We start from the raw sequence: 42861 nt of genomic DNA, 5'->3' as shown, positions 1-42861 counted from the left end.
ATAAAAGTCTAACTTTTTGGGGTCACTACAGAATTCTTTCGAAACTATTATTTTTCAATAGCATCATTACAGATGGTTTTAGAATGAAAGGTTCTGTATTTGAGAGGCGATAAACCATAATTAAGACGAAAGAGTTCAATAAAATGACTTAACTGATTGAAACCGACCGCTAATGAAATATCTGATACTGATTGAGATGTTTGTAATAGCAGATCTTTGGCTTGATTAAGCCGATAATTGTTTAAATATTTAATAGGTGATGTACTGGCATATTTATTGAATAAGGCGGTACATCTATTTTTATTGGTAAAAGCTTGCTTAGCAATAGCGGTTACGGTTAGTTGCTTGTCGTAATGACTGTGAATGTATTCAATCATCGCGTAGAATAGAGCCAGTTCTTTTTTGTTGACCGGTTTTGATTCTTCCTTGGTAAGTGGATAGAGTTGTTCAATGATTTCCATAATGAAATTAATAACTTCTAAATGATGAAATGGAGTATCGTCTAACTCTATAAAAGATTGCAACTGTTTTAGCTGATTTGGCTGTAGGGGTAACATGGCATAAGCGAGTGACGGGTTTTGGGTAATGGGATTAATAAAATGAGTTTGGATATAGTCAATAAATAAACTATCGGTAAAGTTTAGACAGAGTGAATGTGTATCTTGGTCTATTGTTTTTGACGTATGTAGTTGGTGAGGATTTACAAATAATAATGTATTTGGTGTTAAATGAAAGGTTTTATTATTAACACGATATTCTAATGATCCGGAAATAACCCAAGTCAGTTGGATTTCATTATGCCAGTGAATGGGCACCATGTCGGACGTAGCATGGACGAAATCCTGGGTATATACGGATAAAGGTAAATCAAGGGCTATATAGGGGAGGTTTTCGCGAAGCTCACTGGTGAAACTCATGGCAAATGCTTGCCCTTTATTTTTTGATTGTGGATGAGATTCTATCATAACTAATCCTCCTTTGATGATATGTCTTGATTTAAATTATAAAGGAATATTTATTACAATACAACATAATAAGTATGATAAAAAGTACAAATCAGATAAAAATACGTTCGTATTCGATAGTAAGAAAATCACGATACCCTTATACTTAGGGCATAGATAAGAAGTTCTATAGTGGATGTCAGTAGGTATAGGAGGAACTATTATGTTAAAAATTAACGAACAACGATTGTTGAATCGAATCAACCAACTTGGTGAAATCGGCATTGATGAAAATGGAGCCCGTACCAGAGCGGCTGCTTCCGATACGGAAAAAGCCGGGCGCGATCAGGTAGTGGCATGGATGAAAGAAGCCGGACTTCGTGTAGCAGTAGATTATATTGGTAATATTTTTGGGATATGGGAGACCGAGTCCAATAAACATGAAGCACCGATTATGATGGGTTCTCATATTGATACGGTTATTAATGCCGGCAAATATGACGGTTATTATGGAGTGTTGGCCGGCCTTGAAGTAATTCAAAGTTTACAGGAACAGCAGATTGTAACAAAATGTCCATTGGTTGTAGGAGCCTTTACCAATGAAGAAGGTATTCGTTACTCACCGGATATGATGGGCTCCCTTGTATATGCAGGAGGTCTTGATGTAAAAGAAGCCTAAGCTATTGTTGGTGTAGACGGCACGATTTTAGGAGAAGAATTAAAGCGTATCGGATATGAAGGGACAGAAGAACCGGGATTTATTAAACCTCGTGCGTATATTGAACTGCATATCGAGCAAGGCCCTATTTTAGATGTAGAAGGCATCTCTATCGGCGCTGTTGAAAATTTGAAAGGGATTTCTTGGCAACGAATTGAGATTAAAGGTGTAGCTAATCATGCAGGTACAACACCGACTAATATGAGAGTGGATGCGGGTTTGGCCGCAGCCAAGGTAATTACTTTTATGCGTGACCGTTGTAATCAGTCAGGTGGTACTACAGTAGCGACAACGGGTACGATTGCTTTTGAACCAAATGCGATTAATGTAATCCCATCAAAAGCTGTTTTTACAGTTGATGTACGCAACCCTAATGAGGAACGCTTAATAGCTGAAGAACAGGCTTTAGCGGCATACCTAAAAGAATTGGCAGTGACCGATAAGGTACAAATTAGTACGGAGCAATTAGTACGTTTTCAACCGGTACAATTTGATGAAACAATTGTAAGTATGGTGGAACAAGTGGCTAATGAAATGCATTTATCGAATCGTCGGATGACGTCCGGTGCCGGTCAAGATGCACAGATGATGGCGCGGATTTGCCCGTCGGCCATGATTTTTGTACCAAGTGTAAACGGTATTAGTCATAATCCGAAAGAATATACTAAAGACGAAGATATTTTTGCCGGAGCCAATGTATTCATTAATGTAATCAAAAATTTGGCGCAGTAAACAATCGATTTTCTTGAAGAAGATAAATTTCTAAGAAGAATTACAGTTAGTCTATGAATAACATAAGTTAAGGAGAATCCATGATAAATATTGTTCCTATTCAAAAAGATGTTAGATCTAGTGACTTTGATGCCTTGTTTACTGTTGCAAAGGCAAAAGCAGTTAAGGAATTCCACGAGAGTTTACCGGGGTACGAGGCAACACCGTTACGAGAACTAAGTGCATTAGCTAAACATGTGGGACTAAAAAATTTATTTGTAAAAGATGAAAGCTATAGATTTGAGTTGAATGCTTTTAAGGGCCTTGGTGGCAGTTATGCGCTGGCTGAAGTGATTGCTACAAAATTAAATATAACGCCGGCTGAAGTGAAAAATGTAGAGCCAAACAGTTTCACTTTTGTAACGGCTACCGATGGCAATCATGGACGCGGTATTGCTTGGGCTGCTAAGAATTTAAAACAGCAAGCTGTTGTGTATATGCCGAAAGGATCGGCTGTCGAACGATTGGAAAATATTCGTAAACTTGGTGCTACGGCAGAGATTACCGAACTGAACTATGATGATACAGTTCGTTTTGCTAAATCACAAGGTGACGCTAACGGTTGGATTTTGGTGCAAGATACGGCATGGCCGGGCTATGAGGAAATTCCCGGTTGGATTATGCAAGGCTATATGACAATGGCGTTAGAGGCTGTACAGTCTTTGGGAGATATTGTACCTACCCATATTTTCTTACAGGCCGGAGTTGGTGCTATGGCCGGAGCTTTAACCGGATTTTTCAATCATTATTATGGTGATAAGAAACCAACCATAATTTATGTAGAACCTAATAAGGCAGACTGTGTATTTCAGACAGTTAAAGCCAATGATGGTACCTTACATGCCGTGACGGGAGATTTAGATTCTATTATGGCCGGCCTTTGTTGTGGTGAGGTATGTACGGTAGGCTGGGAACAAATTCGTCAATTTGGCGATTACAGTGTGTCTTGCGATGATAAAGTTGCAGCCGATGGAATGCGTGTGTTGGGGAATCCGTTGTATGGTGATGAACAAATCATTTCAGGTGAAAGCGGTGCTGTTACAACCGGACTCGTTTATCGTCTTATGGTTGATGCGGATAAAGCGCCTATGCGTTCAGAGTTGGGATTAAATGAAGAATCTGTTGTTCTTTGTATCAGTACTGAAGGCGATACGGATACAGTTAATTATCGACGCATTGTTTGGGATGGTGCATGCGGTTTAATAAAGTAAATTTTGCTAATAAGGCACTTTGCAATGATTGCTCGCAAAGTGTCTTGTTTTTTATTATAATGAAATTATATTGAGTTTTTTGATTATAAATAAGGTATAATAAAATTAGAAATGGCTAAATTACGTCATTTGAATAAAAAAGCATGGAGGACTCTTATGAAAGATTTGTACTGTATGTTGGAGAGAGAGGTACTACCTGCTTTTGGTTGTACGGAGCCGATTGCGCTGGCCTTTGCGGCGGCGAAAGCGGTGGAAGTTTTGGGGGAATTTCCAAGCAGCTTGCACGCTGATTGCAGCGGCAACATCATTAAAAACGCGAAGAGCGTAACTATCCCGAATGCACAGGGGCGAACCGGTTTTTACTACAGTCTGATTTTGGGCGCTATTGTGGGTGATGCGTCTAAAGAACTGGAAGTACTCGAAGGTTTGACATCGGATGATGTGAAGCGGGCTGATGAATTATTTGAAAGTAATTTCTGTACCGTATCGTTGGCGGAAGGTGTGGCCAATCTGTACATCGCCGTAACCGCTAAAACGGCGGATCACGAAGTGAAGGTAACGGTTCAACAGAAACACACTAATATTACGCACATCGAAAAAGACGGGGAAGTTATATTTGATATGCCGTTGGAACAGATTTTGGCGGAAGAAGTGCAGATGACATTTGATGACTGCTATGAATTCGCTGAAGAGGCTGATTTTAAGCGGCTCAAAGAATTATTGCATCGTCAGTTTGAATATAATATGGCCATTGCCGAAGAGGGGATGAAAAACTCCTACGGTTCAAACATCGGTAAACTTATTATTGAAGATTCTGCCAGCATTGCGGATAAGGCACGTGCTTATGCGGCGGCCGGCTCCGATGCGCGCATGGGCGGTTGCAGCATGCCGGTTATGATTAACTGCGGCAGCGGCAATCAGGGAATTACCTTAGCCGTTCCTATTCATGTGTATGCTGAAGAATATGATGTGCCTGAAGAACGACGTTATCGTGCGTTGGCCTTGGCTAATGTGTTAGCACTTTATATTAAGCATGATATTGGGCGTTTGAGTGCCTATTGTGGTGTGGTGAGTGCCGCATCTGCTACGGCAGCAGGTATTGCGTACTTAACGGATGAGCCGAAAGAAGTGGTATGGGAAACCCTATCCAATGCACTGGTTGGTACATCCGGCGTGGTTTGTGACGGCGCCAAAGCATCGTGTGCCATGAAGATTGGTATGTCTCTGGGCAATGCGTTATTATCCTATCGCCAGGCGAAGTCGAATAATAGTTTTAAAAACGGTGACGGTATCGTTAAAGCTAATATCGATGAAACGGTGCATACGGTGGGGCGTATCGCTCGTGACGGTATGCGCGAGACGGACATTGTAATTTTAGAATCAATGATTGAAAAATAATATAGAGCAAAATAAAAATATTTCTAACTAGTCTCAAAACCGAATTATATCTATAATAGAAATATAAGGTATATCTAAGAAAGAGAGTGACTATAATGAGCAAAACAGTATTAATCACAGGTGCTACTTCGGGAATCGGCTGCGCTACGGCTTTAGCTTTTGCCAAAGCGGGGTATGACCTTTTATTATGCGCTCGTCGCTTGGAAGTATTGGAAAACATGAAAGCCGAATTCGAACCGGAATACGGCATCAAGGTAACTCCGTTTGCCCTTGATGTAACAAATCGTCAAGCAGTTACGGAAACGTTACCGGCGGTGATTGAAAAAGCCGGCGGTGTAGATATTCTTGTAAATAATGCAGGCTTGGCGCAAGGTCTCGATGCTTTCCAAGAAAGTTCCATCGATGATATTGAGCTCATGATTAATACAAATGTAAAAGGTTTGCTCTATGTATCACGTACCGTATTACCGTTCATGTTGGCTAAAAATGCCGGTCACATTATTAACTTAGGTTCTACGGCCGGTATTTATGCGTACGCTAAAGGCGCTGTATACTGTGCCACTAAAGCGGCTGTTAAAACACTGAGTGACGGTATCCGCATCGATACGATTGAGTCGGATATTAAAGTGACGACGATTCAACCGGGTATTGTGGAAACACCGTTCAGTGAAGTTCGTTTTCACGGTGATAAGGAAAAAGCGGCTGCTGTATATGCCGGCGTAGAAGCGTTGCAGGCGGAAGATATTGCGGACATTATCGTATTTGCCGCTACGCAGCCAAAACGCGTGCAGATTTCGGACATTACCATCATGGCCAATCAGCAGGCCACCGGTTTTATGATTGCAAAGAAATAAGAAATGACAGTTGCCTGTGGTGCCCATAAAGCACTACAGGCAATTGGTGGTTATATATCTTTTTCCGGCGGGCTAGTTATATTAGCATGTCGGTTACTTATGAGTTTGAATTTAAGATTGTAGTTAAAAGAGGAGTTCCTATGAATAGTGAAAACTGGGTCGGTTCCTTACCGGTTTGGGATAATTTTAAAATGTGTATGACTGAAAAATATTTAAAATTTGAAGGTCGTGCTACCCGTGGTGAGTACTGGAAATTTGTGCTCATTCAATTCGTTATTATAATTGTGTTGGAATTCTTAATCAGTATTTTCAGTATTGGTTCGACCTTCGAAGATATTTTGACCTTGGTAGTCACCTTACCGTTCATTTTGCCTTCGTTAGCGGTGCAGACCCGTCGGCTTCATGACTTGAACCGTAGTGCGTGGTGGCTTTTACTCCACTTCGTGCCCTATGCCGGTTCTTTTGTTTTGTTTATTTTCTCCGTCATGAAAGGGAATCCAGTACCTAATAAATACGGCCCCGTACCGGATTACAGCTATTACAGGGGCTAATGGAGCTTGAATATTAATACTGTTTTAACCTCTGAGCCCAAAAGCAAGGATTCAAACCGGGACTTGGAGTTTTACTATAGTAATTATTTTAAGCAGTAACGGAATGGGGGAATGCACCGGCAGCGTCTGGGAATGGCTTAACCACTTATTACGGGCGGTGGGCAACATTTGATTGATACTATATTTTACGTTTGAATTGTACGATTAAAAACTTAACATTGTGCCGATTTTAAATTTTTAAGTATATCAGTTGGTTATTTTACCGTGCCAGGGGGAAACTTATGAAAATAATTACGGTCAATAAGATTATGTGCAGTCATTATGTAGATGAAATCGAAGCTATTAAAAAGCACCCGTTCATAGTAACCGGGCGAGCTAAGGTAGCAGTTGACCAAGGTCGTGTATTGTTAGGACAAAATTCGGCGAAATGTGAAACAGTCAATCATGTTATTCATGACGAAATAAAGGCGCTCACACGAGGGATAAATGATAAAATTCCCGACCATTATCCGGGTGTTCACCCAACGTAAACGTTAAGATGTTTTGGTTTAATATTTATGATAATTCGGTGTGATACCGGTTTTCATAATTTGCATTTGATAAAGATTAATAATTAGTGTAGAATGTTCATTTATATCGTTTTATTGAATGATATACATGAATTTTTTTATAAGTGGTTGTTAGTTAAGGGTTTGCGTAGAGAGGAGTATTGGGATGAATTGTCAAAATTGTGGTAAAGAATTGGAGGCCGGGCAAGCATTTTGTTCACACTGTGGTCAAGATGTTGCTGCGGCAGAGACTTCGGTAGCAGCGACGTCAACAAATGCGGTGCCTGCGGTAGATGCGGATGGCTATCCTTTACATTGGGTGGGATCCTTACCGATTTGGGAAAACTTTAAGATGTGCATGACTAAAAAGTTCTTTACCATACAAGGTCGTGCTACACGGGGAGAGTATTGGAAGTTTTCTTTGGTGCATTATGTGATTGTAATTGTAGCGGCTCTAATTGGGTCGGTTATGGAGTCGAGTAAAATTGTTGAAAGCGTACTCAGTTTATTGAGCCTCGCATTATTTATGCCGTCATTAGCCGTAATGGTTCGACGACTTCATGACACCAATCGCAGTGCCTGGTGGTTAGTACTCATTTTAATTCCTTTCATAGGCACTATTGCGGGTATTGTTTTAATGCTTTTAAAAAATAATCCATTGCCTAATAAATATGGTTCTTTGCCTGATTACAGTAATTATCAAGGGTAATCGTGAGCAATTATTTAGTTAATTAAACATTGAATATTAAATTTATAAAACAGTCATTGGCTTTGATGAGGCAGGCTTTTCAAAAGTTCGTGAAAAGGTGCAGTCATAGCTTAGGGCTGTTTTTTTGTATACAAAAATGATTGAAAAAGTATGTTAGAATATAATTAGCAATATAATAATTTAATCGGCAATAAAAGTTAGAAGTGTTTAACTTTATTGTCGAATCATGTATACTATCTAAAAAAATGATTGCTGGGAGGTTTATTATGTATTGTAGTCATTGTGGTAAAGAATTGTCACCGGAAGCCAGGTTTTGTCCTAATTGCGGACAAATGCGCGTTGCGTCCACCGTACCGGTAGTGGCAAATCATCAGAAGAGTTCGCTGGAATTCACTGAAAATATAAAATTATGCCTTATTGAAAAGTACTGTACCATTGAAGGTCGTGCTACGCGCGGTGAGTACTGGAAGTTTATGTTATTTGTAGGGCTATTAATCCTTGTAGTTGAATTTCCGTTGATGTTTATTACCGGAATGTTTATGAATGTAGCCGACTCCAATGTACCGTTCTTCTTTTTCTTTTTTATCAGCGTAGCCGCTTGGCTAGCCTTGTTACCACCTATTATTACCTGTGAAATACGTCGTTATCATGATACCGGCTTCAGCGGTTGGTGGTATTTCTTACACCTTATTCCGGGCGGTAGTTTTATTCTCTTAATTTTTACGCTCTTGCCAAGTCAGATGTATGAAAATGAGTATGGACCGTTGCCGGATTATACGGATCATGTAAGCAAAAAGTGGTTCAACAATAAGAAAATTTCAGATATATAGGACATTTTGCGCTGTTTTTATTTTATAGGACAAAATGAGTTGTTTTTTAGGCCGATAAGATAAGTAGTTACCTAGTCTTATGGGTCTTTTAAAATGAACGCAAAAAAGCGATGGACCGGGGTCCATCGCTTTTTGTTAGGAGTATGTTTTATGCGGTATGTGGTATCAGTATTACTCTTCCGAACGTTTGGACGTGATAGAGCGGTAGAGGTAATAAACAAAGCCACAAAGTAAGAGAATGGATACAACCATGAAGCCTACTTTAAATGCAAATACCATCATTTTGAAGGAAATATACATAAATAAGCCGGCTAACAATAACATAATTAAAGATTTCATTTTACAAGTCTCCCTACTGTTATAATTTAATGTCTACTTTTTATAAAGAAATATTTAAGCCATCTAATTGTTTTTTTAGTTGATTAAAATTAGCTTCCGCTAAATCTAGTTTTTCAACGGTATCTAACGTTTTGAAATTAAGATTTCTTTTTTCAGATTTTATTTTGTCTATGAATGTCTGTTTAGTTTCGCTATCTAAGTCAGATGTTGATACTCTGTAAAGATATTTTGTATATAATTCACCTAAACCTTCAATAAGAGTAAATGCTTTGTATTCATAAAGAGAATTATCCATTTTTTACACCTTTCTAATACGAAAACTTTAAATTTTCTTGATGTACATAAAAAATGACAAAATAACATTATGGTACAATCGATTATTTGGCTTGATTATTGTGCTGTTTACAAGCACAGGGCTTGCTGTTTTTTTTAAATTATAGCAAATTCGGGAGTAAATCGCAAATTATCGATATGAAAATGATGGTATGTTGTGATTATGTTGCCGGAATAATTTGGTTCTAAATAAAATTTGCTGTTCGGATTATTCTATTTTTTCGGCTGTTTCGGAAAAATAAAGGTTTTTTCAAATTCACAGAACAGCTTTAAGAGTGGCGTATCTAAGTAGGACAAGGCGGTATCACCGATTTCTCGCGAAATTCCGAAGAACGGTTCAGCAATAGAGCCGGCAATAGCTGCCAAGGTATCGCTGTCGCCGCCGATGGAAATGGCATTGCGAATGGTATCTTCAAAGTCGTTACCTTCAAGAAAGGCTACAACGGCTTGCGGTACCGTTCCTTTACAACTACCTTGAAATGTGTAGGTAGGACGAATTCCGTCAATGGTGAAATTCAAGTCATAATAATTATCTTGGACAAACTTGCGAATTTCGTCTTTGGAAGCACCGGTACGTGCTAAATAAATGGCACCGGCCGTAGCTTGCGCGCCGGCAATACCGTCTGGGTGGTTATGAGTGACAGCCGTTACGGTGTGAGCTAAATTAAGGACTTCTTCTAAGCTGTCGCCGGCGTAGGCACAGCCGCTGACACGCATGGCCGCACCGTTCCCAAAACTGTTGTATGGTTTTGGGTCTTTTTCATAGAGCCATTAGTAAAACATGCCGCCATAGTCGTAATTAGGACCATGATAAGCTCGTCCCAGAATACGCATAGACATTACGGTTGTTTGAGCCAGCTTTTCAGGGGGAGCCGTAGCAGCCTTTAATAAAGCATTACCAATGGCTATGGTCATCACGGAATCATCGGTAGCATGACAAGGGGGTTTAAAAAGTTCAAATTCTTTAGACTTCAGATTGTCCCATTCAAAACGGGAGCCTACAACGTCGCCTACAATTGCACCTAACATAGTAATACGCCTCCTCATATCCAACACCTAATTCAATTAAAAAAACGATGAATATTCAGGTTAAAAAACCAAAAAATATCGTTAGGCTTATATTATACCACATGCTTTTTACGATAAATATAGAGGCTAAGTTCAATGAATTTTATCAAGATACTTGAAATGTGATTATAAAATGAAGTCGTTAAAAGTTAAAAGAGGGAAACTTTCAATGTGTGTGGAACTCTTTACTTATAGAGTAAGTCTCCAATTTATGAAATGAGGATTTTTTGCAAAAGGTTTAGGGGAATAGTAAATAGGTTTAGGAGAATAGTAAATAGGTTTAGGGGTACAGTCAATCGGGGAGGATGGTATGGATTATTGGGGTCTAATACGGCGAATTATTATCGGAGTTTTAATCATGGCGTCAGCGTCGATAATGGTTTCCACAAACAGTGTGGATAAAGTATTTGAACAGGCCACCAGATGGGTTGGTTACTGGGAGCAGGGTAAAAAAGCATTAGGTTTAGAGTCCGATACTAAAGAGACAACTACATCAGCGGCCAAGGGCGAAATTGCAACCGAAGCCAAGGATACGTCAAAAGATGTGCTGGAGCTTAAGGAGCTCGAAAGTGCGTTGACCACGTTTGTAAATTATCATTTGTTTCTTACGGAGCATAAGTATGCCCGTGCGTATCAATTGCTTTCCGATAATTACCAACAGAATGTGGCCGGTAATTATGAGACCTGGGTTAACAGCTTTAGCGCAACCAAAGGAGTTGTCGTATCTTCAATGGATTTAGTTTCACAAACCGAGGATACGATTATCATTAAATATACATTACATAAGTTGGTCGATGAAGGTAACGATACGGTGCGTAGGGAATTTGCCGGTGAAGCGACGCTGCGCAAAGATGGACCGGTTTGGTTAATCGATGAAATTAAAGAGAAATCGTTGTAAGAAGGAGGAGGTTAGCATGTATCAACGCAATGATAAGGGACAGATTATTGGGGCTTGTGTACTGGGGGTATTTTTATTTTTTGGTAATATGTATATGTCCTATGCCAATACGATGAGCGTATTGGAGGAAGCGGCTGATTATGCCGATGAAAGTTATCAGGAACGAAATCAGCAAATACTGAATACGACAGCCAAAGAAGTGACCACGTTAACATCAAATGGTGTGACCACTACGGCAACTGAAACAGTAACTAAAACACAACCGGTAGTAAAACCTAAATCATCCGATCCAAAAACATTGGCCGCTGACAGTGCTATGAACACATTTAGAACATATCATCAGATGATTACTGATGGTGATATTTCTAAGGCCTATGATTTGTTATCTGAAAATTATAAGCGAGAAGGGGGCAATTCTTTTTATGATTGGTCCATGGGGTATATCAAAACCAAGGAAAGTATAGTGGATTCTATGCGCGTTATTTCCCAAACAGATGACACGATTGTGATTCAGTATACGTTGCATGCGGAAGACTATACAGGTAACAAGGGCGACACGGTGGCGAGCAAATTTGCCGGCGAAGTGACGATGCGTAAACAAGGGTCGGGCTGGCTTATTGATGATATGTCGGCCCGTAAGATTTAGAAGTGAGGCGAATTAATGAAAGGCAGAAAAGGTCTTAAACGGCTTGGATTTTTAATGGCTTTGCTTATGGCTTTAGTGGTTATGGCAGGGTGCGGCTCTGATACAAAGCCCCAGGCTAAGGAAGAAATTTGGCAAAAGACGGATTTGACGGCCGAGCAAAAAGTAGACTCATTACTTGAGTCCATGAGTGATGAAGAAAAAGTCGGCCAGCTGATTTTATTCGGCATGCAAGGGACTCAGGTAAACGACGATGTGCGCTATATGCTGAGCGAATACAAAATGGGCGGCATTATTTTGTTTGACCGCAACATGGAATCCAAAGAACAGGTTGCAGCGTTGATTCAAGATTTACAGAAAGCGGCTCGCCAAAGTGAAAAAGCACCGCTCTTTGTAGCTATAGATCAGGAAGGCGGCTGGGTGGCGCGCCTGAGCAGTGAGCTTGTAAAAGTACCGGCCGCTGAACAGCTGGGGCAAGGTACACCGGCGGAAGCAGCAAAACTAGCATTAGAAAGTGGTAAAGAGTTAAAATCATTAGGTTTTAATGTGAACTTTGCACCGGTTGCCGATTTGGGCCTTGCCGATGAACGTTCTTACGGCACCACCGCGGCTGAAGTCATTCCATTTGTTAAGGCGGTGGGCAATGCTTACCATGAAGCGGGGCTTATTTATTCGTTAAAGCATTTTCCGGGTATCGGTCGTACCGTGACGGACTTACATAAAGAGGGCAATACGATTGACGCATCGGCCGATGAATTATGGGCCACCGATTTAAAGCCCTTTGAGACGATCATACAATCGGTGAATAACGACGACTATATGGTCATGGTTTCCCATGCGGTTTACAGCAATCTCGATGATACCATGCCGGCCAGCTTGTCTAAGGTTATTATGCAAGATATTTTACGTCAAAAGCTGGGATATAAAGGTGTCATCATTACGGATGATATGGAAATGGGCGCCGTTGCCAATCATTACAGTTTTGGCGATATGAGTGTTAAGGCTGTTAACGCCGGTGTGGATATTGTGCTTATCGGTCAAGAGTACAATCACGCCATCGAGGGTTATAATGCGATTTTAAAGGCCGTGCGCAGCGGTGACATCTCCAAAGACCGCTTAAATGATGCGGTGCGTCACATATTAATGTTGAAAATCAGCCATAATTTGGCATGGTAATAGTTATTAATTCGTAAGGAATAGATGGAAAACGGGGAATAGGTAAAGGAGTGGAATTATGTACTGTACAAAATGCGGAGCTAAACTTGGGGAAGGCAGTCGTTTTTGTTCGAAATGCGGCACGGCCGTCGGTGAAATAGCCATGCCGGACGTGAGTGAACCGGCGCAGCCGAAAAAGGAACAGCAAGGAGAACAATTCAAGAAGGATAGTCAATTCAGCCAGCCGGTTTATGTAGAGGAGCCGGTGGCAGATGATTCGTCAGATGGCAATCAGCCAAAAGAAGTCGGTGTTAATAATCAAGTGCCGGCGGCAAAGCCACAGTCCTCTAATACGCACTATGCCAATTGGGAGAATGGTGAAGGTTATCCGCCTAACTGGGTGGGTTCCCTATCTTTAATCGATAATTATATTATGTGTCTTAAGGATAAATATGCTGATTTCAAGGGGCGGGCTACGCGCGGTGAATTTTGGCGCTTTGTGTTGGCCCAATGGGTAGTAGGCTCGCTGTTAACGCTTATTTTTAGTGTTATTTCGGATTTTGGCAGTATTATAAGCAGTGTAATCGGCCTGGCTTTTATCATACCTTCCATAGCCGTACAGGTACGGCGGCTCCATGATATCGGTCGTACGGGCTGGTGGTATTTAATCGTATTTGTACCATTTGGTGTTATCGTTCTGTTAATTTTCAGCATACAGCAGAGTCAACCGGAAACGAATCAATATGGGCCGTTACCGGATTATTCCAACTATGAGAAATCAGAGTTTTCGAGCCGTTATTTTGGTAAAATATAAAACTCTTAAAAAAATCTCTTGACAAAGTATATATGTATGTGCGAAAATAGCAATAATCAAATGAGATATGTGATGAACAGGTATAAAGAACTATTTAGTTGCTTACAGAGAGTTGCCGGTCGGTGCGAGGCAATAGAACGGATAGTATCGAAACTCGCCTCGGAGCATTGCGGCTGAACTGAAGTAAGCCGTGACGGTAGTTCCGTTATAACTGCAAGAGAACCAACTAGGGTGGTACCGTGTTATAGTTTATGATGCCCCTGGAACACATTATGTGATTCCGGGGGCTTTTTTGTTAGATGAAAAAATAAATGAAAATTTTACTTCAAGTCTAAATTTTAAATTTTCAGGTCTCAAGTCTTACTTCATCCGGCAAAAATCATAGCTGTTAATAGGCTGCTATTAATGTATATAACGCCCCTGGACGTACAGTTTTACTGTGCATCCGGGGGCGTTTTTATATTATCCGAGTCAAGATTTTTTAAGAAGAATAGTTTAAAAATAATGGCGTGACGGTTCTTTTGAGAAAAAAGAGAGAGAATGCATTGTGGGTGAGAGCATGATGCACTGGGGACTCATTTGAGCGAGAAGAGAGGAACCGGTCCCGTGGGTGAGAGCGCGGGGCTGAGCCGGTTCGCTTAAGAAATGATGAGTCTTAGTATGGCGGGTGAGAGCGCTGTACTGATGAAATTTTGGGTAAACAAAGAGTGGCGCTAAACATATAGGGCGCTTAGTTGAGAAATAAGAGAGCGAAAAGAGAGGGAATGTATATGACACAGGGGCAAGCAACTGATCAAGTCAACGAAGTAACAAATCAAGCAGTTAACCAGACAGCCAATAATGTAGTAAATCAGGATCGAGTTTATTTTTTCGATACAACCTTGCGTGACGGTGAACAGAGCCCGGGCGTATCATTACAGACGCCGGAGAAGATTGAAATTGCGCAGAACTTGGTACGCTTAGGCATTGATGTGATTGAAGCGGGCTTTCCGGCTGCATCGCCGGGGGACTTTGAAGCGGTTAAAAAAATCGCCGATGAAGTAAAAGGCGCCACTATTTGCGGCTTGGCCAGAGCCAATAAGGCAGACATTGAGCGCACCGCGGAAGCTTTGAAAGGCGCTGAGCATAGCCGTTTGCATGTGTTTATTGCCACCAGCGATATTCACTTAGAATATAAATTGAAAAAAACGCGCGATGAAGTCATTGAAATCGTAAAAGACTGCTTAGCTTTTGCAGCCGGCAAATTTGATGAAATCGAGTTTTCCGCCGAAGATGCATCGCGTACCGACTTGGATTATTTATGTGAAGTCTTTGGTGTTGCCATCGAAGGGGGCGCTACCATCCTGAACGTGCCGGATACGGTGGGCTATATGACGCCGGATGAGTTTGCTTATAAAATCCGTTACATCAAGGAGCATGTAAAGGACATCGACAAAGCCATCATCAGTGTTCATTGCCATGATGATTTGGGCATGGCCAACGCCAATACCTTGGCTGCCATTCAAGCGGGAGCCCGTCAGGTGGAAGGCACCATTAACGGTCTTGGCGAACGAGCCGGTAATGTGGGCATTGAAGAAGTTGTAATGGCTTTAAAAACTCGCGCCGATATTTACGGCGTAACCACCGCCATCGATACGAAACAGTTCACTCGTGTCAGCAAATTGGTCAGCAAATTGACGGGTATGGTGGTACCGCCGAATAAGGCGATTGTAGGGCGTAACGCTTTTGCCCATGAATCGGGTATTCATCAGCACGGTATGTTGAATAATCCGACCACCTATGAAATTATGACACCGGAAAGTGTGGGGGCAGAAAAAACGAGCATCGTCCTTGGCAAACATTCCGGCCGTCATGCCTTTGAAAGCCATTTGGAGGGCATGGGCTTTAAGTTTGATACGGCCAAAGTGAACGACTTATTCGCTAAATTCAAAGCCTTGGCGGATCGTAAAAAAGAGATTTTTGACGAAGACATTTTGGCTTTAGTTATCGACAATATCGACCATGTAAAAGCAGTGGAACTTGTCCATCATCATTATAAATCTAACGAACGAGGCTATGCTTACGCCGATGTACGTTTGAAAACACCGCAAGGTATTCGCGAAGATGCGGCGGTCGGTGACGGTTCGGTAGATGCGTCGTTAAAAGCGGCACAGCGTGTTATCGGTTTGCCGATTGAACTCAAGGATTATCAGGTACGAGCCGTAACGGAAGGGCAGGATGCGCTTGGTGAAGTGCAGGTAACGATTGAATATAAAGGCCGCCGATATAACGGACGCGGCGTGAGCACCGATGTAATTTCATCCAGTGTGTTGGCCTATATTAATGCTGTAAACTATGTGTATTTGGCAGAAGAAATTGAGCAGGAAATAGCACAGGACATAGAATAAACATTACGCTACGAAGTTTTGAGAGAGCTTCATGGTGTATTACAGCTGATAGAGCGTAAGTCTGAGGCACAAGAGAATGTAGTTTAAGACATAAGAGAATGTATTTTAAGACATAAGAGAAAATAGTTTGAGAGCTTAAGAGAGTTGAGGAGGATTTCGTTATGGGGATGACGATGACAGAGAAGAACATGGCGCGCCACGCCGGCGTAGACGTGGTGAAAGCAGGCGATATTATTGAGTGCAAGGTAGATGCGGTATTGATGAATGACATTACCTTTCCGCCGGCACTGAAAGAATTCAGAAAAATAGGTAAACCTGTGTTTGACCGTGACCGTATTTATTTGGTGCCCGACCATTTCACGCCGAATAAGGACATAAAATCGGCGGAGCAAGCCAAAGTAATGCGTGATTTTGTAAAAGCCGAAAAGATTACTCATTATTTTGAAGTGGGCCGCATGGGTATCGAACATGTATTATTGCCGGAACAGGGCTTGGTAGCACCAGGAGATATGATTATCGGGGCGGATTCACATACCTGCACTTATGGAGCGCTTGGCGCTTTTGCCACCGGCGTAGGCTCTACTGATGCGGGCGTAGCTATGGCCATGGGACAGACTTGGTTCAAAGTGCCGGAAGCCATTAAGGTAGAACTTATGGGTAAGCCGAATCGCTGGGTAACCGGCAAGGATATCGTGCTTGAACTTATCGGTCGCATTGGTGTAGATGGAGCACGTTATAAGGCTATTGAATTCACCGGTGACGGCGTAGCCCATTTGGCTATGGCCGATCGCTTAACTATCTGTAATATGGCTATTGAAGCGGGCGGTAAATGTGGTGTATTCCCGTACGATGAAAGAACTGAAGCGTATGTAACCGGCCGGGTAAAACGTGATTTTACACCGGTTGCTGCGGACGAAGATGCCGTTTACAGCGAAACCGTGATTATTGATTTAGCAGCGTTAAAGCCGGTAGTAGCCTTCCCGCATTTACCATCGAATACGCATTATGTAGATGAAATTGCAAAGGACATCGCGATTGACCAGGTAATCATCGGGTCCTGTACGAACGGCCGTTATGAAGACTTAGCGGCGGCAGCAGCTATTTTTAAAGATCGTAAAGTAGCTGACTTCGTTCGTTGCATCGTTATTCCGGGTAGTCAGGCTGTGTATGATGAGGCCATTAAAACAGGTTTGGTAGATATTTTTGTAGATGCCGGTTGTGCGGTGAGCACGCCGACTTGCGGACCTTGCTTAGGCGGCTATATGGGCATTATGGCGGCCGGTGAACGCACTGTGTCGACGACGAATCGTAATTTCAGAGGCCGTATGGGTCATGTAGATAGTGAAGTATATTTGGTAAGCCCTTATGTGGCGGCGGCCAGTGCCGTTTTGGGACGCATTGCCGGTCCGGAGGAGGTATAATATGGATTTTCAAGGAAAAATTTGGCGCTACGGCGACAATGTAGATACAGATGTAATTATTCCGGCCCGCTATTTGGCCATTGCCGATATGCAGGAGCTCGCCACCCACGCCATGGAAGATATTGATACTACTTTTGCACCGAATGTGAAGCCCGGTGATATTATGGTGGCCGGTAAAAATTTCGGTTGCGGCTCCTCCCGTGAGCATGCACCGGCGGTTATTAAGGCAAATGGTGTGCCTTGTATCATTGCTCACAGTTTTGCCCGCATCTTCTTTCGCAATGCGATTAACATCGGTTTGCCGGTGATTGAAATCGGTGATGCTGTTGAAAAAATCAAAGCCGACCATGAAGTGGGCGTAGATATGAGTACCGGCGAAGTGCATAATTTGACGACCGGCGAAGTGTATCAAGGGACTGCTTTGCCACCATTTGTACAGGCTATCGCCAAGGCCGGCGGGTTGGTGAATTTTGCCAAACAACGCAGTGAGGCTTAATCGCTGCACCGGGGCATGAAGTATCTGTTAATATAGTTAGCAGGTAATGCGTATAAGAACTTCACTATCTTTTTGCATTTTGGGTATTGAGATTTTGAGAAAAATAGAGGGAATATAAATGAGTCAAACAAAAACGGTTGTCGCTATTAATGGCGACGGAATCGGCCGTGAAATTGTGGCGGCGGCACGCCGTATAGTTGATGCGGCTGTGACAAAAGATAATATAACGATAGAATGGGTTGAAAAAAAGGCCGGCGGTGAAGCCATCGATGCCTATGGCGAGCCATTGCCGGCGGAGACGATTAAAGCTTGTGAAACGGCGGATGCTGTTTTGCTAGGGGCGGTTGGTGGCCCGCAGTGGGATGATGTTGCCCCATCTATTCGCCCCGAAAAAGCAATTCTCGGTCTTCGTAAAGCTTTAGGTCTTTTTTGTAATTTACGACCGGTTCGCATTTTTAAAGCCTTACAAGATTATTCACCGTTAAAGCCGGAACTGGTACAAAATGTAGATTTTGTCATTGTCCGTGAATTGACCGGGGGTATTTATTTCGGAGAACGTGAAGAAGCGGAAGGGGAAGGTCCCAATGAATTGGCATGGGATAAGGAAACGTATCATCGCTATGAAGTTGAGCGCATCATGGATGTGGCCATTGAAACGGCGGCTAAACGTCGCGGTAAGATTACCAGTGTGGATAAAGCCAATGTGTTGGCCTCCTCCCGCTTATGGCGTAAGATTGCCCAAGAGAAAGCGGCGGCTAATCCGGAAATTGATATGGACTATTTGTATGTAGATAATACGGCTATGCAGCTTGTAGTCAATCCCGGCCAGTTTGATGTTATCGTTACGACCAATTTATTCGGCGATATTTTAAGTGACGAAGGCGCCGTTGTGTCCGGCTCACTGGGTCTCTTGCCATCCGCTTCCATCGGTACGGGTACTGCGTTATATGAACCAATCCACGGTTCCGCACCGGATATTGCAGGCCGAGGCATTGCCAATCCTTTGGGCACCATTTTGTCGGCCGCCATGATGTGTCGTTATTCGTTGAACGCACCTAAGGCCGCTGATGCTATTGAAGCAGCCGTTGAAAAAGCCTTGGAAGCGGGTTATCGTACGGGCGATATTTATAAGGACGGCATGCAACGGGTCGATACAAATGGCATGACAGCAGCGGTTTTACAATATATTTAACTAACTTAGCTCAGCCTATTTAATGTCAATTACCTATATTTTCAAACCTTAACTTTAGATAGGGTAAAATATAATGTAGGAAAAGTGCTGCTGATTTGTCCTATAATTTGCTAACTTAAAAGGCGATAAATTCAGAAATAAACTGAACTTATCGCCTTTTTGAATTTTGAAACCACATATTTTCTTATATGTGCCTATATGTGTTTATGTGTGTTTAAATATGTTTATATATGCCTGTATGTATTTATGCGTGTTTATAGTTGCGGGATTTACTTTAATATAATTTATCCAGCACAGAATCGTCAATCTTAAAGGTATGTTCTTCGGCCGGGAATTCACGACTTTTTACATCCGCAATATAGTCTTTTACCGCGTTGACCGTGATGTCATGGAGATTGGCGTATTTTTTGACAAATTTCGGTGAAAAGCCGGTGCTTACGCCCAGTAAATCGTTGCAAACCAGTACTTGCCCGTCGCAACCGTTGCCCGCACCGATGCCGATGGTTACCATCGTTTTGAGGGATTGCGTTACTTTGGTAGCTAAGGCAGCAGGTACACATTCTAAGACACAGGCGAAAGCGCCTGCTTCTTCCAAGGCTTTGGCATCATCAATGAGTTGCTGCGCCGCTTCCATGTCGTTGCCCTGTACTTTAAAGCCGCCGAGTTGATTTACCGACTGCGGTGTTAAACCGATATGGGCTACTACCGGAATGCCGGCGGTGGTAAGTTTCTTAATCAAAGGGGCCACTTCTTGACCGCCTTCAAGTTTTACGGCGGTACAGCCGGTTTCTTTTAAGAAACGGCCCGCATTATGCATGGCTTCCGCCATGTCTGCCTGATAGCTCATGAACGGCATGTCGGCTACCACGAGAGCCGTTGAATTGCCGCGCATTACCGCTTTGGTATGATGTATCATTTCATCCATCGTAACAGGAAGAGTGGATTCGTAACCGAGCATTACATTACCGACGGAGTCACCTACGAGAATCATGTCGATGCCCGCTTCATTTACATTGCGCGCCATGGCTACGTCATAGGCCGTAATCATGGTAATCGGTTCGCCCTGTTCCTTCATTTGTTTGATGGTTGTAATAGTTTTTGGTTTGTTACTCATGTGAAGTCTCCTCCTTAGTAGTAGCTTCATAGTGAACGGAATTAAATAGATCGAATAGTTCTTCCGCCATAAGCGGCGTAATTGTCTGATTCATTAGGGCCAACTGCGTTGTGGCCATGCCCAATTGTATGTAAACCGGAATCATGTTTTTTGGTAAAACCCCTAAATGGCTCTGTACCGTGTTTATATCGCCCCGCGCGATGGGGCCGGTAAGAGCGGAACCGGGATTTTCAGCCTTTTCAAGATTGGCGGCGACGCCTTGGAATAATGGCAAAAGTGCTTGCCAAGCGGCCTTCGAAGGCTTGGTTGAGTCCATAATGACTGAGCCGGAGCCTGAAACGTTGGCCGAGCCTTTGGCTGAGTCTTTGGTTGAGTCTGAAATCTTAGTTGGCACTAACCAACGGCTCATAAGCTCTTGCGCCATGGCCTGTAAGGTGACCGTATAGTTGGCACAGATACAGGCGGCTGCGTGATAGAGCGGTCTGTCTGCGGCGGGAACGTGAAAACTTCGTCCTTCTAAAATCGTTGCCAGTTCATGGGCGGCTTGTTGTGCCTTTTCATCACCGTCAATGGCCATGTAAATGCCTTTTAAAACGGTGTTTTCACTGGCAAAACTTTGCAGAGGATGAAGACTGCCTACGAAAGCGCCAATGTCTTGCAAAGGCTTAAGGGGTGACAGGTCTAAACTGCCGCTGCAGTGTAAGTAAACGGTACTCCCTATAGCCGGCTCTTGTTGAGCCTCGGCAGCGAGGCTTTTGGCGACGATGGCTATTTGCCTGTCCGGTACGGTGAGTAATACCAAATCCGCCTTGGCGGCGAGTTCAGCGTGAGTCATACAAGGTACCTTGTACTTGGTGGCTAATTGGGTGGTTTTTTCAGAAGAAGAACCTACGATGCCCACCAAACGAGTGCTCAAATGACGAGCTAAGGTAGAACCGACTTTGCCCCCGCCGATAATACCGATTTTCATGAAACTCCTTTCTGCTTTTGACGTGCCGCAAGTTTTCATAAAAAAGGCGCACTTCGACCACGAAATGCGCATAAAATTCCTATGTTGCGTCTCGTCCCGGTCTAAAAGATCCAAGCGATAAAACTAGAATAAATTATGAAGTTATAAATCCTGTTGAAAGCGATGTGGTTCTTGATAGATACCACTCTATTTCACTGTTATTATAGCATAGCGAACTGTTTATTGAAATGACGTGTTAAACGCTAACTTATATATTTATTGGAGAACGAAGATTATGAATAAAGCTACAGCAGCAACCATGAATAAAGATTCTGAGAGCCAGCAAAAAGATTTGTCATAATTTGTGAAAATCGTATTGACTTCTTAAATCGCTTGTGTGTATAATTGGATAAAACATATAGTTATCATCTGTGAACAGGAAGAGTAGCTATACAAGTTCGGCTACAGCGAGTCGGGAATGGTGGAAGCCCGGTGCAAGAAAGTATAGTGAATGGACCTGGGAGATGTGGCCCGAACCAGTAGGTAGGCGTCACCGGTCATCTCCGACCGTTACCAAAGGAGCGCGTATCGCCTGTATTGGGTAGGCCGTACGTAGTGAGCCGGGTCTTTTGACCAATCGGGGTGGCACCGCGGATTAACCTTCGTCCCTATGTATTTTGGGATTGGAAGGTTTTTTTTATACCCATTTTTAGGAGGAGAACAGTATGGAGCGAGTTCAAGATGTTTCAAAATTAGTATATACACATGTGCAAGGCGGGCAGTTCCGCTGGGTCACAGTCAGTACCTTAATGCTTGCGTTAGGTACGATTTTACACTTAGTCAGCCCTAGCGTGGCGGGCATTACGCCGAACTGGATGATTGCTACCTACTGCGTAGCCATTCATTTGACCAGACCAAATTATCGTCAGTCCTTAGGGATTGGTCTTGTGGCAGCCCTAATTAACCTGATGACTTCTAAATCGGCGTTTCCGTATGCGAACTTATTGAGTGAACCGGCCGGGGCACTCACCGCCGCCTTCGTGGTTCACATGTTCAGCCGTTTGAAATTCGGTCGCATGATTGTACCGCCGGTTGTATCCGGATTCTTAAGTACCGTTGTATCGGGCGGGATTTTCGTTACCGTTTTGTATGTAGTTTTAGCGTTACCGACTGAAGTGTACACGAAAGCTATGTGGCCGTTAGTTCTTTTGGTAGCTGCTATTAACGCCGTTATTACACCGCTTTTATATTTGCCGGCACAACGCTTATTCGCGCGCCGCGGTTATTTACCGAAAGCGGATGAAGTTATTTCCAGCGACCATAGTATGTATGAATTGACACCGGCTACGGATGCTAAAATCTCTATTGAACATTTCTCTTATTATTACGGCCAGCAAACCAAGCCGGCTTTGAAAGATATTAATTTAGTTGTAAACGATGGGGACTTCCTCGTTATTACCGGTCCTGCCGGTTGCGGTAAATCCACTTTATGTATGGCCATGATTGGTGCGGTGCCTAAATTCTACGGCGGTCGTATGGAAGGCATGGTATTCGTAAACGGTAAAGCCACGACGCAGGCGGAAATTTCCGAATTGGCTACGGAAATCGGTGTCGTACTGGCCGATTATGACACGCAGCTCGTAACCATGACGGTAGCCGAAGAAGTGGCCTTCGCCATGGAAAACCGCGGTTATACACCGGAACAGATTAAAGAACGAAGTGCCGCAGTTTTCAAACAGGTTGGTCTTGAAGGCATGGAAAACCGTAAGATTCCAAGTCTTTCCGGCGGTCAGCGTCAACGTTTGGCTATTGCCTCCGTGCTTGCCACGAATCCATCCATCCTCGTGTTGGATGAGCCGACCAGTTCCCTCGATCCGGAAGGGACTGCTGAATTGTATCGCTTAGTGGGTGCCCTTAATAAGGAATACGGCATTACCGTAGTCGTTATCGACCACGACCTTCATGCAGTGCTGCCATATGCCAATCGCATGGCCCTCATGGTAGACGGCGAACTTCGCACCGACGATGTGCCGGAAGTAACCTTGCGTTACATGTATGACCACAAAATTTATGTGGACGCATTGCCATCCATCTTCACAACCTATATGCGTCTAGAAGAAGCAGGTTTTGCTTTTGAAAAACCATGGCTCAGCGTGGCAGCTGCTAAAGAAGGTTTAAAAGCCTAGCCAATCAAAGCAGTTGTGAGAGCGGGTAAAGAGTATAAGAGAAAAGCAACATAAAATAGATAGCACTACCGAGTCATTAAAGTTACAGCGGTAGATAAAGAATTAGCTAACGGATTAAAAACAGGAGGTTCGTATGCTGGAGGTTAAAGGCTTGCGTTTCGGCTATGTGCTGGGCCAAGATATTATAGATAATGTAGATTTTTCCATCGGCGAAGGTGAATTCATCGCCATCGGCGGTCGCAACGGTTGCGGTAAAACGACGGTAACCCGTTTATTAATGGGTCTTGAAAAACCGCGCAGCGGCAAGATTTATTATAATGACACAGATATTACGGCGTTACCGCCATCGGAACGAGGCCGTTTCATCGGCTACGTGTTCCAACAGCCGGATCGCCAAATGTTCCGCCCAACGGTGGCTGAAGAAGTGGCCTTCGGACCGGAACAATTAGGTTACACCAAAGCGGAAGTGGCGGATATTACGTCCAAAGCTTTGGCCGATACGGGCATCAGTCATTTGCGCGATGCGTATCCACCGACTTTACGTCGTGGTGAAAAACAGCGTGTAGCCATTGCTTCGGCCTTGGCTATGAAGTCCAAGATTTTAATTCTTGATGAACCGACCAGTGGTCAAGACGGTAAGGAAACACGCGAACTCTTGGAATTGTTGGAAACCTTGCGTGCTACGGGACTTACGATTATCCTTGTTACTCATGACATGGAAATCATGGCAAGCCACTGTACCCGCGCTATTATCGTAGGCTACGGCACGAAAGCTTTTGACGGGAAGCCGGAAGAATTATTTACGAGCCGTGATGATTTATTTGACTTAGGTCTTACCAAACCGCCGTGTGTAGAATTGGCAGAAACGGTACCGGGCCTTGGTTATTGCAAATCAATGGCAGAATTTGAAGTAAAAATGTTGGCCTTAAAGGCTCGCAGTTAGGAGGAACCATGCAACGATTAGTACCATTTACCAAAATATTAATGACCATCGCCTTTTCCGCATGGGCTGTCCTTTTGACAACCACCTATGAATTAAGCCTTTTATTGGCTTTGGAACTTTTAATTCTACTAGTAACGGGTCTTTTGATTCGCCAATATAAAGCCGTTTTAACTTTAGCCGCCTTCGCCGTGTTCTTGGCAGTGGTACAGTTCCTTGGCGGTGGTACCCTGGAATCGGCTTACGTAACCGGTCTTCGTATGCTCTGCATGACTATGGTATTCATCATGCTTTTGGCAACGACGAAATTACAGGATTTGACGGCAGCTTTGGTTACGCAGTGTAAAATTCCTTACGAATATGCGTTTATGTTCACCGCAGCCCTTCGTTTCGTACCGGATTTCATTGCGGAAAGCCATGCCGTTCAGGAAGCTCAGGCTTGTCGAGGTCTTGCTTTGGAAGGTAATTTCTTCAAACGCTTTACTTCTTACGGTTCTGTCATTCAACCATTGTTGTTAAAATCCTTAGGCCGTTCGGAAACAATGGCGCTGTCTTTGGAACTTCGCGGTTTCGGTAATAAAGATCACAGCTTTGTAGCCACTGTTGGCATGAAAGGTTTGGATTATGTAGTGACAGCCGTGCTTGTCTTGGTTACGATTGCTATTATTATGTATGTGCGAGGCGCTATATGAGTAATAATCAACCGTTTCATAACGGTATGCCGCTAAATAACGATCGTGACGCTATGTCGCAAAATAACGTGCGTAATACTATGCCGCAAAATAACGAGCCTGCCGCTGCGGTACAAGCTCGCCAACACCGTTATCCCGTAGCCGGCAATAATCAATATGAAGGGCAATTGGTGGATGGTCATATACACACCGAACTTTGCCCTCATGGCAGTGGCGATAAGGTGGCCTTGATTATTGAAAAAGCCATCGAATTAGGTTTTTATAAACTTTGTATTACTGAACATGCACCACTACCGGTCGGTTTCAGTAAACGCTATAAAGGTGATGAAGAGGGGCTTACTACAGCTTCGTTGCGGATGGACCAAGTGGAGCCGTATTTGGCGTTAGGCAATGAACTGCAACGCGAATACGGGCAGCATATTAATTTGTCTGTCGGTTTTGAAGTGGATTTTTTACCGGGCTTTGAAGCAGCTACGCAAGAATTTTTAAACATGGTAGGTCCTTATACGGGTGAAAACTTATTGTCGGTTCACTTCATGCAGGGCGCGAACGACGGTTTTTGGTGTCTTGACTACAGTGAGGCGGAATTTGAAAAAGCCTTTGGCAGTTATTTGCAAAAACAGGATGTTTTGTTCCGTCGCTATTTTGAATTGGTATTGCAGGCGGTACAGACTGATTTCGGACCACATACGCCGGTGCGTATCGGCCATATTGATGTGATTAAAAAATACCAAAAGTATTTCAATTTTACATCGTCCTATGATCAGCAAACGCAGCAGGTCATTATGAACATTTTACGCACCTTAAAAGTGCAAAATCGGACCCTTGATTATAATGTGAGCGGTGTGTTCAAAGAAAATTGCGGTGAAATGTATCCAAGTCCTTTCATTCAAGGAATGGCCTATGTTTTGGGTGTACCGTTCATGATGGGATCCGACTCACATAGCTTATCGGCTTTTGTAAAAGCCTGGAGTGAGTAAGGGTAATATTATAGAGAAATTGATTTGAGAGAACAACATATCAGGAGCCTTTAGTCATATAAAATCATATGGTTAAAGGCTCCTTTTTAGTTATTTGCCATTTGAAACAGTATCTTATTACTTAAATACATGCATGCTATACCTAAATGAAAGTTGACTATCCGCGCTTGAAAGTGTATTATAACTTTAATCCTTTAGTTAGATGAAGAATAAAAGTAAAGAATAAGTAAAAGAGATGTAATAGAACGTACCGATAGGGTTCAAAGAGGAAGAGAGTAGGGAGAACATATGAGACAGAAACGATTGCCGCCGGGATTTCGCGATGAGTTTGGTGAAGAAGCACAGAAAAAAGCAGCTCTTAGTCATAGTCTGGCTAAGTGCTTTTTTGAACGGGGTTATACGAAGATTAATACACCTCTCATTGAATACAAGAATATATTTGATGACTATGATTTGGCTGTTCAGCAGCGTATGTATGAAGTGGTGGACAGCTCCCAGGAACGCTTGGTAATTCGCCCCGATCTGACGCTGCCTATTGCACGCTTTTTAGCGAATATTCAAGTTAATTTGCCTAAAAAATTTTACTACACCGGCGATGTGTTTGCTATGAATCAGGCTCACCGCGGTTGGGCAAATCAAGTGACACAGGCCGGCATTGAGCTGGTCGGTTATGCTTCGGAAAAAGCCGAACTGGAGTGTTTGCTTATCATTAATCAAGTTAACCGATTATGGCTCAACAATCAGCTATATGTGGAACTCAGTGATGCGCGGTTTGCCGAAACCGTAGTCGACGCATTGGGGCTTACGGCGGCGGAACGAACCGAATTGTTTGAAGCGTTATTTAATAAAAACTTGCCGGTGTACGAGCGTTTAATTGAAGCGTATACGGAGAATACATTGTATTCCTTGCTCAAAATTTGGCCGCGCCTTTTCGGCTCTATTGAGGAAGTGCAGCAAGAGCTGGATGCCATTATTTTACCGATGAGCGCACAGCGTTTGGTGAACGGGGTTATGCAAATGGCGCAGGCGGTACAAAAATTATCCAGTCAAAAGGTGCGCATAGACTTCAGCAGTCCCGCACCGCAACCTTATTATACGGGACTTACTTTCCGCGGCTATATTGACGGCGTGGCCAGTTATATTGTGAGCGGCGGACGGTATGATAAATTACTCGCTAATTTTCAAAAAGAACCTACTCCGGCCGTGGGTATGGGCTTTGATTTGGATGTATTGGCATCGGTAGCGGATATAACCTTGCCTCAGGCAAAACCATCCTATGTGTATATCGGTGAAGATGCTTGGGATGTGGTGGCTGATTATGTATTGGCTCATCCGACGTATAGTTTAGTGTTGGCCGATACATTAGCGGAGGCCCGTGAACAAGCTGCTGCGGACGGAGCCATACTCTATGTGGTCACAGAGGAAGGGGTGAAAGCCGATGCTTAGTATTGCATTGACAAAGGGACGAGTGGAAGATCAGGTTATTCCACTCTTTGAACGTTGCGGTATTGATTGTGAGCCGCTACGAAATAAAAAACGAAAACTGGTCATTACTTTAGGTGAGAATTTGCAAGTAATTTTAGTTAAAGGCGGCGACGTTCTTACCTATTTAAATAACGGTGTCGTTGATATCGGCATTGTAGGCAGCGATATTTTGGAAGAACAGCAGAATACAGGGTATGAGCTGTTGGATTTACAAACGGGGCGTTGTCAATTTATTCTGGCATCGCTGGCCGGTTATGATCTCAATGAGCCGCGGCGACATACCATCGGCACCAAGTATCCGAATATTACGAAACGCTATTTTGCCAGCCGTGGTAAAGACGTGGAAATTATCAAAATTGAGGGGTCCGTGGAGTTGGCGCCCCTTATCGGTTTAGCTGATGCCATTGTGGATATAACGGAAACAGGGACAACCTTGAGGGAAAATAATTTGCAGATTTTTGATAAATTGAGCCCCATCTCAACGCGCTTAGTAGCGAATCCTTTGGCGCTTAAGCAAAAACGGGGTGAAATTTTTGATTTGGTAGACCGCTTAGAAGAAGCTCGTAAGCTTGATATGGCGAAATAATTTGAGAAAAAATTAAAAAAAGAGAGGAGACCATCATGAAAATATATAGAGAGCCGTTACAAAAGATGCTGGAATTGGTAAATGATTACACGGCGGCCACAACGGATTTAGTGATTGAACAGCAGGTACGCGAAATTATTGATACCGTTATTGCCAAAGGTGATGCGGCTTTGCGTGATTATAGTGAAAAGTTTGACGGCGTACAGCTTACGGAGTTAAAAGTGAGTGACGAAGCTTTGACCAAAGCTTATAATTCACTGGATCCGGCTTTAAAAGAGGCTTTGGAAGTGGCTAAACGTAATATTGAGGCTTTTCATAAACGACAAATCGACCAAAGCTTTATTGATTTGGATACACCGGGCATAGTCCGGGGCCAGAAAGTAACCCCGTTAAAACGGGTGGGCATTTATGTACCGGGCGGTACGGCCGCCTATCCGTCGACTATTTTGATGTGTGCTTTGCCGGCTAAAATAGCGGGTGTTAAGGAAGTTATTATGGTGACACCGCCGCAAAAAGAAGGCATTGCGCCGATTGTACTAGGTGCCGCTAAATTAGCCGGTGTTGATGCAGTCTATCAGGTAGGCGGCGCTCAGGCTGTGGGAGCCCTTGCTTATGGTACGGAATCAATTCCGAAGGTTGATAAAATCGTAGGCCCCGGTAATATCTATGTGGCTACGGCGAAACGTCAAGTGTTCGGTCAAGTATCCATCGACATGATTGCAGGGCCTTCCGAAATAGGCATTTTGGCTGATGAAACAGCTAATCCGGTTCACTTGGCCGCTGATTTATTGTCTCAGGCGGAACATGATAAACGGGCGCGGGCTATTCTAATTACAGACAGCGAAGTATTGGCTCATGCCGTTTCGGATGAAGTGGCACGGCAATTGGAGGAACTGCCTCGTAAGGATATTGCCAAAGTGGCCATTGAAGAGCGTAGTTTTATTGCCATCATGGATTCGGTAGCCGACATGTTCACTTTAATGAATGAAGTGGCACCGGAACATTTGGAAATTCAGCTTAACAATGCGTCAGATTACTTGAGCTTAGTAGAAAATGCCGGCTCCGTATTCCTCGGCTCTTATACGGCTGAGCCGCTGGGTGATTATATGGGCGGCCCGAATCACGTATTGCCAACCAGCGGTACGGCTCGTTTTTCGTCACCCCTCGGCGTATATGATTTTGTAAAACGTACAGCGTTTATGCAATTTTCTAAAGAACGCTTAGCTGAGCTGGCTCCGCATATTGCCACATTAGCACGCACTGAAGGTTTGGAAGGCCATGCGCGGTCCATTGAAATTCGTTTTGATAAAACAAAAGACAATGCGGTAGTAGCCGGTAAAGGTGAAGATACGGAGGCAGTTGCTTATGGACACTAAGGATGAAGCGAAGACAAATACTAAGCCGGCCACGGTGGCAATATCAGGTAAGACCCGGCAAGCAGCTGAGCAAGCGGCCGCTACATGGCGAGTGGCTACGGTAATCCGCAAAACCGCGGAAACGAATATTGAAGTAACGCTTAATTTAGATGAAGAATCAGGCGTTGCCGTGGCGACGGGCATCGGCTTTTTTGATCATATGTTGAATTTGTTTGCTAAACATGGTCGCTTCGGTTTAACGGTTAAGGCTGATGGCGATACCTATATTGATGCTCATCATACGGTTGAAGATGTGGCCCTCGCCTTGGGCCAAGCTTTGACAAAGGCCTTGGGCGATAAAAAACAAATTGAGCGCTACGGCGATGCGTGGGTGCCTATGGATGAGGCACTGACTCAGGTCGTTATTGATTTGAGCGGCCGGCCCTATTTAGTGTTCAAGGCGGAACTCTCAACTTCTTTGTTGGGAACTTTTGAGACAGAATTGGTGGAAGATTTTTTCCAAGCCATCGCTATGAACGGTCTTATGAATCTTCATGTGCGCAATGAATATGGACGCAATACACATCACATTATTGAAAGCATGTTTAAGGCCTTGGGGCGGGCACTGCGCCGTGCTGTAACTGTAAATGAGGCTATTGTAGGCGTTAACTCTACCAAGGGCAGTTTGACAGTATAAAATATTTTGAAAAGAGAAGGTAGCGTATGATTGCAATTATAGATTATGATGCGGGCAATACCTTTAATGTGCAAAAAGCCTTTGCTCACTTGGGCATACCGACGGTCTTAACGGCCGATAAGACGACGATTTTACAGGCCGCCGGCGTCGTTGTGCCCGGCGTGGGCGCTTTTCGGCAAGCCATGGATACTTTAACACGACGTGATTTGGTACCCGTCTTAGAGACGGTGGTAGCTCGAAATATTCCCGTATTGGGCATATGCTTGGGAATGCAACTTTTGTTTGATAGTTCCAATGAATACGGCCAAACACAGGGCTTCGGTTTTATTCCGGGTACGGTAGATGAAATTCCTCAAGATTTGGGTCTCATGGTGCCGCACACCGGCTGGAATTGCAATTCACTGGTGAATAAAACAAGTCCTTTTAGCTGTATTGATGGCGAATACACATACTTTGTTCATTCCTATTATGTGAAATGTGAAACGCGCTATATTACGGCGGTGGCTGATTACGGCATGGAAATACCGGCCGTGGTGGCGCATGGTAATGTGTATGGTATGCAGTTCCATCCGGAAAAAAGCGCCGCTATCGGGCTAAGATTATTGCAACGATTTAATGAGCTATGTGAAGCTCATACGGCAGGTTATGAGGCTTAAAGAATGGTATTTATTGCGATGTTTATCAACAGATTAGTCGTATTGTGAGAATTTAAAAACTCTATTATTAGTGAAAAGTGATAATTGTAATAGTTGCTAAAAGATAATGTTTGTTGTATATGATGGCCTGTATTGCACATTTTTTTATAATAAAAATTGATACACAACATAGAAATCTTCGATGTAAATCATAGACAGATGTAATCTAGAAGTGTATATTATATAATATTAAATATATAAGAGCAGTACTTAAAGGAGGGGTTGACCGTGATTTTTCCGGCCATTGATATACAAGACAAACGCAGCGTACGTTTATATAAAGGGGATTTTGACAAGGAAATCGTGATTAACTATAGCCCGATGGCACAAGCTGAGGACTATGAACACGCCGGTATTAAGGCACTTCATGTGGTTGATTTGGATGGGGCCAAAGCAGGTAAACCGGTTAGTTTCGATATTATTATAGGTATTCGCAGAGCTTTCAGCGGCATTATTGAAGTAGGTGGCGGTATTCGCGACGAAGAAATGATTAAAGCGTATCTGAATGCCGGTATCGACCGTATTATTTTAGGATCTGTAGCTTTAAAAAATGCGGAATTTACTAAGCAAATGCTGGCCACTTATGGAGCAGAACGCATTGTTATCGGTGTTGACGGTGCCGACGGTAAAGTAGCCACAGAAGGTTGGCTTGAAAAGTCGGACGTTGATATGAGCCATTTGATTCGTGAAATGATGGCGGCCGGTGCTAAACACTTCATTGTTACCGATATTAATCGTGACGGTACCATGGAAGGGGTTAACCAGGAATTGCTCTTTGAATTACACGATCAATTTCCGGAAGCTCGTATTATTGCCTCCGGCGGCATTCGCAATGCCGGTGACATTGTAGCCTTGCGTAAAAAAGGCATTGTCGACTGTATTGTCGGTAAAGCCTTGTATGAAGGTCCATTGGCTTTAGCGGATATTGTAGCTTTGGAAAAAAGCGAGTTAGCCGGTGAATTGATTGAACCGTCACCATACTATACACGCACTATCCATGAAGAAACAGATTCTCATGATGTGTCTAATTTAGCGATTTCCGCAGTTGCGGCAAAGTAAATTCAATATAATAAAGTCAATAAAATAAAATCAATAAAATAAAATCAATACATAACACTAATAAGATACACATAGCAATAGCGATAGCAATACATACTCATGATCATGATAAACCGGATACGGCTAATGATAAAGGAGTAGAAACTATGTTGGCAAAACGAATCATCCCTTGTCTGGACGTGGATAACGGCCGTGTAAAAAAGGGTGTTAATTTTATTAATTTAGTAGATGTAGGCGATCCGGTGGCGATTGCCGCTTCTTATGAAGTGCAAGGTGCCGATGAGCAAGTGTTTCTGGATATTACGGCCACAACGGAAGGTCGGGGGACCTTCAAGGACGTAATTTCAGCCATATCAAATGAAGTATTTATGCCTCTTACCGTTGGTGGCGGCATTCGTACATTGGCGGATATGCAACAATTATTGCAGGCCGGGGCGGATAAAATCTCAATCAACTCAGCAGCCTTGGCGAATCCTGAACTAATCCGCGAAGGGGCTGAAAAATTCGGCAATCAATGTATCGTCGTAGCCATTGATGTGAAAACCGATCCCGAGACGGGGAAACGGTTTGTGTACAGCCATGGGGGACGTAAAAAAACAGACCGCTTAGCTTATGACTGGGCACAGGAGGCCATAGCCTTGGGGGCCGGCGAACTACTCGTAACGAGTATGGATAAAGACGGCACCAAGTCCGGCTTTGATATTGAACTGTATAAACAATTGGGCGACTTGGTGCAAGTGCCCATAATTGCCTCCGGTGGCGCCGGCACGGTAGCACACTTTGTAGAGGTTTTTTCAAAAACAAAAGTAACCGGTGCTTTAGCGGCTTCTATATTCCACTTTGGCGAAATAACCATTGAGGAAGTAAAAGAGGCTTTGCGCGCTTATAATATTCCGGTTCGCTAGGGAGGTGGGCAATGATGGCTGACAAAATAGCAGATATGCAACAGAACATTACCACCGATTTAAGATTGGATTCGGATTTGAGGCCTGATTTTGAAAAGGTGCACAATTTATTGCCTGCGGTAGTAGTGGATACCAACACGAAAGAAGTGCTCATGGTAGCCTATATGAATGAAGAAAGCTATGAACGAACCTTAGTAACCGGCGAAACCTGGTTTTGGTCACGGTCGCGCCAAGAGTTGTGGCATAAAGGGGGAACCAGCGGTAACACGCAAAAGGTTGTACGGGCTGCCTTGGATTGTGACAAGGACACCTTATTATTGGAAGTTATCCCCAACGGCCCGGCTTGTCATACCGGTTCAAGGAGCTGTTTTTTTAACGAAATCAAATTAAAAACAAATAGCTAAAAAGCTGAATAAAAGAGAGGGATTACTATGACACAGGAACTGGCTGAACTTTATGAGGTCATCAAGAATCGGCAATTAGAGCCGAAAGAAGGGTCCTACACGAATTATCTATTCGCTAAAGGACTCGATAAGATTTTGAAAAAAGTCGGCGAAGAGGCTACGGAAGTGGTGATTGCCGCTAAAAATGAAGGTACAGAGGAACTTGTCAGCGAAACGGCGGATTTGCTGTATCATGTGTTGGTTTTATTGGTTGAAAAGGGCATTCCTTACGAAGCTATAACGGAAGAACTGGCACGTCGAGAAGGTCTTATCAGTAAAACAACGGATCGGCCGGAAATTAAGAACTTATAGCCTATATGGGTCCACCTGCGCTCGGTGGGCCTTTTTTACAAATCATGAACCAAGCAAAATCTTGATTTAATAAAGCATGACGGGCAATCAATAAAGCGATAAGAGAAAGAGTGAGTGTATATGAAAGAGAGTATAAAAGACTTAAAACCATATGTTCCGGAAGAACCGGTGGAAGCGTTGAAGGCGCGTTTGGGGGTGGAGCGAGTTGTTCGCTTATCGGCTAATGAAAATCCCTATGGCACTTCGCCGGCTGTTCGTGAAGCGGTAATCGATTATGTAACTAAACATGACAGCAGCCAATACCCTGACGGCAATGCAAGTTCTTTGCGTACAGCGTTGGCCAATCATTTAGGCGTGGCTGAAACATCACTTGTTATCGGCGTGGGCCTTGATGAAGTGATTACTATGCTCAGTCGTGCTTTTTTGACCGATAAAGACTCCATAGTCATCAGCACGCCGACGTTTTCAGAATATGCCTTGAATGCTCAGTTGGAAGGGGCTGTCATTAAAGGCGTTCCTTGTGATGCTGTAACAGGTGCTACTGATTTAGCCGGTATGCTAAATGCTATCGATGAGACGACGAAGCTGGTATGGCTATGCAACCCGAATAATCCTACCGGTACGTATTGTTCGCTAGCATCGTTGCGCGATTTTATGAATAAGGTTCCTCAAGACGTGCTGGTCTTGATTGATGAAGCGTACATTGAGTTCGTCACTACTACTGAAACAGCCAGTGCTTTACCGCTTTTAAAAGAATTTACCAATATGGGCTTGATGCGGACGTTTTCAAAAGCCTATGGCCTGGCCAATTATCGGGTAGGTTATTTAGTATTAAGTCCGGAATTGGTAAATTATGTACAGGCTATTCGCTTGCCTTATAATCTCAACAGCGTGTCACAGGTGGCGGCGGAGGCAGCCCTTATGGATCAAGCCTTTATTGCGGATGTTGTGGCAGCCAATGCTAAGGCTCGTCAAGGCTGGGAAGCTTGCCTCGATGAGTTAAAACTCCATTACTATCACAGTGAAGCCAATTTTATTTTTGTAGAATTTGCATCACCGGAAGAGGCTAAAGCTATTGCCGATGTATGGCTCAAAACGGGCTATCAAGTGCGCTCCGGACTCAGTCCTGAATGGCTGCGGATTACGGTTGGGCAGGCCGCTGATTGTGAAAAAATGCAAGAGTTGTTAAAAGTATATTGCAAAGAAGAGAGATAAAATGTGGAGTAACATGAATTCGCTCTTATGAAAAAGAGTTAATTCTATAATTTCACTTGTCTTGGTAACATAGGACTTTGTTTATACTTTACGATATGTTATGCTTAATAAAACACATGGATAATCATGGTGTTTTTAGCATTATAAAATGAGGAGGTCTATTTTTGTTTCCTAAGCATATCGAATTAACGAAGGTGCCACCTATTAAAATTCAAGGCATTAAAACAAAATTGGTACCTTTTATTGCTGCATCTATATATTGGGATGATAATGGTACTTATTTTGAGCCGTTTATGGGTTCAGGGGTTGTTGGATTTAATTTACAACCCAAAAAGGCAATTTTTAGTGATACGAATCCCTATATTATACAATTTTATAAAGATTTACAGAATAAAATTATTACACCGGCTATTGTTCGTGAATTTTTAGAGGAAGAGACTTTAAAACTAATGGCGACACCAGCTGATAAGAACTCCTATTATTATGAAGTTAGAGAACGATTTAATAAAACCCATACTTCTCTTGATTTTTTATTCCTTCAACGTTCTAATTTTAACGGTATGATACGGTTTAATAATCAAGGGAAGTATAATGTTCCTTTTGGAAGAAAGCCAGAAAGGTTTAAAAAAGCACTCATTACTAAAATAGTAAATCAGGTTGCGTGGGCACAAGACTTAATCGTTAATCATGATTGGGACTTTTTATGTATTCCTTTTGAAGAGGCCTTTTCGATGATGAAGCCAAAAGATTTTACTTATTTAGATCCGCCATATATTGATAGGTATGATGGTTACTATGATGCATGGAGTGAAGACTATGCAGTTTTGTTATCTAAATTGGCTCAAAATGGACCTGCTAAATACGCTTTTAGTATGTGGTATAAAAATAAATATCGAGAAAATGAACACATTAAATTGTGGTCACATGGAAAACTGTTAACTACAGAACACTTTTACCATATAGGAGCCAAAGAAAGTAATAGAAATCCAATGATTGAAGCCTTAGTTGTAAATAATTTTGAATGATTATAATTCAAAATAGATATAAAAATAAGAAATCCATAGTGATTACCTATTCGGTTAAGCATTAAGCGTGTTAATTTTAGTACTTAGCTATGGATCACTATGGATTTTATTTTTTTCATTTGAAGCTTAATATAGGGTGATATTATTTCTCCACGTATTGTATAAGTATTCTATGCGAGTCGCATGTGGGTCACCAATTTGTTTTTTCCATTCTATATATGTTGGAAGGTTAGTATATAACTTTTTTGTGTCTGTGTATTTAGGGTAGTGTCTCCAATAGTCTTCAAATATTTCTTCTCCAAGTACTGAAAATGGACCATATCCTAATCTAAATGGTTCTATTGAGTTAGCGGAAATAGTGCCTATATTGTCAGTATTTCCACTTCCTTTCTGTTCTCCTGCAATCTTATATTTTTCTTGTACAAAGAATTCTACATTTTTATAAGCGGGAATAATAGAATCTCTATCTTCATAATGAGTACATTGAGTAGTTGGACTTTCTTCTCTATCATAGACAAATCCAATGATATAATGTTTAATATAATTGTCATAATGTCCAACGATATTTTTAGTTCCGTTTCTAAGATAGCTAGTAAAGCTACCTGCAGTAAATTTAAAACTGGCTGATGAGGATTGTCTGTATGTCGTTTTTATATCAATGGCAATAAGCTTATCGGTATTTGGAATGGCAAAATAAAAATCAGGGTATACCGTCTGTGTAGGATTTTCTTGAAATATATATCCAAGTTTTTGTGCGGCCATTGATAACGCCTCTCTAGCGGCGATTTCGAATATGCGGCCAATTATTTTAGAATCATTGCCAAAAGGATATATAGTATTATTAAAATTAATTAGTCCTGCAAAATTCCATGAGTATTTCATAGACTCTAATTGTATGGTGATTTGTTCAATTATAGGATCTTTTGTATTTATTGGATTTTCCATATATATGCTCCTTTTTTAATATAGCAAAGAATAATATTATTATATCACTAATGTTTTTATTGATGTACGATAAATTATGAGTGATGTATTTAGTTTTTGTGCTGAGATTTTGGGTGATTATGAAATTTTTGATATAAAGTATTTGAGAAGTATAAAGTATTTAAGTAGTATAAATTATTCAATAGATTTATTGTTATTACATACTATTTGGTAAAGGAGACACTATGAAAGCAATTGTATTATCCAGTGGCGGCGTAGACTCTACCACCTGTTTGGCTTTAGCCATTGATCGCCTTGGCAAGGAAAATGTGGCGGCTGTATCCATTTTTTACGGGCAAAAACACGATAAAGAACTGCAATGTGCCCGCAAGATTGCAGCCTATTATGAAGTACCTCATTATGAATTGGATTTATCGCAGATTTTAAAATACTCGAATTCATCCTTATTGCAAAATTCCACCGATGAGATTATTCATAAGAGTTATGCGGAACAGATTGAAGAACAAGGCGAAGGCATGGTCAGCACGTATGTGCCGTTCCGCAACGGTTTGATGTTATCCGCCGTAGCCAGTCTCGGCATGAGCCTTTTCCCTGATGATACGGTGCAGCTTTATTTGGGCGCCCATGCCGATGATGCGGCGGGTAATGCCTATGCCGATTGTAGTGAGGCCTTCGTTGATGCTATGACCAAAGCTATTGCCTTAGGTACCTACGATAAAGTCCAAGTAGAGGCTCCGTTTGCTACTAAAAATAAGGCTCAACTCGTTAAGGTTGGCTTGGATCTTAAGGTGCCGTATGAACTTACCTGGAGTTGCTATGAAGGTGGCGACAAGCCTTGCGGCACTTGCGGTACCTGCATCGATCGCATTAAGGCTTTTGAATTGAACGGCACCACGGATCCATTGATGAAATAGGAGGCGGTAAGGGCATGGCAAATACAAAGAGTTGGCAAAAGGTGTTATTTATCGGTGACAGTTTGACGCGCGGTTACGATGTGCCCTACGGCAAGGGCTGGGTTGAATTATTGAAAGCATATTTTGAAAAAAGCACGGCAACTAATGAAAGTGCAAAAATTACTATGGTTAATGCCGGCGTTGATGGTGCCACCTTGCAGGCTATTTATAATAATTTGGAGCGCGCTCTCCATGATTCGTCCTATGATGCGGTGTTTATCATGGGTGGGACTAATGATATTTTGCATGGGCGCACGGCGGAAGATTGCTATTTTTCAATGATGCGCTCGATTCATCATATTCAAAAAATCGGCTGTGATGTGGTTGTTGGTTTAGCGCCGCAGATTGACTGTGATCCCGATGGCGATGATGCGGTACTCGTTGATTATAATGAGCGTTTGAAAGCCTACTGTAAGGAACAAGGCTTGTTGTATATAGACTTCTATAAAACCATCGCCGAAGCGGATTATCGCGGTGAAATTCTTTATGCCGGTGATGTGCATCCCAATGAGTTGGGGTATCATTACATGTATGAAACGGCTCGTGATGTATTGAAGGCCGGCTTGTAGTCACTTTACAGATAAAAATAAATTATTAGCTAACATACAAACCCAGTATTTATGCGGTTTTTTGACGGATATATAGAGAAAAATAAATTAAATCGAAAAAAATAAATTTTAGATATTGAAATTATTAGATTTACATGCTATAATAGGCTCATAACAAGGGAACAGTAGTTAACGATTATTCAGAATCGAGCGCTACAGCTCAACTAACTTCTTTATCCCGGAAGTTATTGCGAGTGAGTCCACTTGTTAAACCTCTAAATACCTATACCTAATCGTGAGTACAAATATGTACGAACAACTTGCCGTTGCCTCCTCCCTAAGGGCAACGGCATTTTTCTGTTTATAAATAGGAATAATTATACTTGCTTTTGGAATAAAAATATAGATGAACGATAGATGAACAATCATGAAAAACTTCACAGAAAGCTCATCGAAATTTTCATATATACCTCATAAAATCTAGGTAAGATGTACATATGTTAAACGTAAGTTAACAGATTAGATTTGTATATGGCGCTGTTCAAGTGATGCGCGAGCATTTATGAGACAGTAAGAAAATTGTATAATTTTGTACTAGGAGGTATAGTTATGAAACGCAAATATGTATTAATGGTACCTGTCGCGGCGGTTACTCTTTGGGCTAACTCTTTCGGCACTTTGGTAAGTGCTCAGAGCTTACAAGACATTAACAACAATAAACCGGCTGTATGGCAGCAAGAAGAGCAGAACAAACAAAATCAGCCTAATAAAGACAACAAACAGATTAACCAAAACGATAAAAAAGATCAGAATCAGCAGAATCCTCAGGTAGCACCTAAAGCCCCTGAAAAAGAAACTGTTAAAAAAGATAAAGCAGCAAGCAAAGTAACACCGGAAACCAAGGAAAAACGCAAAGTAGCTTTGGCTAACGACTACAATAATCGCAAACCGGGCGCTGAAAAACCACCGGTAAAACCGGAAGATAAAAAACCGTTGCCACCTAAAGATGACAAGAAACCGGTTCCTCAAAATTCCGGTACAGCTGTTCAAATCGGGGTACTTCTTAACGCATAAGCACGTTTTTTCCCTGAAGAACCAACTCCCTCATTAATAGGTAATACTCCATAAATACCTAAACACAAACACAACACTTAAATACACACAATACAAAACAACACAACACACAAATAACACAACATAAATAACACACACATTAAACACACACTTAACACAGTAAAATGAATACTTAATTTTTACCGGCATATAATCATATATGCAAATGCCTTCCCGCAAGTACAGCGGGAAGGTATTTTTTTACATTAAAGTCAATTAGAAAATGACTTTAAGTTATATAGCCGGTTTTTTTGACGATAATTATGCATAATCGATACGGATATTTATGTCGAAAATTCATTTTAAATATTCCTTATATTCAAAAGGTTTGTTATAATATACCTAGTATTCAAGGCTGTCAGCTTTCTGTCGAACCGGCAGGGATAGATTAAAGGTATAGGTTATTTCGAGGAGTTGGACAGACAGTATAGATTCGAATATACTGCATAGATGACAGTACAGGTAAGACTGAGACCTGTGAAGAGTGATGGACAGTAGCTAAGTCTATGACTGGTAATTGCAGGCCTCGTGTCTTATCGGGATTGCGATTAGGGACGCGGATACCCATTAGATTAGGTTATACCGAGCAAAAATTTATATATGTATAACAGAAAGCAGTCTATGAAAATAGGCTGTTTTTTCTTTGACAGTTTTTTTTCTTTGCAGCTTATTTTGGTAATGCATTGATAATTATTGCAAAAATTGAAAGAAGTTTGATGAAATTGTTCGAAATCAGCGTAAAATGAATAATAAAATACAATAGGACTGGCAAAAAATGTACAGTTGTAGTAAAATAAAGTACATGCAACAGAGAGTCAAAGATTCGTCAATAATAAATTGATGAAAATCAAAAAGTTTAATTTCGCTGTTGACAGTATTAATTCATAGTGTTATAGTAGGTTTATGATTTGAATAGAAATCAGGACGAGGAAGAGAAAAGTACATATACTATTGTATGTGCAGCGAGCCCGGACGGTGAGAGCGGGTCTTATGAAGTGTATGGAAGTGCATCTCGGAGTTATTAAGGCAAAGCTATAGCGATATAGGGGAGTCTTATTCGGGGGTCGCCCGTTATAGCGAATCTGTATAGAATTAAACAGATAGGAGTGAAATGCTCCGGAGAATATGTGTTTAATAGTACAGCAAAGGTTTGATTGTGCGCACAGTCAAATGAAACAAGGTGGAACCGCGATATATCGCCCTTGGTCACAAATGTGACCAAGGGCTTTTTTTATTAGAGCTGAGAGACTCTATGAGAAAGGAACGATGAATATTATGAGTATGAAACCAGTAAATGATACACTAAAATTGACTGGTAACACACCTGTATACCAAATTGGAGATTCTAACGTTTTTGTTAAATTGGAAAAATACAATGCCGGCGGCAGTGTTAAAGACCGTGCTGTTTATGGTATGTTACGCGACGCTCAGCAGAAAGGTTTAATTAAACCTGACACTATCTTGGTAGAAGCAACGTCCGGTAATACCGGTATCGCCCTTGCTATGCTCGGTGCTGTTTTAGGTATTAAAGTTGTAATCTTGATGCCTGAAAGCATGAGTAAAGAACGTCGTGAATTGGTAAAAGCTTATGGTGCTCAGTTAATTTTGACTCCAAAAGCAACCGGCATGAAAGGTGCTTTGGCTAAAGCTCAGGAAATTCTTGATGCTAACCCAAGTGCTGTAACTTTGGGACAGTTCGTAAACCCTGCTAACCCTGGCATTCATTACGAAACAACAGCTACTGAAATTATTGAACAAGTTCCTAATGTGGGCATCGTTGTTGCCGGCGTAGGTACAGGCGGTACTTTCACCGGTGTGGCTCGTAAATTGAAAGAACATAATGCTAATGTGAAAGCTGTTGCGGTTGAACCGGCAGGTTCCCCAATGATTTCCGAAGGTAAAGGTGGCGCTCATAAAATCCAAGGTATCGGTGCCGGTTTCATTCCTGAAAACTTCGACCAATCCCTTATGGATGAAGTTGTAACCGTAACTGATGATGATGCTATCGCTCAAGTACAGACTTTCATGCGCGAAAGTGGTATCAGCATCGGTATTTCTGCCGGCGCAGCTATTAAAGCAGCTAAAGATTTAGCCGCTAAAAACCCTGGCGTGCCTGTAGTAGCTATTGCTCCGGACGGAGTTGAAAAATACTTATCCATGCTTGAATTTGATGATGTTGAATATGTAAAAGCCTAAGCATCTGACGATATAATCGTTCGGGGGAACGACCATAAGTTGACTTAGGTTTAGCTTGAAGAGAGATGAACGGCCAGCTATATGGCCATAGATATTTAGGGGCTGGGGGAATACCGGCCGGGAGGATGTATGAAAGAACTTTGGCAAGCGATTCGCTATAATATTAAGCGCGTTATGGATTCAGATCCGGCTGCCACATCAGTATTGATGGTATTGTGGACCTATCCGCATATAACAGCTTTGTTCTGGCATTTCTTTGCCCATCGTTTGTATAAACATGGTTACAAATTATTGGCCAGACGCGTGGCACTGCATTCGCGTAATGCGACGGGGATTGAAATCCATCCGGGCGCACAAATCGGTAAAGGTTTATTCATTGATCACGGCATGGGTGTCGTAATTGGTGAAACTGCCATTGTTGGCGATAATGTAACCTTGTTCCACGGCGTAACATTGGGCGGCATGAGCTCAAGACGCGTGAAACGCCATCCAACGGTCGGTGACGACGTGCTTATCGGTGCCGGTACTAAAGTACTGGGCGACATTATGGTAGGCAGCGGTAGCCGGATAGGCTGTAATCTGGTTATCAAACGTGATGTGCCTGAGAATGTGGTCATCTATGAAACGGAACCTGAAAACATCGTTGTTCGCAAGATTCGTTCGACGATTCATTTGGTGGACAGCCATTCACGCAAACATATGCCACGGCATAAAGTAGCCTTCACACCAAAGAATATGACCGACGACATGGCTTGGTTCATTTAAAACAATATATTTTACGTTATATACAGATATCGGCCGTATATAACGTAGGCATTATTATTGTAAAAATATATGTGGATGTGACAATCTCGTTTTAAATGAAACAGCTTGACCGTCAGGCTTTGATTTGGTTGAAATTATTCCCCAAACTGCAGCGGGGGCTGGGTTTGGGGAGTTGACAAAGAAGGGAAGAAATCGAGTTTTACACTAACAACTTATCCTATAGCAACAAGTACTAAAGCGAGTACTAAACGAATTATCATACTTAAAACTTACTAAACAAACTTACCACAAAAGTTTATATACCGGAAAAGAGGTTTGAAGTTGAGCCCCATGGCTCATCTTCAAACCTCTTTTTTGTAATTATTGAATTTTTATCAGGCCGTAAAAGGTGTTTTGAGTTATAGGACAAAAAGTGTGTGTAAA

The 42861-nt window shown here is 42.3% G+C and carries 41 protein-coding genes, 2 pseudogenes and 2 other annotated features; of the genes and pseudogenes, 36 read left to right on the top strand and 7 right to left on the bottom strand.

Going from position 1 to position 42861, the window contains the following annotated elements:
• Positions 1-47 precede the first annotated feature (47 nt).
• Positions 48-965, bottom strand: coding sequence for an AraC family transcriptional regulator (locus QZL64_RS00785; RefSeq protein WP_021840161.1), 918 nt, complete (start codon positions 963-965; stop codon positions 48-50).
• Positions 966-1167: 202 nt separating this feature from the next.
• On the opposite strand from QZL64_RS00785, the gene QZL64_RS14520 reads away from it, so the two are divergent.
• From QZL64_RS14520 to QZL64_RS00745, 9 genes are all read left to right on the top strand, one after another.
• Positions 1168-1623 carry a M28 family peptidase gene (locus QZL64_RS14520; protein WP_021840160.1) on the top strand — a complete coding sequence of 152 codons (456 nt, stop codon included), beginning with the start codon at positions 1168-1170 and terminating at the stop codon, positions 1621-1623.
• 3 nt (positions 1624-1626) lie between these two features.
• The gene (locus QZL64_RS00780) at positions 1627-2394 is read left to right on the top strand and encodes a hydantoinase/carbamoylase family amidase (protein ID WP_369665147.1); all 768 of its coding nucleotides are present in this window, start codon (positions 1627-1629) and stop codon (positions 2392-2394) included.
• Positions 2395-2474: 80 nt separating this feature from the next.
• Positions 2475-3644, top strand: a complete 1170-nt coding sequence (gene dpaL / locus QZL64_RS00775) for a diaminopropionate ammonia-lyase (protein WP_021840158.1) — start codon at positions 2475-2477, stop codon at positions 3642-3644.
• Between the two features lie 156 nt (positions 3645-3800).
• Complete coding sequence (locus QZL64_RS00770; RefSeq protein ID WP_021840157.1) at positions 3801-5042, top strand: L-cysteine desulfidase family protein; 1242 nt, start codon at positions 3801-3803, stop codon at positions 5040-5042.
• 95 nt (positions 5043-5137) lie between these two features.
• Complete coding sequence (locus QZL64_RS00765) at positions 5138-5896, top strand: SDR family NAD(P)-dependent oxidoreductase (RefSeq protein WP_021840156.1); 759 nt, start codon at positions 5138-5140, stop codon at positions 5894-5896.
• A 140-nt stretch (positions 5897-6036) separates the two neighbouring features.
• On the top strand, positions 6037-6447 hold the full coding sequence (locus tag QZL64_RS00760; protein WP_021840155.1) for a DUF805 domain-containing protein: 411 nt from the start codon (positions 6037-6039) through the stop codon (positions 6445-6447).
• Between the two features lie 281 nt (positions 6448-6728).
• Positions 6729-6977 (top strand): hypothetical protein, encoded by a 249-nt coding sequence (locus tag QZL64_RS00755; protein ID WP_021840154.1) that lies wholly within the window; start codon positions 6729-6731, stop codon positions 6975-6977.
• 184 nt (positions 6978-7161) lie between these two features.
• Positions 7162-7704, top strand: a complete 543-nt coding sequence (locus QZL64_RS00750; protein WP_021840153.1) for a DUF805 domain-containing protein — start codon at positions 7162-7164, stop codon at positions 7702-7704.
• Between the two features lie 266 nt (positions 7705-7970).
• Positions 7971-8534 (top strand): DUF805 domain-containing protein, encoded by a 564-nt coding sequence (locus QZL64_RS00745; RefSeq protein ID WP_021840152.1) that lies wholly within the window; start codon positions 7971-7973, stop codon positions 8532-8534.
• Positions 8535-8705: 171 nt separating this feature from the next.
• Here the strand turns inward: QZL64_RS00745 and QZL64_RS00740 are convergent, their stop codons facing one another.
• The 3 genes and pseudogenes from QZL64_RS00740 to QZL64_RS14515 all read right to left on the bottom strand — a co-directional run bounded on the left by QZL64_RS00740 (position 8706) and on the right by QZL64_RS14515 (position 10235).
• A complete protein-coding gene (locus QZL64_RS00740) occupies positions 8706-8873 on the bottom strand; it encodes a hypothetical protein (protein ID WP_021840151.1) in 168 nt (55 codons plus the stop codon).
• 40 nt (positions 8874-8913) lie between these two features.
• A complete protein-coding gene (locus tag QZL64_RS00735; RefSeq protein ID WP_021840150.1) occupies positions 8914-9168 on the bottom strand; it encodes a hypothetical protein in 255 nt (84 codons plus the stop codon).
• 251 nt (positions 9169-9419) lie between these two features.
• Positions 9420-10235, bottom strand: a pseudogene (locus QZL64_RS14515) (ADP-ribosylglycohydrolase family protein).
• A gap of 349 nt (positions 10236-10584) precedes the next feature.
• On the opposite strand from QZL64_RS14515, the gene QZL64_RS00720 reads away from it, so the two are divergent.
• From QZL64_RS00720 to leuB, 8 genes are all read left to right on the top strand, one after another.
• Complete coding sequence (locus tag QZL64_RS00720; protein ID WP_021840147.1) at positions 10585-11172, top strand: hypothetical protein; 588 nt, start codon at positions 10585-10587, stop codon at positions 11170-11172.
• 16 nt (positions 11173-11188) lie between these two features.
• Positions 11189-11818, top strand: coding sequence for a hypothetical protein (locus QZL64_RS00715; RefSeq protein ID WP_021840146.1), 630 nt, complete (start codon positions 11189-11191; stop codon positions 11816-11818).
• A 15-nt stretch (positions 11819-11833) separates the two neighbouring features.
• The gene (locus tag QZL64_RS00710) at positions 11834-12991 is read left to right on the top strand and encodes a glycoside hydrolase family 3 N-terminal domain-containing protein (protein ID WP_021840145.1); all 1158 of its coding nucleotides are present in this window, start codon (positions 11834-11836) and stop codon (positions 12989-12991) included.
• Between the two features lie 58 nt (positions 12992-13049).
• A complete protein-coding gene (locus QZL64_RS00705) occupies positions 13050-13784 on the top strand; it encodes a DUF805 domain-containing protein (RefSeq protein ID WP_021840144.1) in 735 nt (244 codons plus the stop codon).
• 63 nt (positions 13785-13847) lie between these two features.
• Positions 13848-14049: a binding site (T-box leader), on the top strand.
• A gap of 505 nt (positions 14050-14554) precedes the next feature.
• The gene (locus tag QZL64_RS00700) at positions 14555-16171 is read left to right on the top strand and encodes a 2-isopropylmalate synthase (protein ID WP_021840143.1); all 1617 of its coding nucleotides are present in this window, start codon (positions 14555-14557) and stop codon (positions 16169-16171) included.
• A gap of 161 nt (positions 16172-16332) precedes the next feature.
• On the top strand, positions 16333-17592 hold the full coding sequence (gene leuC / locus QZL64_RS00695) for a 3-isopropylmalate dehydratase large subunit (RefSeq protein WP_021840142.1): 1260 nt from the start codon (positions 16333-16335) through the stop codon (positions 17590-17592).
• Between the two features lies 1 nt (position 17593).
• A complete protein-coding gene (locus tag QZL64_RS00690; protein WP_021840141.1) occupies positions 17594-18088 on the top strand; it encodes a 3-isopropylmalate dehydratase small subunit in 495 nt (164 codons plus the stop codon).
• 118 nt (positions 18089-18206) lie between these two features.
• Positions 18207-19280, top strand: a complete 1074-nt coding sequence (gene leuB / locus QZL64_RS00685; protein ID WP_021840140.1) for a 3-isopropylmalate dehydrogenase — start codon at positions 18207-18209, stop codon at positions 19278-19280.
• 274 nt (positions 19281-19554) lie between these two features.
• Here the strand turns inward: leuB and panB are convergent, their stop codons facing one another.
• Positions 19555-20394: a 3-methyl-2-oxobutanoate hydroxymethyltransferase gene (gene panB, locus QZL64_RS00680; protein ID WP_021840139.1), complete on the bottom strand. Its 840-nt coding sequence runs from the start codon at positions 20392-20394 to the stop codon at positions 19555-19557.
• A complete protein-coding gene (locus tag QZL64_RS00675; protein WP_441351083.1) occupies positions 20387-21403 on the bottom strand; it encodes a Rossmann-like and DUF2520 domain-containing protein in 1017 nt (338 codons plus the stop codon). Before QZL64_RS00675 ends, panB begins: the two co-directional genes overlap by 8 nt.
• Positions 21404-21765: 362 nt before the next feature.
• Positions 21766-22016, top strand: a binding site (T-box leader).
• Between the two features lie 52 nt (positions 22017-22068).
• Here QZL64_RS00675 and QZL64_RS00670 point away from each other — a divergent pair.
• From QZL64_RS00670 to QZL64_RS00600, 14 genes and pseudogenes are all read left to right on the top strand, one after another.
• Positions 22069-23529: an energy-coupling factor ABC transporter ATP-binding protein gene (locus tag QZL64_RS00670; protein ID WP_021840137.1), complete on the top strand. Its 1461-nt coding sequence runs from the start codon at positions 22069-22071 to the stop codon at positions 23527-23529.
• Between the two features lie 133 nt (positions 23530-23662).
• Positions 23663-24472: an energy-coupling factor ABC transporter ATP-binding protein gene (locus QZL64_RS00665; protein WP_021840136.1), complete on the top strand. Its 810-nt coding sequence runs from the start codon at positions 23663-23665 to the stop codon at positions 24470-24472.
• Between the two features lie 8 nt (positions 24473-24480).
• Positions 24481-25161, top strand: coding sequence for an energy-coupling factor transporter transmembrane component T family protein (locus QZL64_RS00660; protein WP_021840135.1), 681 nt, complete (start codon positions 24481-24483; stop codon positions 25159-25161).
• Positions 25158-26141, top strand: a complete 984-nt coding sequence (hisJ, locus tag QZL64_RS00655; RefSeq protein WP_021840134.1) for a histidinol-phosphatase HisJ — start codon at positions 25158-25160, stop codon at positions 26139-26141. Before QZL64_RS00660 ends, hisJ begins: the two co-directional genes overlap by 4 nt.
• 288 nt (positions 26142-26429) lie before the next feature.
• A pseudogene (hisG, locus tag QZL64_RS14620) lies at positions 26430-28212 on the top strand (ATP phosphoribosyltransferase).
• Between the two features lie 35 nt (positions 28213-28247).
• Positions 28248-29588 (top strand): histidinol dehydrogenase, encoded by a 1341-nt coding sequence (hisD, locus tag QZL64_RS00640; RefSeq protein ID WP_021840131.1) that lies wholly within the window; start codon positions 28248-28250, stop codon positions 29586-29588.
• Complete coding sequence (gene hisB / locus QZL64_RS00635; protein ID WP_021840130.1) at positions 29578-30264, top strand: imidazoleglycerol-phosphate dehydratase HisB; 687 nt, start codon at positions 29578-29580, stop codon at positions 30262-30264. The genes hisD and hisB overlap by 11 nt, the downstream gene beginning before the upstream one ends.
• A gap of 26 nt (positions 30265-30290) precedes the next feature.
• Positions 30291-30920, top strand: coding sequence for an imidazole glycerol phosphate synthase subunit HisH (hisH, locus tag QZL64_RS00630; protein ID WP_021840129.1), 630 nt, complete (start codon positions 30291-30293; stop codon positions 30918-30920).
• A 267-nt stretch (positions 30921-31187) separates the two neighbouring features.
• Entirely contained in the window at positions 31188-32018 is an 831-nt protein-coding gene (hisA, locus tag QZL64_RS00625; protein ID WP_021840128.1) for a 1-(5-phosphoribosyl)-5-[(5-phosphoribosylamino)methylideneamino]imidazole-4-carboxamide isomerase, read from the top strand.
• A 146-nt stretch (positions 32019-32164) separates the two neighbouring features.
• A complete protein-coding gene (gene hisF, locus QZL64_RS00620) occupies positions 32165-32923 on the top strand; it encodes an imidazole glycerol phosphate synthase subunit HisF (RefSeq protein ID WP_021840127.1) in 759 nt (252 codons plus the stop codon).
• A 77-nt stretch (positions 32924-33000) separates the two neighbouring features.
• Positions 33001-33327: a phosphoribosyl-AMP cyclohydrolase gene (gene hisI, locus QZL64_RS00615; RefSeq protein WP_226974414.1), complete on the top strand. Its 327-nt coding sequence runs from the start codon at positions 33001-33003 to the stop codon at positions 33325-33327.
• 27 nt (positions 33328-33354) lie between these two features.
• Positions 33355-33678 (top strand): phosphoribosyl-ATP diphosphatase, encoded by a 324-nt coding sequence (gene hisE, locus QZL64_RS00610; RefSeq protein ID WP_021840125.1) that lies wholly within the window; start codon positions 33355-33357, stop codon positions 33676-33678.
• 120 nt (positions 33679-33798) lie between these two features.
• Entirely contained in the window at positions 33799-34893 is a 1095-nt protein-coding gene (gene hisC / locus QZL64_RS00605) for a histidinol-phosphate transaminase (protein ID WP_021840124.1), read from the top strand.
• Positions 34894-35057: 164 nt separating this feature from the next.
• Complete coding sequence (locus tag QZL64_RS00600; RefSeq protein WP_021840123.1) at positions 35058-35918, top strand: DNA adenine methylase; 861 nt, start codon at positions 35058-35060, stop codon at positions 35916-35918.
• Between the two features lie 126 nt (positions 35919-36044).
• Here the strand turns inward: QZL64_RS00600 and QZL64_RS00595 are convergent, their stop codons facing one another.
• A complete protein-coding gene (locus QZL64_RS00595; RefSeq protein WP_021840122.1) occupies positions 36045-36863 on the bottom strand; it encodes a type II restriction endonuclease in 819 nt (272 codons plus the stop codon).
• A gap of 224 nt (positions 36864-37087) precedes the next feature.
• Here QZL64_RS00595 and queC point away from each other — a divergent pair, with 224 nt between their 5' ends.
• From queC to epsC, 5 genes are all read left to right on the top strand, one after another.
• Positions 37088-37777 carry a 7-cyano-7-deazaguanine synthase QueC gene (queC, locus tag QZL64_RS00590; protein ID WP_021840121.1) on the top strand — a complete coding sequence of 230 codons (690 nt, stop codon included), beginning with the start codon at positions 37088-37090 and terminating at the stop codon, positions 37775-37777.
• Between the two features lie 14 nt (positions 37778-37791).
• The gene (locus QZL64_RS00585; RefSeq protein WP_021840120.1) at positions 37792-38385 is read left to right on the top strand and encodes an SGNH/GDSL hydrolase family protein; all 594 of its coding nucleotides are present in this window, start codon (positions 37792-37794) and stop codon (positions 38383-38385) included.
• Between the two features lie 588 nt (positions 38386-38973).
• A complete protein-coding gene (locus QZL64_RS00580; protein ID WP_021840119.1) occupies positions 38974-39438 on the top strand; it encodes a hypothetical protein in 465 nt (154 codons plus the stop codon).
• Between the two features lie 1314 nt (positions 39439-40752).
• Positions 40753-41673, top strand: coding sequence for a PLP-dependent cysteine synthase family protein (locus tag QZL64_RS00575; protein ID WP_021840118.1), 921 nt, complete (start codon positions 40753-40755; stop codon positions 41671-41673).
• 129 nt (positions 41674-41802) lie between these two features.
• Positions 41803-42438, top strand: coding sequence for a serine O-acetyltransferase EpsC (gene epsC / locus QZL64_RS00570; RefSeq protein WP_021840117.1), 636 nt, complete (start codon positions 41803-41805; stop codon positions 42436-42438).
• Positions 42439-42861 lie beyond the last annotated feature (423 nt).

This window comes from Veillonella sp. CAG:933, from assembly GCF_000431435.1.
Lineage (GTDB): Bacteria > Bacillota > Negativicutes > Veillonellales > Veillonellaceae > Veillonella_A.
Note: the sequence above shows the minus strand (reverse complement) of the source record. Positions and strands in the feature narration are given on the sequence as shown.

Bases quoted from the DNA above. Each gene is read 5' to 3' on its own strand.
- QZL64_RS00785 (WP_021840161.1), bottom strand. From the start codon at position 965: ATGATAGAATCTCATCCACAATCAAAAAATAAAGGGCAAGCATTTGCC.
- QZL64_RS14520 (WP_021840160.1), top strand. From the start codon at position 1,168: ATGTTAAAAATTAACGAACAACGATTGTTGAATCGAATCAACCAACTT.
- dpaL (WP_021840158.1), top strand. From the start codon at position 2,475: ATGATAAATATTGTTCCTATTCAAAAAGATGTTAGATCTAGTGACTTT.
- QZL64_RS00770 (WP_021840157.1), top strand. From the start codon at position 3,801: ATGAAAGATTTGTACTGTATGTTGGAGAGAGAGGTACTACCTGCTTTT.
- QZL64_RS00765 (WP_021840156.1), top strand. From the start codon at position 5,138: ATGAGCAAAACAGTATTAATCACAGGTGCTACTTCGGGAATCGGCTGC.
- QZL64_RS00760 (WP_021840155.1), top strand. From the start codon at position 6,037: ATGAATAGTGAAAACTGGGTCGGTTCCTTACCGGTTTGGGATAATTTT.
- QZL64_RS00755 (WP_021840154.1), top strand. From the start codon at position 6,729: ATGAAAATAATTACGGTCAATAAGATTATGTGCAGTCATTATGTAGAT.
- QZL64_RS00750 (WP_021840153.1), top strand. From the start codon at position 7,162: ATGAATTGTCAAAATTGTGGTAAAGAATTGGAGGCCGGGCAAGCATTT.
- QZL64_RS00745 (WP_021840152.1), top strand. From the start codon at position 7,971: ATGTATTGTAGTCATTGTGGTAAAGAATTGTCACCGGAAGCCAGGTTT.
- QZL64_RS00740 (WP_021840151.1), bottom strand. From the start codon at position 8,873: ATGAAATCTTTAATTATGTTATTGTTAGCCGGCTTATTTATGTATATT.
- QZL64_RS00735 (WP_021840150.1), bottom strand. From the start codon at position 9,168: ATGGATAATTCTCTTTATGAATACAAAGCATTTACTCTTATTGAAGGT.
- QZL64_RS00720 (WP_021840147.1), top strand. From the start codon at position 10,585: ATGGATTATTGGGGTCTAATACGGCGAATTATTATCGGAGTTTTAATC.
- QZL64_RS00715 (WP_021840146.1), top strand. From the start codon at position 11,189: ATGTATCAACGCAATGATAAGGGACAGATTATTGGGGCTTGTGTACTG.
- QZL64_RS00710 (WP_021840145.1), top strand. From the start codon at position 11,834: ATGAAAGGCAGAAAAGGTCTTAAACGGCTTGGATTTTTAATGGCTTTG.
- QZL64_RS00705 (WP_021840144.1), top strand. From the start codon at position 13,050: ATGTACTGTACAAAATGCGGAGCTAAACTTGGGGAAGGCAGTCGTTTT.
- QZL64_RS00700 (WP_021840143.1), top strand. From the start codon at position 14,555: ATGACACAGGGGCAAGCAACTGATCAAGTCAACGAAGTAACAAATCAA.
- leuC (WP_021840142.1), top strand. From the start codon at position 16,333: ATGGGGATGACGATGACAGAGAAGAACATGGCGCGCCACGCCGGCGTA.
- QZL64_RS00690 (WP_021840141.1), top strand. From the start codon at position 17,594: ATGGATTTTCAAGGAAAAATTTGGCGCTACGGCGACAATGTAGATACA.
- leuB (WP_021840140.1), top strand. From the start codon at position 18,207: ATGAGTCAAACAAAAACGGTTGTCGCTATTAATGGCGACGGAATCGGC.
- panB (WP_021840139.1), bottom strand. From the start codon at position 20,394: ATGAGTAACAAACCAAAAACTATTACAACCATCAAACAAATGAAGGAA.
- QZL64_RS00675 (WP_441351083.1), bottom strand. From the start codon at position 21,403: ATGAAAACTTGCGGCACGTCAAAAGCAGAAAGGAGTTTCATGAAAATC.
- QZL64_RS00670 (WP_021840137.1), top strand. From the start codon at position 22,069: ATGGAGCGAGTTCAAGATGTTTCAAAATTAGTATATACACATGTGCAA.
- QZL64_RS00665 (WP_021840136.1), top strand. From the start codon at position 23,663: ATGCTGGAGGTTAAAGGCTTGCGTTTCGGCTATGTGCTGGGCCAAGAT.
- QZL64_RS00660 (WP_021840135.1), top strand. From the start codon at position 24,481: ATGCAACGATTAGTACCATTTACCAAAATATTAATGACCATCGCCTTT.
- hisJ (WP_021840134.1), top strand. From the start codon at position 25,158: ATGAGTAATAATCAACCGTTTCATAACGGTATGCCGCTAAATAACGAT.
- hisD (WP_021840131.1), top strand. From the start codon at position 28,248: ATGAAAATATATAGAGAGCCGTTACAAAAGATGCTGGAATTGGTAAAT.
- hisB (WP_021840130.1), top strand. From the start codon at position 29,578: ATGGACACTAAGGATGAAGCGAAGACAAATACTAAGCCGGCCACGGTG.
- hisH (WP_021840129.1), top strand. From the start codon at position 30,291: ATGATTGCAATTATAGATTATGATGCGGGCAATACCTTTAATGTGCAA.
- hisF (WP_021840127.1), top strand. From the start codon at position 32,165: ATGTTGGCAAAACGAATCATCCCTTGTCTGGACGTGGATAACGGCCGT.
- hisE (WP_021840125.1), top strand. From the start codon at position 33,355: ATGACACAGGAACTGGCTGAACTTTATGAGGTCATCAAGAATCGGCAA.
- hisC (WP_021840124.1), top strand. From the start codon at position 33,799: ATGAAAGAGAGTATAAAAGACTTAAAACCATATGTTCCGGAAGAACCG.
- QZL64_RS00595 (WP_021840122.1), bottom strand. From the start codon at position 36,863: ATGGAAAATCCAATAAATACAAAAGATCCTATAATTGAACAAATCACC.
- queC (WP_021840121.1), top strand. From the start codon at position 37,088: ATGAAAGCAATTGTATTATCCAGTGGCGGCGTAGACTCTACCACCTGT.
- QZL64_RS00585 (WP_021840120.1), top strand. From the start codon at position 37,792: ATGGCAAATACAAAGAGTTGGCAAAAGGTGTTATTTATCGGTGACAGT.
- QZL64_RS00580 (WP_021840119.1), top strand. From the start codon at position 38,974: ATGAAACGCAAATATGTATTAATGGTACCTGTCGCGGCGGTTACTCTT.
- QZL64_RS00575 (WP_021840118.1), top strand. From the start codon at position 40,753: ATGAGTATGAAACCAGTAAATGATACACTAAAATTGACTGGTAACACA.
- epsC (WP_021840117.1), top strand. From the start codon at position 41,803: ATGAAAGAACTTTGGCAAGCGATTCGCTATAATATTAAGCGCGTTATG.